The sequence below is a fragment of the Ruania alba genome (assembly GCF_900105765.1).
Lineage (GTDB): Bacteria > Actinomycetota > Actinomycetes > Actinomycetales > Beutenbergiaceae > Ruania > Ruania alba.
This window is the reverse complement of sequence record NZ_FNTX01000001.1, coordinates 1,485,286-1,542,956: the sequence shown is the minus strand read 5'-3', so window position 1 is coordinate 1,542,956 and position 57,671 is coordinate 1,485,286. Positions and strand designations below refer to the sequence as shown.

Annotated in this window: 46 protein-coding genes, 4 tRNA genes and 1 pseudogene (2 of these 51 only partly in view); 17 read left to right on the top strand and 34 right to left on the bottom strand. The window is 69.2% G+C overall.

The genetic code is table 11. The features are described 5' to 3' along the window. From alaS to rpsD, 4 genes and pseudogenes are all read right to left on the bottom strand, one after another. Positions 1–1,772, bottom strand: a pseudogene (alaS, locus tag BLU77_RS07070) (alanine--tRNA ligase) (it extends 927 nt beyond the left edge of the window). A gap of 61 nt (positions 1,773–1,833) precedes the next feature. Then, on the bottom strand, positions 1,834–2,157 hold the full coding sequence (locus tag BLU77_RS07065; protein ID WP_089772289.1) for a hypothetical protein: 324 nt from the start codon (positions 2,155–2,157) through the stop codon (positions 1,834–1,836). After that, the gene (locus tag BLU77_RS07060) at positions 2,154–2,510 is read right to left on the bottom strand and encodes a DUF948 domain-containing protein (protein WP_089772288.1); all 357 of its coding nucleotides are present in this window, start codon (positions 2,508–2,510) and stop codon (positions 2,154–2,156) included. The genes BLU77_RS07065 and BLU77_RS07060 overlap by 4 nt, the downstream gene beginning before the upstream one ends. 145 nt (positions 2,511–2,655) lie before the next feature. Beyond that, a complete protein-coding gene (gene rpsD / locus BLU77_RS07055; RefSeq protein ID WP_089772287.1) occupies positions 2,656–3,282 on the bottom strand; it encodes a 30S ribosomal protein S4 in 627 nt (208 codons plus the stop codon). Between the two features lie 368 nt (positions 3,283–3,650). Between rpsD and BLU77_RS07050 the strand changes: the two genes are divergently transcribed. Then, on the top strand, positions 3,651–4,583 hold the full coding sequence (locus tag BLU77_RS07050) for a hypothetical protein (RefSeq protein ID WP_089772286.1): 933 nt from the start codon (positions 3,651–3,653) through the stop codon (positions 4,581–4,583). Between the two features lie 90 nt (positions 4,584–4,673). Here the strand turns inward: BLU77_RS07050 and BLU77_RS07045 are convergent, their stop codons facing one another. Next, complete coding sequence (locus BLU77_RS07045) at positions 4,674–6,026, bottom strand: replication-associated recombination protein A (protein ID WP_089773050.1); 1,353 nt, start codon at positions 6,024–6,026, stop codon at positions 4,674–4,676. 99 nt (positions 6,027–6,125) lie between these two features. On the opposite strand from BLU77_RS07045, the gene BLU77_RS07040 reads away from it, so the two are divergent. Beyond that, complete coding sequence (locus tag BLU77_RS07040) at positions 6,126–8,357, top strand: MMPL family transporter (protein WP_245708706.1); 2,232 nt, start codon at positions 6,126–6,128, stop codon at positions 8,355–8,357. Here the strand turns inward: BLU77_RS07040 and BLU77_RS07035 are convergent. From BLU77_RS07035 to BLU77_RS07020, 4 genes are all read right to left on the bottom strand, one after another. Continuing rightward, entirely contained in the window at positions 8,354–9,136 is a 783-nt protein-coding gene (locus BLU77_RS07035; protein ID WP_089772284.1) for a GNAT family N-acetyltransferase, read from the bottom strand. The genes BLU77_RS07040 and BLU77_RS07035 overlap by 4 nt on opposite strands. Then, entirely contained in the window at positions 9,133–10,950 is a 1,818-nt protein-coding gene (aspS, locus tag BLU77_RS07030; protein WP_089772283.1) for an aspartate--tRNA ligase, read from the bottom strand. The genes BLU77_RS07035 and aspS overlap by 4 nt, the downstream gene beginning before the upstream one ends. An 85-nt stretch (positions 10,951–11,035) precedes the next feature. Then, complete coding sequence (locus BLU77_RS07025; RefSeq protein ID WP_089772282.1) at positions 11,036–12,718, bottom strand: GTPase; 1,683 nt, start codon at positions 12,716–12,718, stop codon at positions 11,036–11,038. Next, complete coding sequence (locus tag BLU77_RS07020) at positions 12,718–14,403, bottom strand: dynamin family protein (protein WP_175476966.1); 1,686 nt, start codon at positions 14,401–14,403, stop codon at positions 12,718–12,720. The genes BLU77_RS07025 and BLU77_RS07020 overlap by 1 nt, the downstream gene beginning before the upstream one ends. Before the next feature lie 215 nt (positions 14,404–14,618). Here BLU77_RS07020 and BLU77_RS07015 point away from each other — a divergent pair, with 215 nt between their 5' ends. Then, entirely contained in the window at positions 14,619–16,418 is a 1,800-nt protein-coding gene (locus tag BLU77_RS07015) for a DEAD/DEAH box helicase (RefSeq protein ID WP_245708790.1), read from the top strand. A 63-nt stretch (positions 16,419–16,481) separates the two neighbouring features. Here the strand turns inward: BLU77_RS07015 and hisS are convergent, their stop codons facing one another. Further along, on the bottom strand, positions 16,482–17,834 hold the full coding sequence (gene hisS, locus BLU77_RS07010) for a histidine--tRNA ligase (protein ID WP_089772279.1): 1,353 nt from the start codon (positions 17,832–17,834) through the stop codon (positions 16,482–16,484). Positions 17,835–18,026: 192 nt separating this feature from the next. Here hisS and BLU77_RS07005 point away from each other — a divergent pair, with 192 nt between their 5' ends. Beyond that, the gene (locus BLU77_RS07005) at positions 18,027–18,830 is read left to right on the top strand and encodes a peptidylprolyl isomerase (protein WP_089772278.1); all 804 of its coding nucleotides are present in this window, start codon (positions 18,027–18,029) and stop codon (positions 18,828–18,830) included. After that, the gene (locus BLU77_RS07000; protein ID WP_089772277.1) at positions 18,827–20,560 is read left to right on the top strand and encodes a DUF349 domain-containing protein; all 1,734 of its coding nucleotides are present in this window, start codon (positions 18,827–18,829) and stop codon (positions 20,558–20,560) included. The genes BLU77_RS07005 and BLU77_RS07000 overlap by 4 nt, the downstream gene beginning before the upstream one ends. A gap of 40 nt (positions 20,561–20,600) precedes the next feature. Here the strand turns inward: BLU77_RS07000 and BLU77_RS06995 are convergent, their stop codons facing one another. From BLU77_RS06995 to BLU77_RS06890, 22 genes are all read right to left on the bottom strand, one after another. Beyond that, positions 20,601–22,910 carry a RelA/SpoT family protein gene (locus BLU77_RS06995; RefSeq protein ID WP_089772276.1) on the bottom strand — a complete coding sequence of 770 codons (2,310 nt, stop codon included), beginning with the start codon at positions 22,908–22,910 and terminating at the stop codon, positions 20,601–20,603. Positions 22,911–22,950: 40 nt separating this feature from the next. Beyond that, entirely contained in the window at positions 22,951–23,493 is a 543-nt protein-coding gene (locus tag BLU77_RS06990) for an adenine phosphoribosyltransferase (protein WP_089772275.1), read from the bottom strand. Between the two features lie 40 nt (positions 23,494–23,533). Further along, a complete protein-coding gene (secF, locus tag BLU77_RS06985) occupies positions 23,534–24,625 on the bottom strand; it encodes a protein translocase subunit SecF (RefSeq protein ID WP_089772274.1) in 1,092 nt (363 codons plus the stop codon). After that, the gene (gene secD / locus BLU77_RS06980; RefSeq protein ID WP_089772273.1) at positions 24,625–26,493 is read right to left on the bottom strand and encodes a protein translocase subunit SecD; all 1,869 of its coding nucleotides are present in this window, start codon (positions 26,491–26,493) and stop codon (positions 24,625–24,627) included. The genes secF and secD overlap by 1 nt, the downstream gene beginning before the upstream one ends. Before the next feature lie 51 nt (positions 26,494–26,544). Then, the gene (yajC, locus tag BLU77_RS06975) at positions 26,545–26,943 is read right to left on the bottom strand and encodes a preprotein translocase subunit YajC (protein ID WP_089772272.1); all 399 of its coding nucleotides are present in this window, start codon (positions 26,941–26,943) and stop codon (positions 26,545–26,547) included. 95 nt (positions 26,944–27,038) lie between these two features. Then, entirely contained in the window at positions 27,039–28,067 is a 1,029-nt protein-coding gene (gene ruvB / locus BLU77_RS06970; protein ID WP_425441210.1) for a Holliday junction branch migration DNA helicase RuvB, read from the bottom strand. Then, the gene (gene ruvA, locus BLU77_RS22315; RefSeq protein ID WP_089772271.1) at positions 28,060–28,674 is read right to left on the bottom strand and encodes a Holliday junction branch migration protein RuvA; all 615 of its coding nucleotides are present in this window, start codon (positions 28,672–28,674) and stop codon (positions 28,060–28,062) included. Before ruvA ends, ruvB begins: the two co-directional genes overlap by 8 nt. A 78-nt stretch (positions 28,675–28,752) precedes the next feature. Next, positions 28,753–29,352 (bottom strand): crossover junction endodeoxyribonuclease RuvC, encoded by a 600-nt coding sequence (ruvC, locus tag BLU77_RS06960; RefSeq protein WP_089772270.1) that lies wholly within the window; start codon positions 29,350–29,352, stop codon positions 28,753–28,755. 69 nt (positions 29,353–29,421) lie between these two features. Then, entirely contained in the window at positions 29,422–30,183 is a 762-nt protein-coding gene (locus BLU77_RS06955; RefSeq protein ID WP_089772269.1) for a YebC/PmpR family DNA-binding transcriptional regulator, read from the bottom strand. 62 nt (positions 30,184–30,245) lie between these two features. After that, positions 30,246–30,863 carry a pyridoxal 5'-phosphate synthase glutaminase subunit PdxT gene (gene pdxT, locus BLU77_RS06950; RefSeq protein ID WP_089772268.1) on the bottom strand — a complete coding sequence of 206 codons (618 nt, stop codon included), beginning with the start codon at positions 30,861–30,863 and terminating at the stop codon, positions 30,246–30,248. Continuing rightward, positions 30,860–31,456: an NUDIX hydrolase gene (locus BLU77_RS06945; RefSeq protein WP_217632370.1), complete on the bottom strand. Its 597-nt coding sequence runs from the start codon at positions 31,454–31,456 to the stop codon at positions 30,860–30,862. The genes pdxT and BLU77_RS06945 overlap by 4 nt, the downstream gene beginning before the upstream one ends. Before the next feature lie 10 nt (positions 31,457–31,466). After that, positions 31,467–32,384, bottom strand: a complete 918-nt coding sequence (pdxS, locus tag BLU77_RS06940) for a pyridoxal 5'-phosphate synthase lyase subunit PdxS (protein WP_089772267.1) — start codon at positions 32,382–32,384, stop codon at positions 31,467–31,469. 113 nt (positions 32,385–32,497) lie between these two features. Then, the gene (locus BLU77_RS06935) at positions 32,498–33,769 is read right to left on the bottom strand and encodes a PrsW family intramembrane metalloprotease (RefSeq protein WP_089772266.1); all 1,272 of its coding nucleotides are present in this window, start codon (positions 33,767–33,769) and stop codon (positions 32,498–32,500) included. Between the two features lie 9 nt (positions 33,770–33,778). Beyond that, positions 33,779–34,390 (bottom strand): hypothetical protein, encoded by a 612-nt coding sequence (locus BLU77_RS06930; protein WP_089772265.1) that lies wholly within the window; start codon positions 34,388–34,390, stop codon positions 33,779–33,781. Further along, positions 34,387–35,565 carry a glycosyltransferase family 4 protein gene (locus BLU77_RS06925; protein WP_089772264.1) on the bottom strand — a complete coding sequence of 393 codons (1,179 nt, stop codon included), beginning with the start codon at positions 35,563–35,565 and terminating at the stop codon, positions 34,387–34,389. Before BLU77_RS06925 ends, BLU77_RS06930 begins: the two co-directional genes overlap by 4 nt. Continuing rightward, entirely contained in the window at positions 35,562–36,524 is a 963-nt protein-coding gene (locus BLU77_RS06920) for a phosphatidylinositol mannoside acyltransferase (RefSeq protein ID WP_245708704.1), read from the bottom strand. Before BLU77_RS06920 ends, BLU77_RS06925 begins: the two co-directional genes overlap by 4 nt. Before the next feature lie 5 nt (positions 36,525–36,529). Continuing rightward, positions 36,530–37,168 carry a phosphatidylinositol phosphate synthase gene (gene pgsA / locus BLU77_RS06915; RefSeq protein WP_175476964.1) on the bottom strand — a complete coding sequence of 213 codons (639 nt, stop codon included), beginning with the start codon at positions 37,166–37,168 and terminating at the stop codon, positions 36,530–36,532. Then, positions 37,168–37,713, bottom strand: a complete 546-nt coding sequence (locus BLU77_RS06910; RefSeq protein WP_245708789.1) for an HIT family protein — start codon at positions 37,711–37,713, stop codon at positions 37,168–37,170. The genes pgsA and BLU77_RS06910 overlap by 1 nt, the downstream gene beginning before the upstream one ends. Continuing rightward, positions 37,710–39,740 (bottom strand): threonine--tRNA ligase, encoded by a 2,031-nt coding sequence (thrS, locus tag BLU77_RS06905; RefSeq protein WP_425441209.1) that lies wholly within the window; start codon positions 39,738–39,740, stop codon positions 37,710–37,712. The genes BLU77_RS06910 and thrS overlap by 4 nt, the downstream gene beginning before the upstream one ends. A 192-nt stretch (positions 39,741–39,932) precedes the next feature. Further along, positions 39,933–40,007 (bottom strand) — tRNA-Val (locus BLU77_RS06900). 7 nt (positions 40,008–40,014) lie between these two features. Further along, positions 40,015–40,085 (bottom strand) — tRNA-Cys (locus BLU77_RS06895). A gap of 48 nt (positions 40,086–40,133) precedes the next feature. Further along, positions 40,134–40,206: transfer RNA gene (locus BLU77_RS06890), tRNA-Gly, on the bottom strand. 99 nt (positions 40,207–40,305) lie between these two features. Between BLU77_RS06890 and BLU77_RS06885 the strand changes: the two genes are divergently transcribed. The 7 genes from BLU77_RS06885 to treZ all read left to right on the top strand — a co-directional run bounded on the left by BLU77_RS06885 (position 40,306) and on the right by treZ (position 51,955). Next, positions 40,306–41,415 carry a chorismate-binding protein gene (locus BLU77_RS06885; protein ID WP_089772262.1) on the top strand — a complete coding sequence of 370 codons (1,110 nt, stop codon included), beginning with the start codon at positions 40,306–40,308 and terminating at the stop codon, positions 41,413–41,415. Positions 41,416–41,489: 74 nt separating this feature from the next. Further along, positions 41,490–41,561 (top strand) — tRNA-Val (locus BLU77_RS06880). A 236-nt stretch (positions 41,562–41,797) separates the two neighbouring features. Next, a complete protein-coding gene (locus BLU77_RS06875) occupies positions 41,798–43,936 on the top strand; it encodes a DEAD/DEAH box helicase (protein ID WP_089772261.1) in 2,139 nt (712 codons plus the stop codon). A 45-nt stretch (positions 43,937–43,981) separates the two neighbouring features. Then, positions 43,982–45,529, top strand: coding sequence for a molybdopterin-dependent oxidoreductase (locus BLU77_RS06870; RefSeq protein WP_089772260.1), 1,548 nt, complete (start codon positions 43,982–43,984; stop codon positions 45,527–45,529). Between the two features lie 65 nt (positions 45,530–45,594). After that, entirely contained in the window at positions 45,595–47,754 is a 2,160-nt protein-coding gene (gene glgX / locus BLU77_RS06865) for a glycogen debranching protein GlgX (RefSeq protein WP_089773044.1), read from the top strand. Beyond that, on the top strand, positions 47,751–50,225 hold the full coding sequence (gene treY, locus BLU77_RS06860) for a malto-oligosyltrehalose synthase (protein ID WP_089772259.1): 2,475 nt from the start codon (positions 47,751–47,753) through the stop codon (positions 50,223–50,225). The genes glgX and treY overlap by 4 nt, the downstream gene beginning before the upstream one ends. Then, positions 50,222–51,955, top strand: a complete 1,734-nt coding sequence (gene treZ, locus BLU77_RS06855; protein ID WP_089772258.1) for a malto-oligosyltrehalose trehalohydrolase — start codon at positions 50,222–50,224, stop codon at positions 51,953–51,955. Before treY ends, treZ begins: the two co-directional genes overlap by 4 nt. 23 nt (positions 51,956–51,978) lie before the next feature. On the opposite strand, the gene BLU77_RS06850 is transcribed toward treZ, so the two are convergent. Then, on the bottom strand, positions 51,979–52,860 hold the full coding sequence (locus BLU77_RS06850; protein ID WP_089773043.1) for an aminodeoxychorismate lyase: 882 nt from the start codon (positions 52,858–52,860) through the stop codon (positions 51,979–51,981). Positions 52,861–52,941: 81 nt separating this feature from the next. Between BLU77_RS06850 and BLU77_RS06845 the strand changes: the two genes are divergently transcribed. Continuing rightward, positions 52,942–53,367, top strand: coding sequence for an HIT family protein (locus tag BLU77_RS06845; protein ID WP_089772257.1), 426 nt, complete (start codon positions 52,942–52,944; stop codon positions 53,365–53,367). A 48-nt stretch (positions 53,368–53,415) separates the two neighbouring features. After that, positions 53,416–53,895, top strand: coding sequence for a hypothetical protein (locus BLU77_RS06840; RefSeq protein WP_089773042.1), 480 nt, complete (start codon positions 53,416–53,418; stop codon positions 53,893–53,895). A 5-nt stretch (positions 53,896–53,900) separates the two neighbouring features. On the opposite strand, the gene BLU77_RS06835 is transcribed toward BLU77_RS06840, so the two are convergent. Continuing rightward, a complete protein-coding gene (locus BLU77_RS06835; RefSeq protein WP_139177645.1) occupies positions 53,901–55,142 on the bottom strand; it encodes a carboxylate--amine ligase in 1,242 nt (413 codons plus the stop codon). A 113-nt stretch (positions 55,143–55,255) separates the two neighbouring features. On the opposite strand from BLU77_RS06835, the gene BLU77_RS06830 reads away from it, so the two are divergent. The 3 genes from BLU77_RS06830 to BLU77_RS06820 form a co-directional block, all read left to right on the top strand. After that, positions 55,256–55,834, top strand: a complete 579-nt coding sequence (locus tag BLU77_RS06830; protein ID WP_245708703.1) for a DUF3000 domain-containing protein — start codon at positions 55,256–55,258, stop codon at positions 55,832–55,834. Beyond that, a complete protein-coding gene (locus BLU77_RS06825) occupies positions 55,831–57,111 on the top strand; it encodes an HRDC domain-containing protein (protein ID WP_089772255.1) in 1,281 nt (426 codons plus the stop codon). The genes BLU77_RS06830 and BLU77_RS06825 overlap by 4 nt, the downstream gene beginning before the upstream one ends. Before the next feature lie 106 nt (positions 57,112–57,217). Continuing rightward, positions 57,218–57,671, top strand: the 5' end (the start) of a protein-coding gene (locus tag BLU77_RS06820; protein WP_089772254.1) for a thiolase family protein. Its footprint extends 791 nt past the window's final position; the window shows 454 of its 1,245 coding nt (coding positions 1–454); it begins with the start codon at positions 57,218–57,220; its stop codon lies off the right edge, out of view.

Sequence of the window (57,671 nt, the reverse complement as noted above, 5' to 3'; positions counted from 1 at the left end):
CAACGCCTTGTGCACCATGTGCGTGGCCGTGTGGGCGCGCGCGATGGCCCGACGACGGTGCGTGTCGATGCTCGCCACGGCCGTCTCGTCGAGGGCGATCGTGCCCTCGGTGAGGGTGCCCCGGTGCACGTGCAGACCCTTCACCGGGGACTGCACGTCGGCGACGTCCACCATGCCCCCGCCGGCCAGGGCGATCGTGCCCTGGTCGGCGAGCTGACCACCGGCCTCGGCGTAGAACGGGGTCCGGTCGAGAATGACCTCCACCTCGGCCGGCGCCTGCGCCACTGGGGCGGCGGCGCCGTCCACGACCAGACCGGCCACCCGGGACTGCGCGGTGTCGTCGGTGTAGCCCAGGAAGGTGTCCGGTCCGCCGAGGCGGCCCAGGAGGTTCTGGTACACGGCAGGGTCGACGTGGCCGGTCTTCTTCGCAAGGGCGTCCGCGCGGGCGCGGGAGCGCTGCTCTGCCATCAGGGCGCGGAAGCCGGTCTCGTCGACCTCCACACCCTGCTCGGCAGCCATCTCCAGGGTCAGGTCGATCGGGAAGCCGTAGGTGTCGTGCAGGGCGAACGCGTCCGAGCCGGGCAGTACGGCCCGGCTCCCGCCGGCCGATCGCGCGTTGGCCACGGCTGTGTCCAGGATGGTGGTGCCCGAGACGAGGGTGCGACGGAAGGCGTCCTCCTCCTCATAGGCCACCTGGCTGATCGAGGCGAAGGCCTCGTCGAGCTCGGGTAGGACTCTGCCATCGCATCCTTCGCGACCGGCATCAGGTGCGGCATCGCACGCTCGGTGACGCCCAGCAGACGCATCGAACGCACCGCGCGGCGGATCAGCCGGCGCAGCACATAGCCGCGACCGTCGTTGCCGGGCCGTACGCCGTCGCCGATCAGCATCAGCGCCGAGCGCACGTGGTCGGCCACCACCCGCATCCGGACCTGGTCCGGCTCCGGCGAGTTCTTTCCGAGCTGATACGTGGCACCGGAAAGTTGTTCGACGGTCTGGATCAGCGGGTAGGTCTGGTCGATCTCGTACAGGTTCTCCCGGCCCTGCAGCACGGTGGCGAGGCGCTCCAGACCGAGCCCGGTGTCGATCGCCTTCCGGTCCAGCTCACCCAGTAGCGGATAATCCTTCCCCACACCGGGGCCGCGCAGGAACTGGTCGAAGACGTTGTTGTAGATCTCCAGGTACCGATCACCGCCCGGGTCCACGGTCCCCCCGACGGCCTCCGGGCCGTAGGCCGGGCCACGGTCGTAGTGGAACTCGGCACATGGCCCTGCCGGACCGGGCTGCCCCGTGTCCCAGAAGTTCTCCTCGCGGGTCAGTTTGACGATGTGCCGGGGGTCTACGCCGATCTCGTGCAGCGCGCGCTCGGCGTCGGCGTCCTCGTTCCAGATCGTCACCCAGATGCGGTCCCCGTCGAGGCCGTACCCGCCGTCAGCCACGCCGGAGGTGAGCAGCTCCCAGGAGAAGCCGATCGACTCGGTCTTGAAGTAGTCACCGAAGGAGAAGTTCCCGCACATCTGGAAGAACGTGCCGTGCCGGGTGGTGACGCCGACGTTCTCGATGTCGTTGGTGCGGATGCATTTCTGCACGCTCACGGCGCGCGAGTACGGCGCCTCCTCGGTGCCCACGATGTAGGGGATGAACGGCACCATCCCGGCGATCGTGAACAGCACCGACGGGTCAGGTGAGACGAGCGGTGCGCTCGGCACCACGGTGTGGCCGCGCTCGGAGAAGTAGGTGAGCCAGCGATTGCGGATCTCGGCGGTACGCATGGGTTCTCGTTCGTTCGGGTTCAGCTAGGGGCAGGGGCTCCCGCACGCAGCGGGCCGGTGCTCAGAGGTCGTCGATGTCGACGTCGTCGGGCCACACATCGGCAGCGCGTCGCTCCCGGTCGGCGCGCACCGTGCGCGCTCGGGAGGTCTCCTCCTCGCTCGGCAGCAGGGCCGCCGTCAGGGACTGCTCGTGCTCAGCCATCGAGCTGCGCAGCTGGTCGGTGAGGTCCTTGGCCGCGGTGGCCAGCGAGGTGATCGAGCCGGCAAGCCCGGCCGGGCTGACGGCCTGGGTGATCGCACCGACGCGTTCGTTCGCCTTACCCACCTGACGCAGCACCACCACGGTGATCCCCACGCCGACGCCGACCCACAGCAGTCGTTTCACTTGCGCTTGTCTCCCTTACCGAAGAGCCCGCGGACCGCCAAGGAGAAGGCGGCCACCTTGATCAGCGGCGCGCCCACGGTGGCGGCCACCAGGGACGTGAGGGCGGAAACGTTCGTGGAGACCTCGGCGGCCGCGGTGGTGACGGTGTCCACCTTGGTGATCTGACCGTTGGTGGAGCTGATCGTCACGGCAGCCTCGTCGATGACCGGCAGCGTGTGCTCGGTGACCTCAGCAAGACTCTTGCGCGCCTCGTCCATCACTCGACCTAGCTTGAGCAGCGGCACGGCCAGCGCGCCCACCAGCAGCACGAACGCGATGGCCGCGATCAGGCCGGCGATGTCACCGAGAGACATGGCTGTTGTTCTCCTATCGAGTCCGTTGAACGCTCCACCGGCGACCCTACCGCGCGGGAAGGTCGTGACGAGGGCGTCTGGGTGGAATGACAACGCCCCGGGGACGGCGAAGATGCCGTCGCCCGGGGCGCGTCGTGAGACGAGGTCAGCGCGAGTAGTGCTCGACGACCAGCTGCACGTCGCAGGTGATCGGCACCTCGGCGCGCTTCGGGCGGCGGCTGAGCTCGAAGCGCAGCTTCTCGATCTGCACGTCGAGGTACTCCGGCACCGTGGGCAGCACGTCGCGGTGTGCACCGGCGGCGGCCACCTGGAAAGGCACCATCGTCTGGCTGCGCGGCTTCACCTGGACGACCTGGCCCGGCTTCACCCGGAACGAGGGGCGGTCCACGAGCTTGCCGTCCACGAGGATGTGGCGGTGCACGACGGCCTGGCGGGCCTGGGCCATGGTGCGGCCGAACCCGGCGCGCAGCACGAGCGCGTCCAGGCGCATCTCGAGCAGCTCGACCAGCGACTCACCGGTCAGGCCCTGCTCGTGCCGGGCCTCGACGAACGCGCGGCGCAACTGGGCCTCCCGCAGCCCGTACTGGGCGCGCAGCCGCTGCTTCTCCTTCAGACGGACGGCGTAGTCGGACTCGGTCCGACGGCGTGCGCGGCCGTGCTCACCCGGCGGGTAGGGCCGCTTCTCGAAGTACTTGACGGCCTTCGGGGTCAGGGCCAGCCCGAGCGAACGGGACAGCCGGACCTGCCGGCGCGTGCGGTTCTTTGATGCCATGAATGCTTCCTGTCGTGTTGATCGTGACGTCACACCACGCTCCAGGACCGGACGTACCGGAAGGAGGGAGGTGTGGGGCCAACTCCCGGTCCGATTCCGGCGAGCGGAACGAGAACCATCGGCTAAGACCCCAGGCGTGCCCGTCTGGGCAACCCCACCACTCTACCGCACCCGCCACCCCACCCACGCCCACCGCGAGTGCGGCCGATTCGTTCCATTTCGCGAGATATGGGCGCAAACGCCCGCACTCGATCGTGCGCGAGTGCGGCCACGGTCGCGAATCCACCGAAACCGAGGTGTTGCACCGCTGTCCACAACCCGCCCCCTCGCTGACGGCGAGGATTCAGCGACCGTACTGAAGTCGTGACATGTCTCGACTTCCGACCCCACTGCCCGATGCGCTCAGTACCCGAACCTTCTCGGTCAAGGACGCTCTCGATGCCGGCGCCTCACGTGGGCAACTGCAGCGATCCTCACTCGACTCGCCCCTGTGGGGAGTGCGCAGCACCCTCCCGTGCGAGGGCGACTCCCGTGATCTGTGGTCACGCTGCGCCTCCTATGTACCTGCGCTGCACTCGACCTATGCGTTCAGCCATGTGACAGCGCTCCGACTGCTCGGGATCGAGGTGCCCTGGAAACTCCAGGAGGACGCACGGATTCACGTGGTCCTGCCCCGACGTGCCGAACGCCCAGACCGGCCAGAGATCGAGGCTCACTTCTGCGGCCGGCCGGGTCTCGCCGTCATGGACTACGGAGCTCTGTGCCTCACCACACCCCCACAGACCTGGATGCACCTGGCCGCACGGCTCCGGCTGGACGACCTAGTGGTTCTCGGGGACGCCATGATGCGGCGCGATGACCCATGGATCACACCCGCGGAGCTGCATCAGATCGCGCACTCGTTCCCCGGCGCACGGGGTGTGCGCGCCGCGCGAGCGGCCGCCACCCTCGTTCGACCCGGCACCGAGTCGACCATGGAGTCGCGGCTGCGACTGCACATGGTCAGCAACGGCCTCCCCGAACCGGTGGTCAACCAGGAGGCGTATGCCGAGGATGGCTCATTCCTCGCGAGGCCCGACCTCTCCTACCCCGAGCTCAAGATCGCGATCGAGTACGACGGCGACGTGCACCGCACCGATCCCGCCACCTGGCGACGTGACATCGAGCGGCGGCAGCGCCTGGAAGACGACGGTTGGCTCGTGATCACGGCCACCGCCGATGACGTGATCCGATATCCGATGCGACTGATCACCCGTGTGCGCCGCGCGATCGCCCGACGGCGACCAGCCTCGCTCGGGTGAGAGCGCACTCGCTGCGCGCCGAGTGCGGACAATCTCGCGAATATCTCAGCAGTTGAGCGAGATCGGCCGCACTCGCGGGTGGTGGTGGGGTCAGCGGTCCCGGCCGAGCAGGTCCCGGACGCGATCGAGCCGCTCGGTCAGGGTGCGCTCGAACCCGCGGTCGGTGGGCTGGTAGTAGCGCGAGCCGGCGAGATCCTCAGGCAGGTACTCCTGCCGCGCGACCCCGTGCGGCTCGTCGTGGGAGTACACGTAGCCGGCGCCATGGCCGATGCGCTGCGAGCCGGCGTAGTGCGAGTCACGCAGGTGCGCCGGCACCACCCCGATGCGGCCCGCTTGCACATCGGCGATCGCGGCGTTGATCCCCGCATACGACGCGTTCGACTTCGGTGCGCTCGCCACATGCACCACCGCTTGGGCGAGGATGATGCGTGCCTCGGGCATCCCGATCAACGCCACCGACTGGGCAGCGGCCACGGCCGTCTGCAACGCCGTCGGGTCCGCCATCCCGACATCCTCGGACGCGGCGATCACGATCCGCCGGGCGATGAACCTCGGGTCCTCCCCCGCCACCACCATCCGGGCCAGGTAGTGCAGGGCAGCATCCACGTCGCTGCCCCGCATCGACTTGATGAACGCGCTGATCACGTCATAGTGCTGGTCCCCGTCGCGGTCATAACGCACGGCCGCCACATCGATGGCTCGCTCCATCGCGTCCAGCGTGATGCTCTCGGCGCCCGCACTGCCCGCGGTCCCGGCCGCCGCCTCCAGGATGGTCAGCGACTTGCGTGCATCGCCCCCGGCCAATCGCAGCAGGTACTCCCGTGCATCGTCCTCCAACGGGATCCGCCCACCCAGGCCACGCTCGTCCGCCAACGCCCGGGTGATCAGCGCGTCCAGATCCTCGGTCTCCAGGGACCGCAGCGTGAGCATGATCGACCGGGACAACAGCGGTGAGATCACCGCGAAGGACGGGTTCTCGGTGGTGGCCGCCATCAACGTCACCCACCGGTTCTCCACCGCCGGGAGCAACGCGTCCTGCTGGGTCTTGGAGAAGCGGTGCACCTCGTCGATGAAGAGGACCGTCTCCTCGCCGGAGCCGGCCAACCGCCGTCGGGCATCCGCAATGACCTGCCGCACGTCCTTCACCCCGGCCGTCACTGCGGACAGCTCCACGAACCGGCGGCCCGAGACATGTGCCACGAGGTAGGCCAGCGTGGTCTTCCCGGTGCCGGGCGGTCCCCACAGGATCACCGACGACGGCGGTAACGCACCCGCCTCCGGCGGTTCGATCAGTCGACGCAACGGCGAGCCAGGCTCCAGCAGGTGGGCCTGCCCGAGTACCTCCTCCGGCCGCGACGGGCGCATCCGCACTGCCAGGGGTGCGCCGGCGGACGGTTGCGGGACACCGACCTCGTCGGTCCCGGCTGACTCGAACAGGTCCACACCGAGCAGCCTACGCGCCCACACTGACACCCTGACGCCTGCGATGATGACCAGGTGTTCGATCGTCTCGGGCGCACGGCCGCCCATCATCCTCGTCGTGTGGTGATCATCTGGCTGGTCCTCGTGGGCCTCGCCGGCGCGCTGGCGCTCACCGGATTCGGGAGCCAGGGGCTGTTCGACCGGTTGCACTCCGGTGAGCCCCGCGTGCCCGGATCCGAGAGTCAGGAAGCGCGCACCCTGATCGAAGAGGCCTCTGACGACGGCCCGACCGTGACCGCTGTCCTCACCGACGTGGACCTCACCGATCCCGAGGTGGTGACCACCGCCGGCCGTGCGGCCGCACGGATGCATTCGGTGCTGTTGTCCACCGACGGTGTGGCCGCAGTGCTGGACGCCTTCGCGTTCCCGGATGGCCTGGAGTCCGAGCAGGCGGCGCCGTTCGTGGCAGCCGACGGCGATGGCCTGCTCGTGACCGTCGAGCTCTCGGCCGAACTGTCCGAGGACGACCAGGACGCGGCGCACGCCGTGGTGCTCGACGAGCTCATCAGCTTCGGCAACGAGCTCGGCGTCACCCCGCAGATCTCCAGCCCCACCCTGCTCACCGAGGCGATCGTCGGCCAGATGGAGGAGGACCTGGCCACCGGTGAGATGGTGGCGCTGCCGATCTCACTCATCGTGATGGTGGTGGTGTTCGGCGGGTTCCTCGCCGCCGGCATGCCGCTCGCTGGGGCCCTCGCCTCGATCGCCGGGGGGCTCGGGGTGCTGTGGGGCTTCTCGGCGATGATCGACCTCGACTCGGTCGTGGTGAACGTGGTCACCGTGCTCGGCCTCGGACTGTCGATCGACTACGGGCTGCTCATCGTCTCCCGCTTCCGCGAGGAGATCCGTCGCGAGGTCGACGCCGAGCTGGCCGACACCTCCCCCGGCCGCCGCCGTCGGCACGCCCGTGGCCGCGACGGGGCGGTGGTGCGCGCGATGCGATCCACCATGACCACAGCAGGGCGCACGGTGACCTTCTCCGCGATCATCGTGGCCATCGCGATCTCGGGACTCCTGCTGCTGCGACCCGACATCCTGAAGTCGCTGGGGGCGGCGGGGGTGTCGGTGGTGCTCATCGCCCTGCTCTCCGCACTCACGCTCGTTCCGGCACTGCTGGCGTGGCGGGGCCGTCGGATGCTGCGGCCCTCGGCGCTGTCGCGAATCCCCGGACTCCGCCTCCTGCTCGGCCGGTTCGGCGAGTCCGCTCCCGAACGGGGCGTGTTCTCCGCTTTGGCCACGCGGGTACAACGCCACCCGTGGCTGGTGCTGCTCGGCAGCGCCGTGGTGCTGGGGTTCCTCGCCTCGCCACTGCTCGGCCTCCAGCTGCGCAACTCCACGATCGATCTGCTTCCTCCGGGCTCGGAGCAGCGGGAGGTGGTCGAGACCATCGACGCCAAGTACCCGCTCCTGGCCACACCACAGATGCAGGTCGTGGTGCAAGCCGGTGACCAGGGCGGGCTCGCGGACGAGATCGCCGGGATCGAGCACGTCAGCGCTGTCGACGAGGCCCAGCCCGTCAGCGACGAGCACGTGCTGCTCGGGGTGCGCCTCACCGACGGCATCGACCCGGGGGGCACCGAAGCGACGCAGGTGGTCGAGTCGATCCGGGACCTGCGTGATACCGGCAATGACGCGACCTTCTGGGTGCTGGGACAGGCCGCCAACCAGATCGACTTCACCGATGCCCTCGTGGACGGGCTACCGGTGGCCGTCGGCGTGGTGGTCCTGGCCACCTTCGTGCTGCTGTTCCTGATGACCGGGTCACTCCTGGTCCCGCTCAAGGCCCTGCTGGTGAACACCCTCTCGATTGCCGCCTCGCTCGGCGTGACCACCTGGGTGTTCCAGGAAGGGCACCTGTCCGGGCTGTTGGGGTTCGAACCGGTCGGGGGCCTGGAGTCCTACGTCGTCGCCGTGGTGGTGGCGTTCGGGTTCGGACTGGCGATGGACTACGAGGTGTTCCTGATCGCACGGATCAAGGAGTTCTACGACGCCTCCTCCCACCACTCGTTGGGTCGGGACAACGACGCCGCGGTGCGTGACGGGTTGCAGCAGTCCGGACGGATCATCACCTCGGCGGCGCTGGTGATCATCGTGGTCTTCGCCGGGTTCATGAGTGGTGAGCTGATCGTGATCAAGGAGGCGGGCTTCGCGCTGGCCGTGACCGTGCTCATCGACGCGACGCTGGTGCGCATGCTGCTGGTGCCGTCCACCATGACCTTGCTCGGGCATCGGAACTGGTGGGCACCGCGCCCGCTGCGCGCCCTGCACCGCCGGTTCGGGATCGCCCACTAGCTCGCCGGGCGGCGGCTCTCCCACTCCTGCACGAGGGCGAAACCCAGGCGCTCGTAGACCCGGCGTGCGTCATGGTTGTCGGCGTACAGCGCCAGGCTCACCTGCCCGGTGGCCGCCAGGCCCAGGCGACTCACCCTGGCCGTCACGGCCGTGCCCAACCCCCGACGGCGGAAGTCGGGATGCGTCGCGATCGAACCCAGGTGCACCTCGGCGTCCCAGTTGCTCGCCGCGGCCATGCACCGCAGCACGCCCGAGGTGTCGTGCCACCCGAACCACCGCGTCGCCGGCTTGTCCAAGGACGTGTAGGAGTTCGGCAGCGCCACCGACTGCAGATCGGCCATCGCCGCGCGGTGGGTGAGCGGATCAAGTTCAGTGACCCCATCTTCACCCGGGTGCCGTGGCGGCGCCGATGTGCTCATCATCCAATTCCAGTGGCTTGCCTGGGGCACTGCCAAAGCTCTGCGGATCGAGACCGGCAGTCTCGTCCATGCGCCCCGGGTCAGGCTCACCACAGCGAGTGAGTCCGCGCCCACCTGTTCAGCTGACTCGGCGTCGCCCACGACCTGCGTGATCGCGTGCACCAGAGCCGCTGGCTCGCCGAGACCGATCAGAGCGCGCTGCCCGCGCTCGCCGGAGGTGACGGCGAGCACGAGGGCATCCTCCCTCTCCCAGGCCACGACGTCCCGGTAGCGAGGGAAGTCGGCGCGGAGCACCGGATGGTCGCGCCAGGGCTCCCCCAGGTCCGCGAGGGACCGGGGGGAGCTGGCGAGCCGGCTCACCGGGCGGAGGTACCGCCGTCGGCGCGGCCGGCCGTCACGTTCTCCTGCTTCTCGGCGGCCGGCGGGGCGTCCACGCCGGCCTCCTTACGCTGCTGGGCGGAGATCGGGGCGGGTGCGCCGGTGAGCGCGTCATAGCCGCCACCGGACTTGGGGAAGGCGATCACGTCGCGGATCGAGTCCGCCCCGGCCAGCAGCGTGACGATCCGGTCCCACCCGAAGGCGATCCCGCCGTGCGGCGGCGCACCGTAGGCGAAGGCGTCCAGCAGGAAGCCGAACTTCTCCTGGGCCTCCTCCTCGGCGATGCCCATCACCTCGAACACCCGCCGCTGCACGTCGCGCGAATGGATACGGATCGACCCGCCACCGATCTCGTTGCCATTGCAGACGATGTCGTAGGCGTAGGCCAGGGCGTTGCCGGGCTCTTCCTCGAACCGATCGATCCACTCCGGCGTCGGGGAGGTAAAGGCGTGATGCACCGCCGTCCACGCTCCCCCGCCCACGGCCACGTCGTCGTCCTCACCGGTGGGCTTGAACAACGGGGCGTCCACCACCCACACGAACGCCCAGGCGTCGGGGTCGATGAGCTCGCACCGCCTGCCGATCTCCAGCCGGGCGGCCCCGAGCAGGGCACGTGCCTCCGCAGGCTTCCCGGCGGCGAAGAACACGCAGTCCCCGGGCTTGGCACCGACGGCGTCGACCAGACCGGCACGCTCGTCCTCGGAGAGATTCTTCGCCACCGGTCCACCGAGCTCACCGTCCTCGGCGATGGTGACGTACGCCAGCCCCTTGGCGCCGCGCTGCTTCGCCCACTCCTGCCAGGCGTCGAACTGGCGGCGCGGCTGCGACCCGCCACCGGGCATCACCACGGCACCCACGTACGGCGCCTGGAACACCCGGAACGGGGTGTCAGCGAAGTACTCGGTCAGCTCGGTCAGCTCGAGGTCGAAGCGCAGATCGGGCTTGTCGGTGCCGTACCGGCGCATCGCGTCGGCGTAGGTCATCCGAGGGATCGGGGTCTGCACCGAGTACCCGATCAGCTCCCACAGGGCCACCAGGATGCGCTCGGCCAGCTCGATCACGTCGTCCTGCTCGACGAAGCTCATCTCCACGTCGAGCTGGGTGAACTCCGGCTGCCGGTCGGCCCGGAAGTCCTCGTCCCGGTAGCACCGGGCGATCTGGTAGTACCGCTCCATCCCGGCCACCATCAACAACTGCTTGAACAGTTGCGGCGACTGCGGCAGCGCGTACCAGGAGCCGGGTGCCAGGCGTGCCGGCACCACGAAGTCCCGTGCCCCCTCGGGGGTGGAACGGGTCAGCGTGGGAGTCTCGATCTCGACGAACTCCGCCGCATCCAGTACCTCGCGGGCGGCGCGGTTGACCGCCGAGCGCAAACGGATGGCGCGGGCCGGACCCGGACGGCGCAGGTCGAGGTATCGGTGCGCCAGCCGCACCTCCTCCCCCACGGTCACCTGCGCGTCGATCGCGGTGGAGACCTGGAACGGCAGGGCAGCACTCTCGTTCAGCACGACGACGGAGCTGGCGATCACCTCGACGTCACCCGTGCCCAGGTTCGGGTTGGCATTGCCCTCGGGGCGTCGTGCGACCTCACCGGTCACCTGCAGCACGAACTCCGCGCGCAGCGGGTGCGCCACTTCCTCGTCACGCACCACGACCTGCACGATGCCGGAGGCATCACGCAGGTCCAGGAAGGCCACCCCACCGTGATCGCGGCGGCGATCCACCCACCCGGTCAGGGTGACGGTGGTACCGATGTCGGCGGCCCGCAGGGTGCCGGCGTGGTGGGTGCGAAGCACGAAATTCCTCCTGGACTTCTCTGGAGCCGCCGATCGGCAGCTCCTGCGATCCTAATGGTCGTCCGCGCGCGGATCGGCCGCGCCCTTAGCTCTGTGCCTGGTGGATCGCGCGTACGTAGCGCTGGCACTGCTCCACCCGGGTGCGTACCTCCACCAGGACCATCCGTTCGGCTACCTCCGCGACACTGCGGCGCAGCTCCACGCGGGCACGCCGGCGCCGTCGCGCCGCACCCAGACGTGCCAGCAGCGCAGCGAGCACGGCGGTGAGCACCCCGAGCAGCACTCCTCCGAACAGCAGCACCGTCGGCCACGGGAGAGCGGGCAGCCCCGGCCACGGCGGGTCTACCGGAACGGGGCCCAGCTGCGGCGTCCACGGGGTGGGGAGCCCGAGATAGCGCACTCCAGCGAGCACGCCCAACCACAACGCACCGGCCCCGGCAGCCGTGAACCAGACCCACTGGAGCAGCGAGAACACTGCGAACCAGTGCGGGTCCCGGGGGCGCACCACGGGGTGCGAGACCACCGCCGTGTCGAGAGCGTCGGGCAGTTCGTCCGCGCCGTTGAGCGCACCCGAACGAAGGTGGTCGCGCCACGGGCCGGTTGTCCCACCGGCCGTGGCCTCACCCATCGCCCGGAGCGCCGTGGTCACCTCAGCACGCACCGACGGCGCCGCCGGCGCATTCGACGACGCCGCAACGACTGGTCCGGTGTCCTCGGCACCGGCACGTACCGGACCGGGGCGACCCAGGTGCAGCCGACGCAACGGGTCCGGTCGGAAGCGTCCCAACCACCGAGTGACCGGCCAGCCTGCACGGGCACGTGCGCGATGCCGGTAGGAGCCGGCGACGGCGCGCGCGACGCGGTCCACCCCGGCGGCGGCCGCGAGCCGGTCGACGAGGTGACGTTGCTGCGCCGGTGGGAGTCGCTCCGGCGCAGCCGGCGGGCAGACCTGGGCCAGGGCGTCGGCAGCCGTGGCCACGTCTGCGGCCAGTCGCGCGTGCGCTGCGGCGCGCCGGACCACCACGTCGGCCAGCACGTGTCGTAGCTCGCTGAGACCGTGGCCGGTGGTCGCGGACACACCGAGCACCGGGATCCCGTGCAGTCCGTCCTCGCTCATCCTCCGCTCGAGGTCGGCCAGCACGAGCTTGGCATCGTGCGGGCTGAGGGTGTCCACCTGGTTCAGCACCGCGACCGTCACCTCGGCGTGCCTGGCCATCGGACGGAGATACTGTTGGTGCACCACCGCGTCGGCGTACTTCTGCGGGTCGAGGACCCAGACCAGCATGTCGACCCGTTCCGCGAGCCGGGCTGCCCGGCCATGATGATCGGTGCGTACGGAATCAATGTCGGGCAGGTCGACCAGGATGAGACCGTCGAGTCGATCACGCCCTGGCCCGTCATCAGTCTCGGCGGACACGCGTCGCTCGATCCCCAGCCAGTCGAGCAACGCTCCTGCAGGTTCGGTGCCCCACGTGATCGCAACCGGCTGCGCCGTCGTCGGACGGCGGGCACCGACGTCGGTGACCTCCTGTCCTGCCAGCGTGTTCGTCAGGGACGATTTCCCGCTGCCTGTTGCACCCGCCAGTGCAACCACCGTGTGTGCTGCGGACAGTCCGCCGCGCTCGTGAGCGCGGGCGACGGTGGCGTGCGCGTCCGCGACGGCGTGCTCGATTCGCTCATCACCGGAGAGGTCAAGGGCGTCCAGCACCTCGAGTGCGTCGGTCAGTGCCTGGAGGCGATCTGCGAATGGCAGCGGCCGGCGTCTCATCACCGACCCGCTGCCTCGACCGCCGCGACGGCCGCCGTCGCGGCGTCCCGGAGCACGACTGCTGAGGTCTCCGCCTGGTCGGGATCGGGCAGCAGCTGGGTGAAGCGCTGCTGATCCTGAGCCATCAGCGTGCGCACCCGATCGTGCAGATCCTCGCGGGCCCGTTCGGCAAGTCGACGGACGGCCTGGTCCCCGAAGATCGCCTCGAGGAGCTTCTGGGCCACCACGGCGGTGCCACCGGCGATCGCGACCTCAGCGCCTACCAGACCGCCGGTCGATGCGAACGCGACCACCATGAGCACCACGGCGACCCCGTTCACGCCGAAAGCCATGATGCGGGCCGTCGTGCGCTTGTCCTGCCCCTCGTTCTGCACGAGTTCGAGCAGATAGCGCTGCCAGGCACGAATCTGCTCGGCGGCGTGCTCGGAGAACTCCGGGGCGGCGGCTTCCAGGGTGTGCCCGGGAAGGAGGCCCCGCGCTGCCGGTTCGGTGGCAAAGGCACGAAAGGCTCGCTCCGCTGCGGTGTCCGCCTGATCCACCAGCACCGCGTGCAGGCCATGGCCGATGGCTTCCTTGACCTCGCGTGCGGGCTGCGGGCGTCCGGTGAGGAACGCCGTCACGCGGTCCCGCACCCGCCCCACGGTGGTCTCGACGGAACGGAAGAACTCTCCGGTGCCCACGAAGTCCTGCCAACGGGAGAGCACCTCCCCGCGGAGCATCGCACCGTCGGCGAGCGTGGTGAGCAGATCGGTGGTGTCGTAGGCGGTGGCCACACGCCGGTGCAGATCGCGAGCGAGCCGCTGCTGCGCCAGCACGGCATCGGCCAGGTGCTGGGCGCCGTCGGCGACGTCTCGCACGGCACCGTGCAGGGTCTGGCGGGCGACCTGCGCGCGGCTGGAGGCATCCTCGGTGAGCGTGTCGAGCCATTCGGCCAGCTCATCCACCGCGCCCTCGGGCAGCATCGCGTCCGGACCGAGATCGGTCTCGGTGAGCAGGAACAGGGGCGCCTCGCCGAGCCCCTCCGCGCTCAGCATGGCCTCGAGGTCGGTGCTGACGTCGTGCAGGACCGGTGGCGGGATACGGTCCAGCACCACCGCTACCACGACGTCCCGCCGGGCCGCGTCACGCAGCAGGTCCCACGGCACGGCGTCGGCGTACCGATGCGCGGTCGTCACGAACACCCACAGATCAGCGGCGGCGAGCAGTTGGCCCGCCAGCTCCCGATTGGCATCCACCACCGAATCGATGTCCGGGGCGTCGAGCAGCGCCAGACCCGGGCCCACCTGGTTCGTGGCCACCAGGCGCACCACGCCACCGCCGTCGTCCGGGACGCTCTTCCCCTGGACGCGGGCCAGGTGCGGCAGCACTCGCGGCTGGACGAACCAGTCGGCATCGCTCGGGTGGTGGATCAGCAGCGGATCGCGGGTGGTCGGCCGCAGCGCGCTCGTCCTCGCCACGCGCTCGCCGACGAGGGCGTTGACCAGGGTGGACTTCCCGGCGCCGGTGGACCCGCCGACCACGGCCAGCAATGGTGCCTCCAGCGAGGCGGCCCGCGGGATCACATAATCCTCGAGCTGAGCCGTGAGCTGCCCGCGGTGGCGCCGCGCGATCGGAGCGTCGGAGGTCTCCAGCGGGAGCTGCGCGCCCGCGATCGCCGTCCGCAGGTCCTGCAGCGCGTCGTCCATGAGGCGATCATGCCAGCCGAGGCGAGCCATGGCAGCACCCGTGACGTTGCGCACAGCGTCACTGTTCTGGCCGGTCAGGGCCGTACGATGGTGGCCGTACCTGGAGCGCAGATCCCGCACAGGGCCCTGGCGGCTGGACCGCCTTTGGACGCCGAAGCATGGCGCATGGAGTGAGGGCCGAAGCGGAGCAGGACCGGCCGGTCCGTGGCCTCCGCATCGAATACCCGCCGAAGGATTGCCATGTCTGCTGCCCCACGCCCTCCTCGTTCAATGATCTCGGGCTCCCGGAGTCCTCGCTTGCGGCCATCGCCGCGCTCGGCTTCACCACGCCCACCGACATCCAGACCGCCACCATCCCGGCACTCCTCGAGGGACGTGACCTGGTCGGGGTCGCGCAGACCGGAACCGGGAAGACGGCGGCATTCGCGCTGCCCATGCTCTCCCGGGTCGACGCCGACCAGGCACGGGTGCAGGGCCTCGTGCTCACCCCCACCCGCGAACTGGCCATCCAGGTGGCCGATGCCATCGCCAGCTTCGCCGGAGGATCCGGCCTGACCGTGCTGCCGATCTACGGCGGCGCACCATACGGCCCGCAGCTGCGCGGGCTCTCCCGGGGCGCACAGATCGTGGTCGGTACTCCAGGCCGCGTCATCGACATGCTCGAGAAGAACGCGCTGGACCTCGGCGGCGTGCGGAGCCTGGTGCTCGACGAGGCCGACGAGATGCTGCGGATGGGCTTCGCCGAAGATGTGGACCGCATCCTCTCCTCTGCCGCCGACGATCGGCAGACCGCTCTCTTCTCGGCAACCATGCCTTCGGCGATCCGGTCTGTGGCCCGCCGGCACATGAGCAACCCGGTCGAAGTCGCCACCTCACGTCCCTCGTCCACCACCGACACCATCACCCAGACCTACGCCGTGGTGCCGTTCCGGCACAAGGTGGGCGCGCTCTCCCGCGTGCTGGCGACGACCGACGCGGAGGCCGCGGTGGTGTTCGTGCGAACCCGCCAGGCCGCCGAAGAGGTCGGGGCGGCGCTGCAGGAACGCGGTGTCAGCGCCGCGACGATCAGCGGGGACGTCGCGCAGAAGGAGCGCGAACGCATCGTGGAGCGACTGCGTTCGGGGTCTGTCCAGGTACTGGTGGCCACCGATGTCGCCGCGCGCGGGCTCGACGTGGAGAAGATCGGTCTGGTCGTCAACTTCGACGTGCCGCGCGAGGCCGAGGCCTACGTGCACCGCATCGGTCGCACCGGCCGCGCCGGCCGCAGCGGCCAGGCGCTGACCTTCTTCACTCCGAAGGAACGCTCCCGCCTGACCGCGATCGAGCGTCTCACCCGGACCTCGCTCACCGAGGCCACCATCCCAACACCTGCCGAGGTGAGTGCCCACAAGGCCCGCCGCGTGCTGGACTCCTTGGGCGAGCGGATCGCCGCCGGACGACTCGGGATGTACCGCGAGCACCTGGCCGCGCACCTGGGCCCCGACGGCGACCCGTTGGAGACCGCCGCTGCTCTGCTCGCACTGGCCGTGGGTGACGGCGGACCGCGGTCGGCCGAGGAGCTCGAGCCAGCGCCGCAGCAGCGGTTCGATCGCGAGAGCTCTCCCGCGAACGGACCCCGAGGCGGCGCCGGCCGTGGCCGGCGCGGGCCGAACGGCACCGTGTACCGCGTGGCGGTGGGGCACAGCCACGGCGTGCGCCCGCAGGACATCGTGGGAGCGATCACCGGGGAGGGGGGCCTGCGCGGCTCCGACCTCGGCAAGATCGACATCTTCTCCCGCTTCTCCCTGGTGGAGATCGGGGCCGAGCTCAGCTCGGACGCCAGCCGGAAGATCTCGGTCGCGCGCGTCGCCGGTCAGCCGTTGCGGATCCGTCCGGACACCGGTCCCAAGCACCACAGCAAGGCCGGCGGCCCCTCGTCCAGCCATGCACCCGGGCGGGGACGCCGCGACTCCCGCTTCGGCTCCCGTGACACTGGCCGCAAGCCGCACCACACGGCCACCGGCAACCGCTCCTGATCCAACGACAGAGGCGCCGGCACCCACTGTGGGTGCCGGCGCCTCTGTCGTGCTCAGACGTGCTCAGGACCTTTCCATCGCAGCGGTCACCCGCGGCCACAGGTCTTCCTCCGGTGGGCTCCACAGGGCTGGGTCCGCGCTGATCTGGTCGCCGGAGCGGATGTCCTTGACCTGGTGCGCCTCGTCTCCGGGGAACCAGACGTAGGGGATTCCCCGCCGATCCGCGAACTTGATCTGCTTGCCGAACTTGGCCGCCGACGGTGCGACGTCAGCGGGGATCCCGCGGCCGCGGAGCAGGGCGGCCACAGCGTCACTGGCCGGGCGCGACTCGTCGTCGGTGACCGCCACCAGCACTGCGGTGGGCACGGGCCTGCTGGCACGCGCGATGTCAGCGCTGAGCAGACGGGAGACCAGCCGGGTGACGCCGATGGACATCCCCACCCCGGGATAGGTCGTGCGACCGTCCGAGGCGAGCGAGTCGTACCGGCCGCCGGAGCAGATGGAGCCGAGCTGCTCGTGGCCGACCAGCGTGGTCTCGTAGACGCTGCCGGTGTAGTAGTCCAGCCCGCGGGCAATCTTCAGATCGGCCACCACCGCCCCCGGTACCCGTCGGCCGGCGGCCTCGACGAGTCGAACCAGCTCGTCGAGTCCCTCGTCGAGGAGCGGGGTGCGCACGCCCAGCTCCAGGACCCGGTCGGCGATGCCCGCGTCGGTCCCCGTGATGGCCGCCAGGTCGAGGCATGCCTGGGCCTGCTCCGCCGACGCGCCGTTCTGCTCCTGAAGCAGCGCGGACACCCGCTCAGGGCCGATCTTGTCCAGCTTGTCGATACTACGCAGCACACCGTCGACGTCACTGAGCCCTAGACCTTCGTAGAAGCCCTGGGCGACCTTGCGATTGTTCACGTGAATCCGCACCGGCGGTACGCCGAGCTGCGCGAGCCGTGCGAACACCTCGGCGATCACCACCGGCACCTCGACCTCGGCGTGGAACGGCAGTGTCCCGTCACCGACGATGTCGATATCGGCCTGGGTGAACTCACGGAACCGGCCTTCCTGCGGGCGCTCTCCTCGCCAGACGGACTGGATCTGGTAGCGCTTGAACGGGAACGCGAGGCGACCGGCGTTCTCCAGCACATATCGCGCGAACGGCACGGTGAGGTCGAAGTGCAGCCCCAGCGACTTCTCGCTCGCGCCCTCCTCGCCTTCCTCGGCCTGCAGTCGGCGCAGGACGTACACCTCCTTGGAGGTCTCCCCCTTGCTGAGCAGCTGCTCGATCGGTTCGACCGCCCTCGTGGCGATGCCGGCGAACCCGTGCAGCTCGAAGGTGTGCTGAATCGTCTCCAGGACGGCACGCTCGACGGCACGGCCCTCGGGGAGCCACTCGGGGAATCCTGACAACGGTGAAATTCGAACCATGGGGCCATCTTCCCATCGACCACGAGAGCCGCTTTCACATCAGTTGTGATCATCCCGTGACCCGGGGGCCTCGCCTGCGGGCGATCGGTGTGTGGCAGTCTCAACTAGTATCGGCAAGGTTGTGCCTGCCGGGCGCGACACCGGCGGTGGGTCCTGCCACCGCCGCATGACGGTCACGAGGAGGAGCCCGGAGTGTCCCCGAGCAAGCGGGAGAAGGAGTACGCGCGGCGACGCTACGCCAAGCGTGCGGCCCGGCAGGAGAAGGCAGCGCGCGTGGCGCGGGAGCGTCGCATCGTCGGCGCCGTCGTGGTGGTCGTGCTGGCGGCCGTGGTGGTCCTGCTGATCGTGCTGAACTCCCGCACGGAGACCGACCCGGAGGCGCCGCCCTCAACTTCCGAGACCGCAGCCACGGCGACAGCTGAGGGCACCGAGACTGAACCTGAGGCGCTGCCCACCACGGACCCGCAGCGATACGACGCACCACCTCCCGCGAGCGACTCCCTGGACACCAGCTGGGACGCCGTCATCAGCACCAGTGCCGGGGATATCGCGGTCACGCTCGACGGTGCCGCAGCACCGCAAGCGGTGGCCTCGTTCCTGATGCTGGCCGGCGACGGATTCTTCGACGGCACCGCGTGCCACCGGCTGCTGCCGGACTCGCTGCTCCAGTGCGGGGACCCGACCGCTGCCGGGAACGGCGGACCGGGATACAGCTTCGGCCCGATCGAGAACGCCCCTGAGGATGATGTCTACCCCGCCGGATCTCTGGCCATGGCACGGCAGCCGCAGAACGGTGAGTCGATGGGATCGCAGTTCTTCCTCGTCTTCGCCGATGTGCCGTTGCCCAGTGACTCCGCCGGCGGGTACACCGTGTTCGGCCAGGTGACCGAGGGATTGGACATCTTGGAGCAGATTGGTGCCGCGGGCACCGTGGACGGCGGATCGGACGGTCGACCTGCCGAGAACGTGATCATCGAGAGTGTGGACATCCAGTGACTGAGCCCCAGCCCCAGCCCGACCACGACAAGGCGAGCGAGACCGTGAGCAGCGAGCAGCAGTCCCAGGTTCCGACCGAGGCTCAGACACCCGACCCGGCAGTGTCCGCCCCGAGCGCAGGAGACACACCCTCGAGCGAAGCCACGCCCCGGGGCGCGGACCAGGAGAGCAACGAGGCCGAGAAGCCGGCCGCGGACGCCGCACCGGTCGAGGAAAGCCCGGCACCCGACGCCGCACCGGAGGAGGAAAGCCCAGCACCGGAAGCAGAGCCGTCCACCGAGACCGCGCCCCCCTCCCCCGTGCCCACCCCGGCCGAGGTGCCGAAGCCTTCCGCCATTCCCACTCCGGCCGCGATCGCGCCCAAGGCCCGGCCCCGACCGCCCGCCTCGCCCGCACCGGCGACCACCACCGGCCACGAGGTGCCCGGCGTCCCGACGTCCCCGGTCACCGACCCCGAGGCGCCGCCGATGGATCCTGCCGAGGTGGCAGCAGCCAGCGAGTTCGGCCACGTCGCCGAGGACGGCACGGTCTCCGTCCGGGAGGCCAGCGGTGAGCGTGTGGTCGGGCAATTCCCCGACGTCACGGAGGCGGACGCCCTCTCGCTGTACATCCGCCGCTACCTCGACCTCAAGGCGCAGGTGGATCTGTTCGAGGCCCGGATCGCTCAGCTGACCATCAAGGACCTGGACAGCACGCAGCACAGCCTCGCCGATGCTCTGGAGGCTCCCGCCGCCGTCGGGGACCTGGACGGGCTGCGCGCGCGATTCGAGGATCTGAAGGCCGTGGCGACCGACCGCCGTCGGCAGATCAATGCCGAACGTGAAGAGGCGCGGGCGCACGCGCTCGCCGAGCGCACCACGATCGTCGAGAAGGCGGAGCAGATCGCTGCCATGGACCCGGCTCGGGTGCAGTGGAAGGCCCAGGGGCAGGCGCTCCGGGATCTGCTGGAGACGTGGAAGGCAGCACAGAAGGCTGGTCCGCGCATCGACCGGCCCTCCGAAGACGCCCTGTGGAAGCGATTCGCCGCCGCCCGGTCCACCTTCGACAAGAACAGGCGTCAGTTCTTCGCCGAGCTCGACAAGACCCACGCTGAGGCCAAACAGGTCAAAGAGCGGCTCATCGAGCGAGCAGAATCGCTCTCCCACTCCACCGAGTGGGGTCCCACCACGCTCGCCTACCGCGATCTGATGGCGGAGTGGAAGGCCGCTGGGCGGGCGTCCCGCAAGGAGGACGACGCCCTCTGGGCCAGGTTCCGCGCCGCACAGGATGTCTTCTTCGAGGCTCGCAACGCCTCCAATGCGCAGGTCGATGCCGAGTACGGGCAGAACCTCACCGTCAAGCTGGCGCTGCTCGAGGAGGCCGAGGCACTGGTGCCGGTCGGCGACCTCAAGGAGGCCAAGGCCAGGCTGCGTGACATTCAGGACCGCTGGGAGGAGGCGGGGAAGGTTCCGCGCGGGGACCTGCAGCGGGTGGAGGGCCGCATGCGTGCGGTGGAGCAGGCCATCCGGGACGCTGACCAGCAGGAGTGGCGGCAGAAGAACCCTCGCGTGCGTGCCCGCGCCGAGGGGGCGGCCGCCCAGCTGGAAGAGGCCATCGCCGGCCTGGAGGCCGACCTGGAGAAGGCGAAGGCGTCCGGCAACGAGCGGGCCATCACGGCGGCGACCGAGGCTCTCGAGGCACGCCGTGCCTGGCTGGCGCAGGTGTTGCGCGCCGCCGACGACACTCGCTGAATCCACCCGCCGCCGTTCACGTGGCACGGTGGCGGAGGCTTCAGGAGCTGCTGACCTGCTTCTCCGCGCGGGAACCGGTGGTACGGAACACATCGAACACGCCGTCGATGTTGCGCACAGCCCGCAGCACGTGGCCGAGGTGCGACGGCTCGGCCATCTCGAACACGAACTTCGAGATGGCGACCCGGTCGTGGGACGTGGCAACGTTCGCGGACAGGATGTTCACGTGGTTGTCGGAGAGCACCTTGGTCACATCGGAGAGCAGACCGTTGCGATCGAGCGCCTCCACCTGGATCTGCACGAGGAACACGCTCTGCACCCCGGGCGCCCACTCGACGTCGATCATCCGCTCCGGCTGCCGCCGCAGGCCCTCGACGTTGGAGCAGTCCTCCAGGTGCACCGAGATCCCCGCTCCACGGGTGATGAACCCGACGATCGGGTCGCCGGGGACCGGCGTGCAGCATTTCGCCAGCTTGGTCCACATGTCGCCGACGTCCATGCCCCGGACGATGATTCCCGGGTCCCCGGCGCGGGTGCGCCGTGTGGTTCCCGGACGGGTGATCTCGGCCAGGTCCTCCTCCTGCCCGTCCTCGCCGCCGAGTGAGATGACCAGTTTGTTGACGACGTTCGCCGCGGACACATGTCCCTCACCGACGGCGGCGTACAGCGCCGTCACGTCGGTGTAGCGCATCTCGTCGGCGACGGCCACCAGGGTGTTGTGGTTGAGCAGGCGCTGCATCGGGAGGTTCTGTTTGCGCATCGCCTTGGCGATGAGGGTCTTCCCGGAGTCCACCGCTTCCTCGCGGCGTTCCTTGCTGAACCAGGAGCGGATCTTGTTCCGTGCGCGTGGGCTCTTCACGAATCCCAGCCAGTCCTGGCTGGGGCCGGCCCCCTCGGCACGGGAGGTGAACACCTCGATCGTATCGCCGTTGTCCAAGGTGGACTCGAGCGGAACCAGTCGTCCGTTCACCCGGGCGCCCACCGTGCGGTGACCGACCTCGGTGTGTACGGCATAGGCGAAGTCGACCGGGGTGGCACCACCCGGGAGGGCGAGCACGTCACCCTTGGGGGTGAACACGTACACCTCGGCACCGGACATCTCGAAGCGGAGCGAGTCCAGGAACTCCCCCGGGTCGGCCGTCTCACGCTGCCAGTCCACCAGTTGACGCAACCACGGCATGGCATCGGCCTCAGAACTGGTCCGGGCGCCGGCGCGTGCGTTCTCCTTGTACTTCCAGTGCGCCGCCACACCGTACTCCGCACGGCGGTGCATGTCATGACTCCGGATCTGGATCTCCACGGGCTTGCCCGTCGGACCGATCACCGTCGTGTGCAAGGACTGATACATGTTGAACTTCGGCATCGCGATGTAGTCCTTGAACCGCCCCGGCACCGGGCTCCATCGCGCATGCAGCGCTCCGAGTGCGGCGTAGCAGTCGCGCACCGAGTCCACCAGTACGCGTACACCCACGAGATCATAGATCTCGGCGAAGTCGCGGCCACGCACGATCATCTTCTGATAGATCGAATAGTAGTGCTTCGGGCGCCCCGTCACCGTCGCTTTGATCTTCGCACCACGCAGGTCCTCGGTCACCTGCGTACGGACCACCGAGAGGAACTCCTCGCGTGCCGGTGCACGCTCGGCCACGAGGTGCACGATCTCTTCATAGACCTTCGGGTACAGCGTGGCGAAGGAGAGGTCCTCGAGCTCCCACTTGATCGTGTTCATCCCGAGACGGTGCGCCAGCGGCGCGTAGATCTCGAGCGTCTCACGCGCCTTGCGTTGGGCCGAGCCGGCCGAGACGTAACGCCAGGTGCGGGCGTTGTGCAGGCGGTCGGCGAGCTTGATCACGAGCACCCGGATGTCCCTGGCCATCGCGATCACCATCTTGCGGACCGTCTCAGCCTGGGCGGCCTCACCGTAGGTGACCTTGTCGAGCTTGGTGACGCCGTCCACCAGCACGGCGATCTCCTCGCCGAACTCGCGGCGCAGGTCGTCCAGCGAGTAGTCGGTGTCCTCCACCGTGTCGTGCAGGAGGGCCGCCGCGAGGGTCGGGGGTGTCATGCCCAGCTCGGCCAGGATCGTGGCCACGGCCACCGGGTGCGTGATGTAGGGGTCGCCACTCTTGCGGATCTGGCCGGTGTGCGCGCGCTCGGCCACCCGGTACGCACGCTCGATGAGGCTGAGGTCCCCCTTGGGGTGGTTGCTGCGCACCACCTGGATCAGCGGATCGATCGCTGCTGGAGGCGCCGATCCGCGTCCGCCGAACCGGACCAGGCGTGAGCGCACTCGCGCCGGAGGCGTCACCTCAGTGCTCGCCCCCCGATCCGCCGCGAGGTCCTCACTCATGAGGCCATGCTACGCGCCGACGGCGGCCGTTCGCCGCCTCTCAGTAGCTCACCAAGGGATGGACGACGCGCCCGATCAGCTGTTCCCGGCCACGCAACGCAGCCAGCTCGATCAGGAACCCGAGACCGGTCACGGTGGCGCCCGCACGTTCCAGCAGTTCGCAGGTGGCCGCGGCGGTGCCGCCGGTGGCCAGCACGTCATCGAGCACCGCCACGCGGGCCCCGGCTGCGACGGCGCCCTCAGACAGCTCGATGCTCGCTTCTCCGTACTCCAGGTGATAGTTGGTCCGCAGCACGGGCGGCGGAAGCTTGCCCGCCTTCCGCACCGCCACCAGAGAGCAGCCGAGGACAGCGGCGAGCGGGGCTGCGAGGAGGAACCCCCGCGCCTCCACACCGGCAACGGTGTCCACCTCACCGCCGAAGGTGTCTGCCAGGTGGCCCACGACGGCGGAGAACGCCGTGCCGTCCGAGAGCAGCGGGGTGATATCGCGGAACACCACCCCCGGTGTCGGGTAGTCCGGGACCGACCGGACTCGCGCGGTGATGAGCTGCTGCAGGCCGGTCGGTACGGGCAGCGGACTCATGCCGTGGTGCTCGTGTCCGGCTTCGCCCACCGCAGATGTGTCACTTCCGGCCTCGCTTGCGACGCGGCTGGGCACGCTGGCCCTGGTGGGCACCGGCGACGAGGCCGCCGGTCCCGATGAGTTCCGGCTCCTCGTCACGCTCGCGGGCCTGCGCCACCACCGCCTCCCGACGCGCCTCCACCTGCGCTGTGTGCTCGAGGATGTGCGGGCGGCGTGACTCCAGCAAGGCGTGCAACGGGGTGGCGATGAAGATCGACGATGCCGTCGAAGCGATCATGCCGATGAACAGCGCGAGCGCGATGTCCCGGAAGGTCCCGGCACCGAGCAGGAGCGCGCCGATGAACAGGATGGCAGCCACCGGGAGCACACCCACCACCGACGTGTTGATGGAGCGCACCAGCGTCTGGTTCACCGCCAGGTTCGCGCCCTCGGCGTAGGTGTACCGGGTCTGTTCGTCGAGCTCAGCCGTGTTCTCGCGCACCTTGTCGAAGACCACCACCGTGTCGTACAGGGAGTAGCCGAGGATGGTGAGGAAGCCGATCACGGTGGCCGGGGTGACCTCGAACCCGATCGCCGCGTAGATGCCCACGGTGAAGATCACATCGTGCAGCAACGCCACCAGGGCGCCCACCGCCATCGTCCACCGGCGGAAGTACAGCGCCATCACGACGCTCACGAGCACCAGGAAGATGATCAGGCTCTGCAACGCCTTGGCGGTGACATCCTGTCCCCAGTTCGGGCCGACGAACGAGGACGTCACGTCCTCGGTGGGTACACCGTAGGCATCGGCGAGCTGAGCAGCCGTCTCAGTGGTCTCGATATCGCTGAGGCGCTCGGTCTGTACCTGCACCGTGTCGCCACCCACGATGGTCACCCGAGCGACATGCTCGGTCCCGACGTCGGAGAGCACGTCGTGCGCGAGGTCTTCCTCCGGGGTGGACGTTCCGGACACGGTGAACTGGGAGCCACCGGTGAACTCGATACCGGCGTTGAGCCCACGCACCCCGAGCACGAGCGCCGAGAGCAGCACCAGGATCACTGCGGCGGTGAACCACCGGCGACGGTGGCCGACGATGTCATAGGAACGCTTGCCTGTGTAGAGGTCGTTGCCGAACCTGGCGAAGCTTGCCATCACCGCTCACCGTCCTTGGTTCCCGCACCCGCGGAAGCTTCTGTCTCGATCGCGTCCTCACCGTGACCGTCCCCATCGCCGGCGGAACCGGATTCTTCCGCTTCACGCTCGGCCCGGGCCGCCCTCTCGGCGGCCCGCCGACGTTCAGCGATGGTCGGGGTACCGGCTTCCGATGCGCTGCGTACCCGGCCCCGGCCGCGGTAGAGCGGCACCTTGGAACCGAGGTGTTCCGGATCGAGTCCGGAGAGCCGGTGGCCATTGCCGAAGAAATTCGTCCGCACCAGCAGTTGCATCACCGGGTGGGTGAACAGGAACACCACGATGATGTCGATGAAGGTGGTCAGCCCCAGGGTGAACGCGAAGCCACGCACTCCCCCGACGGCCAGGGAGTACAGCACGACAGCAGCGAGCAGGTTGACGGCGTCCGAGGCCAGGATGGTGCGCCGTGCCCGTGCCCAGCCGAGCTCAACCGCGTCCTCCAGGCGCCGGCCCTCACGGACCTCGTCCCTGATGCGTTCGAAGTACACGATGAAGGAGTCGGCCGTGATACCGATCGCGACGATCAGCCCCGCCACCCCTGCGAGCGAGAGACGGTATCCGATCAACTCTGAGAGCCCGGTGATCGCCCCGTACGTGATGAGTCCTGCGATCAGCAGGCTCGCCGCGGTGACCAGACCCAGTCCGCGATACTGCACGAGGCAGTACACGGCGATGAGGGCGAGTCCGATCAGCCCGGCCAGCACCCCCCGTTCGAGCTGCTCAGCGCCGAGCGTGGCGGAGATCTGATCCTGGCTCTGCACCTCAAAGGTGATCGGGAGTGCGCCGAAGTTCAGCTGATTGGCCAGCCCCTGGGTCTCCTCCTGGGTGAACGGGCTGGCTGTACTCCCCTCGATCGATGCCTCACCACCCGGGATCGGCTGGCTCACGCTGGGGGCCGAGATGACCAGGCGGTCCAGCACCATGGCGAACCGGTTCTGCCCGGTGCTGGCCAGCCCAGCGAGTCGCTCGGTGATGTCCGCGAACACCTCGCCACCGGCGTTCGTGAAGGTGATCTGCACGATGTACTCGTTCGTGACCACGCCCTGCTCGTTCGTCTTCAGGCCCGAGTTCGCGGTGGCGATCTCGGTGCCTGCCAGTTCGGACGGGCCGAGGATGTACTTGGCCGTACCGTCCTCAGCACATGCCACCAGGGGAGCGTCCGGATCGTCGCCACCGGCACCGGCCAGGTTCGCGGGGTCGGTGCAGTCGAGGGTGTAGAAGTCGAAGAGCACCTGCTCGGTGATCCACGCCGTGTCCGAGGCGCTGGTGGGTTCGGTCGCAGGCTCCGCGGAGAGCTCGCCGTCGCCGTCCTGATCGGCGGCGGTGCGCGCCGCCTCCTCGATCTCGGCGTCGGTGAACTGGCTCGGATCGGCCGGCTCGTCCGCCGGTTCCGCCTCGGGATCGTCGGCGGCTTCCAGCGCCGACGGGTCGATCGGACCGGGCCCGGCCTCGGTGAGCAGCACCCGGAACTTCATCTGCGCACTGCGCCGCACCAGGTCCAGCGTCTCCTGGCTGGGATTGCCCGGCAGGCCGACCACGATGTTCTCGCCACCCTGGCTGGAGATCTCCGCCTCAGCCACCCCGCTGGCATCCACGCGCTGGCGCATGATGCGGATCGCTTCCTCGATCTGCTCATCCGTGACCTCACCGCCTTCTGCAGTGGGCTGCAGGATGAGCTGCGTCCCCCCTTCGAGGTCCAGGGCGAGGTCCGGCGTCAGGTCGCCGTCGGACCATCTGGCGGAGGCAAACAAGCCTCCGTACACCAGGCCCAGGATGACGACGAGGTAGATCAATGTGCGCACGGGGTGCACCCGCTTGCGTGTAGCCACTCGAACTTCTTCCTAGCAGGCGCCGAACTCACGTCCGGCGGCGATGAGAACTCAGATCCGGTCGTCGCGCCGGATGTCCTTGAGCTCGTCCCTGGTCTCGAACGCTGGATTGCGCGGATCGTCCGTGCTCGAGGGCGCTGAGCCCTCGTCCTCGGGCTCCACCGCGTCATCGGTCTGCTCAGCGTCGTCACTCGCGTCATCCTCGATCAGGCGCGCCAGAGCCGCCTTGATGAACTTGAGCTGAGTGCCCGGTCCCGACTCGAGGGTGACCACGTCGCCATCGATCGCCACGACCGTCCCGATCAGTCCGCCGATGGTCTGCACCTCCTGGCCCTCGGTCAGGTGGTCCCGGAAGGAGAGCTTCGCCTGTTGCTGCTTGCGCGTGCGCCAGTTGAGAAACAGCAGAGCACCCAGTCCGACGACGAGGATGATCAGGAATGTGGGATCCATGAGCAGGCACGCTCCAGCGAGTGAGAAGGCAGGTCTTCTTCAAGACTACGGTCCGGTTGATTGTAGGTGACCCGTTCCGGGCCACCAACTACACCTCATTCCCAGAGCATCCCGGGTGAGGTGGGTGGGGTGAGACCGAGGTGGCTGAAGGCCGCCGCGGTCGCGACGCGCCCACGTGGCGTACGCACCATGAGCCCCTCCCGCACCAAGAACGGTTCAGCGACCGTCTCCACCGTCTCCGGTTCTTCCCCGACGGCGACAGCCACCGTGGTCAGGCCCGTGGGACCGCCCCCGAAGCGTTCGCACAGGGCGCGCAGGACGGCTCGGTCAAGCCGGTCCAGCCCCCGTCGGTCCACTTCGAAGACGTCCAGGGCCGCCATCGCGGCGTCCAGGTCGAGGGCCCCCGTGCCACGCACCTGTGCCCAGTCCTGCACGCGGCGCAGCAGCCGGTTCGCGATCCGTGGCGTTCCGCGTGCGCGAGAGGCGATCTGGGTGGCGGCCTCGGGCTGCAGCTCCGCGCCGAGCAGCCGGGCCGAGCGGGTGAGCACCAGCTCGAGCTCTGCCTCGGAGTAGAAGTCCATGTGAGCGGTGAAACCGAACCGGTCGCGCAACGGTGCAGGCAGCAGTCCGGACCGGGTGGTCGCACCGACCACCGTGAACGGCGGCAAGGTGAGGGGAATCGCGGTGGCCCCCGGTCCCTTGCCCACCACCACATCGACCCGGAAATCCTCCATCGCGAGGTAGAGCATCTCCTCGGCGGGCCGGGCCAATCGATGGATCTCGTCGATGAAGAGCACATCCTGCTCCTGCACCGATGACAGGATGGCCGCCAGGTCGCCGGCATGCTGAACGGCCGGACCTGAAGTGATCTTCAGCGAACCGCCCACCTCGCCGGCGATGATCATCGCCAGGGTCGTCTTACCGAGCCCGGGTGGACCGGCGAGCAACACGTGGTCGGGCGGTTTGGAACGCGCATTGGCGGCGTCGAGCACGAGGGACAGCTGGTCGCGGACCACCGGCTGACCGATGAACTCGTCGAGCCGCCGCGGCCGCAACGCCGCTTCAGCCGCGCGGTCCAGCTCGTCGGCCTCGGCCGCGAGCAGGTGGTCCTCGTGCTCAGCCACGGCTACCACCACCGAGGTGCTGCAGAGCGGCGCGGAGCACCGCACCCGTGTCCGCGCCTGCACTGGACTCCTCGGCGAGCACGGCGTCCACGGCGGACTCTGCCTGCTTGGCCGCCCAGCCCAGCCCGGTGAGCGCGGCCACCACATCCGTGCGAGCGGCGCCCCCGCCGGTGCTCGGTGCCGGCACGACGGGTGAACCGTCTGCCGCCGGGCCCAGGCGATCGCCGAGCTCGAGGATGATCCGCCGCGCTCCCTTCTGCCCGATACCGGGCACCAGAGTGAGCGCCTTCAGGTCCTCGGTCGCCACCGCACGGCGTAGGTCGTCCGGGCTGTGCACGGCGAGCATCGCCAGGGCCAGCCGTGGCCCGACGCCACTGACGGTCTGGACCAGCTCGAAGACGTCACGCTCCTCGGCGTCGGCGAAGCCGAACAGCGTCATCGAGTCCTCGCGCACCACCAGGGAGGTCGCCAAGGTGGCCTCGGACCCATCGCGCAGGCCGGCCAGTGTTCCCGGTGTCGCGTGCACGCGGTACCCGAGCCCGCCTGCCTCGAGCACGCAGGCATCCAGACCGACGTGCGCGACACGACCGCTCACCGACGCGATCATGGAGGCCTTCCTTCCGTGGACGATCAATGGCATCGGGACCGACGTCCGCACGACGCGAACATCTGTACGAGGACGAGGCTACCGGCTCCGCACGGTCGATCGCGCGCGACCCGCCGACTGCGCCTGCGCCTCCGCTCGTGCCCAGGCGCGTTGTGCCGCCGTCTGCTTCGCCCCACCGGAGGAGTGCACCGATCCGACGGCGTGCGCTCGCCACGCGTGCGTGATCGCCAGGGCGAGTGCGTCGGCCGCATCGGCCGGGCGGGGCGCCTTCTCGAGATGGAGCAGACGGCGCACCATCTCCTGCACCTGCGCCTTCTCGGCGCGGCCGTTCCCGGTGACCGCGGCCTTCACCTCGCTCGGCGTGTGCAGGGCGACCGGGACACCGGCACGGCTCGCTGCCACCATTGCCAGACCGGCCACCTGGGCGGTCCCGGTGATGGTGCGCACGTTGTGCTGGGCGAACACCCGCTCCACGGCCATCGCATCCGGTTCCAGCCGGGTGATCCAGGCGTCGATCTCGTCCGCGATTGCATGCAGCCGTGCACTGGGCTCATCGTCGGGTGCGGTACGGGCCACGTGCACATCGATGAGTCGCAGGTCGCGTCCACGGCCGGAGTCAACCACGCCGAGACCACACCGGGTCAGGCCGGGGTCGATGCCGAGGATCCGAAAACTCACTCACCCACTCTCCCAGGCGCCGCCGGCCATGCCGTCGACCGACACCCGTGGACGCCCGTCGGCCGGGGCTCAGTCGTCGGCGTCGAGCGCGGCGAGCACCTCGTCGGAGGCGTCGACGTTCGCGAACACGTTCTGCACGTCGTCACTGTCCTCGAGTGCCTCGATGAGCCGGAACACCTTGCGGGCGCCGTCGACGTCCACCTCGATCTGTGTGGCGGGGACGAACTGGGCCTCCGCTGAGTCGTAATCGATGCCCTCACCCTGCAAGGCAGTCCGCACGTCCACCAGGTCGGTGGCCTCGCTGATCACCTCGAACGTCTCCCCGAGATCGTTGACCTCCTCCGCACCGGCGTCCAGGACAGCTGCGAGCACATCGTCCTCGGTGAGCCCGTCTGTCTTGGAGACCAGCACCACACCCTTGCGGGTGAACAGGTAGGAGACGCTGCCAGGGTCAGCCAAGGACCCGCCGTTACGGGTGAAGGCCACACGGACATCGGAGGCCGCACGGTTCTTGTTGTCGGTGAGGCATTCGACCAGCACAGCCACGCCACCGGGCGCGTACCCCTCGTACATGATCGTCTCGTAGTTGGCGCCGCCGGCCTCGTCACCGGAGCCGCGCTTCAGCGCCCGCTCGATGTTGTCGTTGGGTACCGAGGACTTCTTAGCCTTCTGAATGGCGTCGTACAGGGTCGGGTTCCCCGCCGGGTCGGCACCACCGGTACGTGCCGCGACCTCGATGTTCTTGATCAGCTTGGCGAACAGCTTGCCTCGCTTGGCATCGATCGCTGCCTTCTTGTGCTTGGTCGTCGCCCATTTGGAGTGACCCGACATGTGTACACCTCTCGCATCAGTTCGTGTGCCACGCAGTTCGGGTGCCCTACGTGGCGCGTGACTCAGCGGTGCGCTTCGACCAGATCGACGAAAGCGCGGTGGACGCGCGCGTCCCCGCTGATCTCGGGATGAAAAGCCGTCGCCATCAGCGCACCCTGACGTACTGCCACGATCCTACCCGCCGCGGGTCCGGTGCTGACGGTGGCGAGGACCTCGACGGCGTCACCGGCGGTCTCGACCCACGGAGCGCGAATGAAGACAGCTCGCATCGGTGGATCGCTCGGTGTCGCGCCCAGGGCAGGTGCATGCAGGTCCTCCTCGAAGGAGTCCACCTGCCGTCCGAACGCGTTCCGGCGCACCGTCACATCCAGGCCACCGATCGTCTGTTGCCCCTCGATCCCGTCCAGGATCCGGTCGGCCAGCAAGATCATCCCGGCGCACGAGCCGTAGACCGGCAGACCGCTCGCGATGCGTTCACGCAAGGGCGCCATCAGGTCGAACCGGCGCAGCAGCTTGTCGATGGTGGTGGACTCACCGCCCGGCACCACCAGACCGTCAAGGTCGGCCAGCTCGCTGGGGCGGCGTACCCCGACCGTGCGTGTGCCACACCTCTCCAGGGCACTCAGATGCTCCCGGAAGTCTCCCTGCAGGGCGAGCACCCCGATCACCGGCGCGCTCACCGCCGGACCTGCCCATCGCCGTCGACGGGTGGCGTTGACGATCCGTCGATCGCCACACCCTCGTGCTGCAGACCGAGGGCAAGCACTGTCCCGTCCCACCCGGCACGCCAGCGACGCAACAGGTCTGGCAACTCGGCCGGGAAGATCTCCACCGTCACACCAGCGAGGTCCTCCGGGTCCCACCAGGCCACCTCATCCATGAAACCGCGCTCGACGGCGGTCCAACCGTGGGTGGTGATGGTCAGCCCCGTGTCGACGTGAGCGAGGAAGAACACCTCGTCCTGGCGGACGGTCTCGGCAAAGAAGTCGAACTCGGCCTCGCGGGTGAGCACCGGGCCCACGAGCATGGCTGGGTCCACCACCAGTCCGGACTCCTCGGTCAGTTCTCGGGCAGCCGCCTCCCGTGGGCTTTCCCCGGGCTCGATGCCGCCCCCGATGGTGAAATACCAGGACCGTTCCGGCTGATCGGCGTCATGGCCGCGGGCGAGCAATACCCGCCCCGCCGGGTCGAACACGACCACCCGGGCCGCCCTCCGGAACGCTGTCCCGTCGGGCAACCGGTACCAGTCCGGGCCGAGGTTGGAACCGGTCACGCCCGGCTGGTCACCAGCCACGCTCGGCGAGCCGGTGCGGCACCGGGACGTCGTCGACGTTGATGCCCACCATCGCCTCACCGAGCCCGCGCGAGGCGTCGGCCACCTGGGCCGGGTCGTCGAAGAACGTGGTCGCCCGCACGATCGCGGCGGCGCGCTGTGCCGGGTTTCCGGACTTGAAGATGCCCGAGCCGACGAAGACGCCCTCGGCGCCCAGCTGCATCATCATGGCGGCGTCCGCCGGCGTCGCGATCCCACCAGCAGTGAACAGCACCACCGGGAGCTTGCCCGCCTGGGCGACCTCGCGGACCAGCTCCAGCGGCGCCTGCAGTTCCTTCGCCGCGACGTACAGCTCGTCCTCGGGCAGGTTCTGCAGCCGTCGGATCTCCTGACGGATCTGGCGCATGTGCGTGGTGGCATTCGAGACGTCGCCCGTGCCGGCCTCACCCTTGGAGCGGATCATCGCCGCACCCTCGGTGATGCGGCGCAACGCTTCGCCGAGGTTGGTCGCGCCGCACACGAACGGGACGGTGAATTCCCACTTGTCGATGTGGTTGGCGTAGTCGGCAGGGGTGAGCACCTCCGACTCGTCGATGTAGTCCACCCCGAGGCTCTGCAGGACCTGTGCTTCGACGAAGTGCCCGATCCGCGCCTTGGCCATCACCGGGATGGAGACGGCGGAGACGATCCCGTCGATCATGTCCGGGTCACTCATCCGCGAGACGCCTCCCTGGGCGCGGATGTCGGCCGGCACGCGCTCCAGGGCCATCACGGCCACCGCACCCGCGTCCTCGGCGATCTTCGCCTGCTCGGCGGTGACGACGTCCATGATCACGCCGCCCTTGAGCATCTCCGCCATGCCTCGTTTCACGCGGGCCGTGCCGCGTGCGGTCTCAGTGGTGGATGGGGGCGTCGTTGACTCAGACACAGTGACCTCGTTCAGGGCAGGCGGACGGCGGCACGGAGCCGCGAGACAACCCCCAGTCTAGTGGCCCCGCCGCAACCGCCCGGCCCTGTCTCAGATGCGCGCGAACCGGCCCGTCACTGGCGGGCCGCAGCGACGTCGGCGACTGTCCGTCGTTCCTCGGTGATTGCCTGAAGCAGCTCGACCTCGGTGCGCTCAGCACGCGTGGACCGACCAGCGCGCAGCTTCTGCCGACGATAGGCCAGCGTGGTCGCGTCCCGCTGGAAGGCGACCGTCGCCGCCTTGGCCCGTTCACCGAGCGCAGCCGCCCAGGTCTTGGCCTGGCTGCGCAGCCGCAACGAGGCCAGCATGTCCACCTCGTGCGGGGCGAACCACCCCGCCGCGGCGTACTCCCCCAGCCGGGTGCGGATCACCCGGGCCTCCAGGTGACGCAACCAGAACAACAGCCCCACGGTGGCCAGGAACAGGGGGACCTGCACCAGCAGGTAGACCGCGAAGAAGTTCCCGGCCAGGGCAGCACTGCCGTTCCACAACGCGTGCAGCGCCATCGCGCCGAGCAGTCCGAGCGGGAACGCCAGCACGATCATCACGGTCCGAGGCGACCGCGCGGCCAGCCCGATCGCGAGCCCGATGCAGGAGGTGAACAAGGCGTGCGCGAACGGGGAAAAGATCCCCCGCAGCACGAAGACCTCACCCACCAGCGCCGCGTTCTGGGAGAAGTACAGGATGTTCTCCGTGAACGCGAAGCCGGCCGCGATGGTCGCTGCGTACACCACACCATCCACCGGACCATCCAGATGGTGGCGCCGCACCAGGAAGATCAGCAGGACCCCCAGCCCCTTCACCAACTCTTCCGAGATGGGGGCGACGAACACCGCACCATAGGTTTCGGCCATGGTCGGGTCCTGCGTGGACTCGTAGATCCGCATGATCGCCGTGGTGTTGATCACCAACGCACTGAGCACCGCGACACCGGCACCCCAGAGCAGAGCCATCAGCAGCATCGTCATCGGTTCCGGGTCCCACCGGTCCAGCCAGCGAACGCCCAGCAGCACGATCGCCAACGGGATCAGCGCCAGCACGAACCCCACCGAGGTGTTCCCCAGTCCGGTGGCGAGCGCGATGTACCCGATCGCCACCAGCATCGCCAGGCCTCCGACGATCGACACCACCAACTGAAAGACGAATCGGTTCCCCGAGCGTCGTCCCGGCACCCACACCTGAGCTGCCCCGGCTCCAGCGGCAGCACCGCCAGCCGGGACCGTGCCAGGGTGAGCGAGTGCGCTCGGCCGGTGGTCCGGCGTCGGCTGTATGCCGCCGACCACGCTGGAGGTTGCCGACCGCCCCGCCGACCCGGGGCGGTACGCAGGGGGATACTGGTGCGGCATGGGCCCAGCCTACGAGGGTGCGGCAGTCGAGGATGGTCCCGGGTCGTGGACAGGGAGGTCGTCGTCCATCTCGAAGGGGCGAGGCAAGGGTGCGCGCCCCGCGAGACGGAACGTGCGCACCACCGGCGAGGCACGGATGTGGCGGATCTGCACCACGGCGTCATTGTGGAACCGGCGCGCCAGCTGCACCCGATACACGTGGTGAGCGAGCCTCGCGAGCAAGGCTGCGCCGTCTGGCTCCTGAGCCAGACGCACCTGATCGGCCTCGGTGCCGAGCGCGGCACGCAAGGCATGAGTGAGCTCGCTCTCGACGAGGCCACGCGACTCGGCGGCGGCCACGGAATGCTCCCCCACGGCATCCTCACCCACCAGGCGGTCCGATTCGACCGCGGCACGCCACCCGGCATCGGCGACCACCAGCGCCCCGGCAGGATCCAGCAACCCCGACTCCGCCAAGGCGATCGAGGCCTCGGCGCGGTGCACCAGCTGGGCCTCCAACGTGGCGCGCGAAGTCCCCTCACGCCGGTGCAGGCGATCCAGCCGTCGAGCCATGCTCACCAGCACCAGCGTGACCACCGCCAGGACGGCGATCACGATCAGTGCCACTTCCGCCGCGCTCACGGTGTATCTCCTCTGCCGAAGATCCGGCCGAGCATGCGGCGGCCCGCGCTCGGCGCCGACGGCTCCTCCGGCGACTGCTGCACCATCGCGTAGACGTCCAGAATTCGTGCGGCCACCTCGTCCCAGTCGAAGCGGATCACCGCCGACGCTGCGTACCGGCGGCGCGCGTCACGCTCGGTGACATCCTCGATCGCCCGGCAGACGGTATCCGCCAACGACTCGGAGTCGCCGGTGCTGAACAGGAAGCCGGACCCACCATCGTCGAGCACCCGGCGGAACGCGGACAGGTCGCTGGCCACGACCGTGGTCCCAGCGCTCATCGCCTCGACCAGCACGATGCCGAAACTCTCACCGCCCGTCTGCGGTGCCACATACACATCCACCGAAGCCAGCAATGCAGCCTTCTCCGCATCGGAGATGCCACCGAGACCTTCCACCGCCCCAGCATGCTCCCCCAGGCCGGCCAGCGCACCGTCGAGGTCACCGCGGCCAGCAACGAGGAATCGTGCTCCCGGATGCCGCTTCCGGATCTGCTCGACGGCACCGAGAAGCACCGGAAGCCCCTTGCGGGACTCGTCCAACCGCCCCAAGAAGGCGATCGTGGGCGCCTCGGGCGTCCCCTGCCAGGCCGGTTCTCGCGGAGCCCCGGCGAAGGTGCGCGTGTTCACACCGTTCGGGATCACCACGGCGTCTCCGCCCAGGTGCTCCACGACGGTCCGGCGCGCGTCCTCGGAGACCGCGATACGTGCGCTGATCCGCTCCAGCCCCGGACGGACCAGCGGGTAGGCGAGCTGCATCGCACGAGAGCGCTCCTGCGCCGAATGAAAGGTCGCTACCACCGGCACCTCCGCGAGCCGCAGAGCGATCAGTCCGACAGACGGCGCGAACGGCTCGTGAATGTGCAGCACATCGAAGTCACCGGCGGCGAGCCACCGTTGTGTGCGCGCAGCCGCCACCGGACCGAACGCCAACCGGGCGACCGACCCGTTGTAGCGGACCGGCACCGCCCCACCCACCGACTCCACGTACTCGGGCACCTCGGTGCCCTCCTCGGCGGGTGCGAGCACCGAGGCCGGGTGACCGTGCGCGATGAGCCGTTCGGCGAGGTCCCGGATGTGGAACTGCACGCCGCCCGGGGCATCGAAGGAGTACGGGCAGACCAGACCGACCTTCATCGAGTGTCACCGCCCGCCGCGCGGGCCCGAGCCAGCCGCTCCGGATCAAGATCAGTGGTGTACACCTTCTGCAGCATGTGCCAATCCTGCGGCACCCGTGCCAGCGCCGTGGCGTACCGGCTGAACCACTCCCTGGTGAACGCCGACACCCGCGCCTGGCTGTCCGGATACTCGGCGCGGTCCGGGGCGGCCACGTCCTCGAGGAAGTGGATGTGGATCCCCCAAGGACTGCGCGCCACCTTGCGCCGCGCTCCATACAGGCGTTCGTGGTGGATGAGCACAGGCACCAGGCGCAGGTTCCGGGCGAGCGCCAATGCCGCCGGACCGGGTGCGACCCGCACGGTGTGGTCACCCACCTCCACCTCCACGCCCGCGCTGGAGAGGTCCCGGTCCGCCAGCAGCGGCACCACCCCCGGACGCCGGGAGGCAGTGAGCAGACGACGGAACACACCGCCGCCACGGTCGAACGGGACGATCACCATCCCGAGGGACTCCCGGAATGCCACGAACTCGGCGAACAGCTCCTCCGGCTCGAGCCGTTCCGCCACTGTGACCACGGTGCCGAGGTGCCGGTTCGCCCAGGCCCCCGCAAGATCCCAGTTCCCCGCGTGCCCCAGGGCCAGCACCACCGTCTCACCGGCGCCCGTCTGCGCGGCGACGCGCTCGTGCCCGGTGGATCGCACCCGCGCGTCTACCTCTGTCTCGGACATGGCGGGCAGCTGGAACGCCTCGCAGTAATACCGCATGTACGCGCGCATGTTGGTACGGCTGAGCCTGCGCAGCCGGCGCCGGTCCATCCCCGGAACCAGACGATCGAGATTGCGCTCGAGCTGCACCACGCCGGGCACCCGCAGCGCGTGCGCCACGATCGCCACCGCATCGAAGATCCCGCGTGCAAGGGTGCCAGGCAACCGCGGCACCACTCGCCAGGCCAGGGCGAACAGTCGGGCAGGGTCCATCCGCTTCATCCGTGCTCTCCGGTCCCGGCGCGTCGGCTCTGCCGATGGACGGTCAGAATGCGTTGCACCACCGTGACCGCACTCGCCACGGCCAGCACGGCAAAGGTCACCACCAGCACGGCATCCGGAAGGCCGAGTCCGACGGCGAGGGTCGCCACCAGCGCCACGATGAGCCGGTCCGCCCGCTCAGCGATACCCACCTTGGCGGTGAATCCCAAGCCCTCCGCTCGTGCACGTACATAGGAGACGAGCATGCCGAGCACCAGGCAGGCCGTCCCGGCGGCCAGACCCGGCAGCTGCCAGGCGGGCGGGGCCGTCGTCACCAGGTACCAGCTGAGCCCGATGAAGACCGCAGCATCGGAGACCCGGTCCAGGGCCGAGTCGAGGAAAGCACCAAAATCGGACGTCTGTCCCCGTTCCCGCGCCATCAGCCCGTCCACCGAGTCCGTCAGGGCAAGCAGACCGATCACCACCGCACCGACGGCCAGGTGACCGGTCGGGAACAACCACAGGGCCGCCGTCACCACGCCGACGGCGCCCGCCACCGTGACCGCATTGGGGCTCACGCCGGCGCTCACCAGAGCGCGCGCCAACGGCCCGAACATCGCGTTCGTGAGGCCACGCCCGCGCCTGCCCAGCACCATCAGTGCCTCCCCCAATGCTCACTGAGCTCGCGACGGGTGTCCTCGAGCAGTTCCGGCAACGCCTTGGTACGCCCGACGATCGGGAGGAAGTTGGCGTCTCCCGACCACCGCGGCACCACGTGCTGGTGCGCGTGCGCAGCCACCCCGGCGCCCGCGATCACTCCAGCGTTCATCCCCAGGTTGAATCCGCTGGGGTTCTTCGCCCCGCGCAGGGTGCGCATCGCCGTCTCGGTCAGCTCGATGAGCTCCGTGCGTTCAGCCACCGACATCTCCACCAGGTCGGGCACGTGCCGGTAGGGGCAGATCAACAGGTGACCGGGGTTGTACGGGAACAGGTTCAGCACCACGTAGCTGTGCCGAGCGCGATGCACCACCAGCCCCTCCTCGTCCCCCCGCTCGGGGGCGGCGCAGAACGGGCATCCGGGACCCGGCCGGTCATCGGTGGGCTTGGACTCCCCCGCGATGTACGCCATCCGGTGCGGCGTCCAGAGGCGGTCGTACCCGTCCGGTGCACCGGGGAACGCGTCGGCGGCCTCCACCCTCAGACCTGCACGCGCTGCTCGATCGCATCCCGGACGAGCGCCACCGCCTCGGCCACCGGTACGCCATTGCGCTGGCTCCCGTCCCGGAACCGGAACGAGACGGCGCCGGCGTCGGCGTCCTCACCGCCGGCGATCAGCACGAACGGCACCTTCTGCTTGGTGGCGTTGCGGATCTTCTTGTTGAACCGGTCGTCGCTGAAGTCCGCTTCAGCCCGTACACCGGCAGCAGTGAGCTGTGCGACCACATCGGCGACGTAGTCGTCGAACACCTCAGCGACCGGGATCGCGGTGACCTGAACCGGGGCCAACCACGGCGGGAAGGCGCCCGCGTAGTGCTCCGTGAGCACCCCGAAGAAACGCTCGATGGAACCGAAGAGTGCGCGGTGGATCATCACCGGCCGCTGGCGGGAGCCGTCGCTGGAGGTGTACTCCAACTCGAACAGCTCCGGCTCGAAGAAGTCGAGCTGGATCGTGGACAGCTGCCAGGTGCGCCCGATCGCGTCCTTGGCCTGCACAGAGATCTTCGGACCGTAGAACGCGGCACCACCGGGGTCGGGGACCAGGTCCAGGCCCGAGGCCTCGGCCACCTCGGCGAGGGTGCGGGTGGCCTCCTCCCAGGTCTGCTCGTCTCCGACGCACTTGTCCGGGTTCCGGGTGGACAGCTCCAGGTAAAAGTCGTCCAGACCGTAGTCCTTGAGCAGGTCCAACACGAAGGTGAGCAGGGATCCCAGCTCGTCCTTCATCTGTTCCCGGGTGCAGTAGATATGCGCGTCGTCCTGGGTGAAACCACGAGCACGGGTGAGCCCGTGCACCACGCCAGACTTCTCGTACCGGTACACGTGCCCGAACTCGAACAGCCGTAGCGGCAGCTCCCGGTAGGACCGGCCACGGGAGCGGTAGACGAGGTTGTGCATCGGGCAGTTCATCGGCTTCAGGTAATAGTCGTGCCCGGCCTTGGTCACCGTGCCGTCGGCGTCGCGCTCCTCGTCCACCCGCATCGGCGGGTACATCCCGTCGGCGTACCACTCGAGGTGCTTGGAGGTCTCGAACAGGTGCCCCTTGGTCACGTGCGGGGTGGAGACGAAGGAGTACCCCGCCTCGACGTGCCGTCGGCGGGAGTAGTTCTCCATCTCCATCCGCACCATGGCACCCTTGGGATGGAAGACCGGCAGGCCGGAACCGATCTCCTCCGGGAACGAGAAGAGATCCAGCTCTGAACCGAGGCGGCGGTGGTCGCGACGTTCGGCCTCGGCGAGCCGCTCCAGGTGGGTGCGCAGATCGTCCTTGGTCGCCCACGCAGTGCCGTAGATCCGCTGCAGCTGCGGGTTCTTCTCGCTGCCCCGCCAGTACGCGGCCGCACTGCGCATCAGCTGGAAGCCGTTGCCGATCAGCTTGGTGCTGGGCAGGTGCGGGCCGCGGCAGAGGTCTTTCCAGGCGACAGAGCCGTCTCGACGCAAGTTGTCATAGATGGTCAGGTCACCGGCACCCACCTCGGCACCGGCACCCTCGGCCGCCGCGCTCGCATCGCTGCCGGAGCCCTTCAGGCCGATCAGCTCCAGCTTGTAGGGCTCCTCGGCGAGCTCGGTGCGTGCCTCGTCCTCGGTGACCACTCGACGGCGGAAAGTCTGGCCTTCCTTCACGATCCGGGCCATGGTCTTCTGCAGGGTCTTGAGGTCGTCCGGAGTGAACGGGGTCTCGACGTCGAAGTCGTAGTAGAAGCCGTCGGTGATGGGCGGACCGATCCCGAGCCGAGCACCGGAATCGAGGTGTTGCACGGCCTGCGCCAGGACGTGCGCGCACGAGTGCCGCAGGATGTCGAGCCCATCGGCGCTGTCCAGCCGGACGGCCTCGACAGCCTCGGCGCCGCTGATGTCGGCGTCCAGGTCCCGCAACTCACCGTCGACCCGGACAGCCACCACGTCCCGTTCGTTCCCGAAGAGGTCCGTGCCCGTGGTGCCCACCGGGACCGATCGCGGTGAGTCGTCGACACGGAGGGTGATCTCGGGCACGGGGAACTCCAGGATGGACATCAGATGGACGCTCCCGATCGTATCCACTCTTGGGCCGTGTCCTGGAACGCAATTCGGAGGCGGCGGCGCCGGCTCCCGCGAGTCGCACTCAGTTCGCCCGATCGAAGGGCTGGACCGGCACGCGAGGACAGGGCCGTCCCGACGCACGAAGAGCCCCGGTGCGTCGAGACGCTCCGGGGCTCTTCGTTGTGCTGGTGGGCGATACTGGGATCGAACCAGTGACCTCTTCCGTGTCAGGGAAGCGCGCTACCGCTGCGCCAATCGCCCGCGTGCGAGGTGGGTACGGGATTCGAACCCGTGTATACGGCTTTGCAGGCCGCTGCCTCGCCTCTCGGCCAACCCACCGGGTGACGACGTGAGACCCGCCGTCTCCAACATGGGCCACCGCCTCCGAGCGGATGACGGGACTCGAACCCGCGACCCTCACCTTGGCAAGGTGATGCTCTACCAACTGAGCCACATCCGCATGCATCCTTACGCACCTCGTGCGTTCGGTTGCGAATGAGACTTTAACCCACACAGTCGGAGACGTACAAATCGCACCGGGGTGGTTAGCGTGTGGTCCATGCCACAGCACCCCGACCGCAGCACCTCCGGGCTACCGGAGCGGTCCCCCGTAGGCGCGAGACATGCCGTGCCGTGGCCCGGGCGAGCGTGGTTTCGAGGAGTGCACGCCGACGGGGTCGCCGAGTACGCGAACCTCTCCCGTGAGCCCGACGCGCTGGCGCGCGGGGGCTGGTGGGCCGTGGTGGCCGAGTTCGAGGGTGACGTGCACGCATGGCGGTTCTCCGACGTCGTGCGATCCCCCCGGGTGGTGCGTGACGCGGGCACCTGGCGCGGTCCGGACTCGCGCACATGGACCTCCTCCATGGACCGCCCCGCGTACACGAACGCCGTTCGACGGGTGCGCGCCGCCATCCGCGAGGGCGAGGTCTACCAGGCCAACATCTGCCGTGTCCTCACCGCACCGTTGCCGGAGCGCCCGGACGCAGCCCCCTTGGCCGTGCGACTCGCGCACGGTAACCCCGCTCCCTACGCGGCACTGCTGGACATACCCGGCGGTGATGACCTCCCGGGTTCCTGGGTGGTCAGCGCCTCGCCCGAGCTGTCGGTCGAGGTCGTTGACGGCCACGTTCTCTCCGGTCCCATCAAGGGAACGGCCGCACACGAGGACGCCCTGCTCGAGAAGGACCGTGCCGAGAACGTCATGATCACGGATCTGGTGCGCAACGACCTCCAGCGGGTCTGCGCCCCTGGCACCGTGACCGTGACCGATCTGCTGCGCGCCGAGAAGCATCCCGGGCTGGTGCACCTGGTCTCACGGGTACGCGGAGAGCTCATGCGGGATCCGGCCCTCGACGCTACCGGATGGCCGGCGATCCTCGCGGCCACCCACCCGCCAGGCAGCGTCTCCGGAGCGCCGAAGTCCTCGGCGCTGCGCCTCATCAGCCAGCTCGAGACGGCCGCACGTGGGCCCTACTGCGGACAGATCGGATGGATCGACGCTGATCGCGGCACCGCCCGCCTGGCTGTGGGGATCCGCACGTTCTGGTGGTCCGCCGGCACCCTGGCCTTCGGCACCGGTGCCGGGATCACCTGGGGCAGCGACCCGGCCGGCGAATGGGCTGAGACCGAACTGAAGGCGGCTCGGCTGCTCGGTCTGGCAAGCAGGTGAACCGCCGTGTGCACGCGAGCCCTCGAAGCGGTGCTAGCATCGTCTACCGTCACACCGTGAGCGGTGAGACACCCGGGCGATTGGCTCAGCGGTAGAGCGCCTCGTTCACACCGAGGAGGTCACTGGTTCGAACCCAGTATCGCCCACCGGGGTCAGACGGCGTCGCCAGCATGGCGGCGCCGTAGGTTCATCTGCATCCCGACTCAGCGGACCTCGGTGTGCGCGCAGGCGCTCCATCGAGCGATCCGTTGTCGCGTTGCCGAGGGCATACCGGTTCGTGGACGTGCTCGTCACATGGCCGGCCGGGCCCCAGGAGCGTAGAAGAGTGCGCAGGGCAGCATCGCTGATTCTGCGTCCGTTGTGCCTGCTCAGGAGGACCACGTTGCCGTCAGCCGGCCCCCGTACGTCGAACCGATCCGGTCGGCGGACCTCGCGCGCCAACGACCCTGCGCCGATCCTGCCGATCCTGGCCCGGCGCGTCCGCGAGGTCGAAGCGAAGTCCGTCAAGGGCAAGGTCGGTCCCACCAACCGGATCAAGTTCCAGGTGATCGCCTTGCTGGTGCGCGAAGAGCGCGCCCGGATCAAGGCCGATGCGTCCCTGGGCAATGCGGCGCGCGCGGAGGTGCTCAAGCGGCTCGACGGTGTCGCCACCATCTTGGCGCGCACTGCCGCCCAGGACACCTCGCTGCTCACCCTGCTCGACCCGCAGGGCGAACCCTCCGCCGCTGCGCAGCGGATGCGCAACGAGTGGCTGATCGAGTCCGGGGTCGAGCTGAGCGAGGAAGAGCTCACCATCAAGTCACCGGTGCAGCGCAAGGCGACGGTGGTGCCGGACGAGCTGGCTGCCCGGCAGGTCGTGCCGACTCAGGTGCGCGCCCGCGTACGTGCGAACCCGTTCTTGGAGCCAGACCTGAGCAGCAGGGCTCCCGCCGAGGGCGCCGGCTATCTCTCCGGGTGGGACCTGATGGACCCGCTCTACCGGGCGTTCGAACAAGGCGCCGGTGGTGGTGCTGCCACGATGGCGCTGCCGGCAGCGCCCAAGCGCGACCTCTTCTCCCCCGCCGGTCTGGATCTGATGCCGCACCAGGCCCGGTTCCTCGAAGCCGTACGCCGCGGGCACCGCACCTTCCTCCTCGCTGACGAACCCGGTCTCGGGAAGACGGCGCAGTCGGTGCTGGCCGCTTCTGTGGCCCAGGCGTACCCGATGCTCGCCGTGGTTCCCAACGTGGTGAAGATCAACTGGGAACGTGAGGTGCAACGGTGGACCCCGCAGCGCCGCGTCACCGTGATCCATGGCGACGGACGTGATCTGGACGCCTTCGCCGACGTCTTCGTAGTGAACTACGCGGTGCTGGACCGGCACCTGGCCTGGCTGGCCACGCTCGGCTTCCGCTCGATGGTCGTGGACGAAGCCCATTTCATCAAGAACCTCACGTCGCAGCGTTCCCAGCACGTGCTCAACCTGTCCCGTCAGATCCGCGAGCGCAGTCCGGGCAACAACCCGCTCCTGATGGCGCTCACGGGGACCCCGCTGATCAACGACGTCGAGGACTTCAACGCCATCTGGCAGTTCCTCGGCTGGACCGATGGCCAGCAGCCCTCCCCTGCCCTGACCCGCAGGCTCGAGGCCACCGGTCAGACGCCGGCAGACCGCGGCTTCTATCCCGAGGCCAGGACCGCCGTCATCGATCTGGGCATCGTGCGCCGCACCAAGACCGATGTGGCCAAGGACCTCCCCGCCAAGCGGGTGGCCGACCTTCCAGTCGAGCTGGACAATGAGGTCGGTAAGTCGATCCGTGCCGCGGAACGCGAGTTGGCACAGCGGCTCGTCACCCGCTACCGGCGCCTCCTGGAGTCCCGTACCGGTGGGTACGACCCGAACGCCGGGCCGGACCTCGAGCTCATGCGCCGGGTGGCACGGGCCGAGATGGAGTCCAGTTCGCCCACGGCCGACGGCGAGAACGTCTTCACGATGGTGCGCCGAATCGGACAGGCGAAGGCGGCAGTGGCTGCCGACTATGCCGCCCAGCTCGTGCACTCGGTGGGCAAGGTGGTCTTCTTCGCCAAGCACCTCGATGTGATGGACACCGCAGAGCGGGTGCTCGGCGAGGCAGGCTTGCGGACGGTCTCCATCCGTGGCGACCAGTCCGCACGAGCTCGCCAGTCGGCGATCGATGCGTTCCAGAAGGACCCCGAAGTCTCCGTCGCGGTCTGTTCGCTCCTCGCCGCGGGCGTCGGCCTCAACCTGCACGCGGCCTCGAACGTGGTGCTCGCGGAACTGTCCTGGACCGCCGCCGAGCAGGAGCAGGCGATCGACCGCGTGCACCGGATCGGTCAGGAGGAGCCGGTGACGGCGTGGCGGATCCTGGCCGCGCACACGATCGACACCAAGATCGCCGAACTGATCGACTCCAAGCAGAGCCTGGCTGCCCGCGCGCTCGACGGCACCGACACCGAGATTGTCTCCAGCGAGACGGTGCAGGTGGACGCGCTCGTGCACCTGATGCTCTCCGCTTTGTAACATCTGCCGGGCCCGCGCCGAGCACCTGCGGCATAACGTGGGCCCATGAGCGAGAAGAAGCCCCGACCGACCCGCCGGTTCGCCCTGGTGGGCCTGCTCGCCGGCGCATTGTTCTTCGCTGTGGGCTGGCTGCTGGCCGTGCTGCTCGATCCCCCGGCCGCACCGCATGCCGCCCTCGGAGCGACCGTCGTCGACCTCACTCCGCCATGGCTGAAGGATTTCGCTGTGGAGACCTTCGGGACGAACGACAAGGTGGCGCTGTTCGTCGTGATGGGGATCGTTTCCTCCGGTCTGGCCGCGCTCGCGGGGCTGCTGGCCGGACGCCGTCGTGGCCTCGGGGTGGGCGCGGTGCTCGCCCTCGCTGCGCTGTGTGCTCTCGCGGCCGCTGGCCGTCCGGACACGGGCACGTACGCCATCGTGCCCGCAGTGGTTGCGGCCGCCGCCGGCATCGGGGCGCTCGAACTGCTGCTACGCCGTGCCCGGCCGAGCGACGCCCCGGCAGGCTCCGGCACTGATCGGCGCCGCTTCGTCGGAGCAGCGGTCGGCATCGGCGCCGGTGCTGCGATCGCCGCCGGCGTGGGCTCGATCGTTGCCCGCACGCGCACCTCGGTGGAATCCGCTCGCGCCGACCTCGCATTGCCCGAACCCACCGAGACGGCGAGCAGCGCTGCCGACGAGCTCGACCTCACCGGGACACAGGTCGAACTGGACGGAATGCCGGAGTACGTCACCCCGAACGACAACTTTTACCGGATCGACACCGCGCTGTCGGTGCCACAGATCGACCCGTCGGAGTGGCAGTTGCGCGTGCACGGACTGGTCGATCAGGAGATCACGCTCAGCTACGACGAGCTGGCGGACGCGGCGCTCACCGAGGCCATGGTGACGTTGACCTGCGTCTCCAACCCGATCGGAGGGAGCCTGGCCGGGAATGCGACCTGGCTGGGACTGCCGATCCGAGACATTCTGGCCCGGGCCGGTGTCCAGGATTCGGCCGACATGGTGCTCTCCCGCAGCGCGGACGGGTGGACCGCGGGCACGCCGTTGGAGGCGCTCACCGACGATCGTGACTCCCTGCTCGCGATCGGCATGAACGGGGAACCATTGCCGGTCGAGCACGGGTTCCCGGTGCGGATGGTGGTGCCCGGTCTGTACGGCTACGTCTCGGCGACCAAGTGGGTCACCGAGCTGAAGGTCACTCGATTCGCCGATGACGAGGCGTACTGGACACCGCGGGGCTGGTCCGAGCGGGGTCCGGTGAAGACCGCCTCGCGCGTGGACGTTCCGCAGTCCGGTGCCACCGTGGCGGCGGGTGAGGTGCGTCTCGGCGGAACGGCCTGGGCGCAGCACCGCGGTATCACCCGCGTGCAGGTGCAGATCGACGATGGGCAGTGGCAGGATGCCGAGCTCGCATCCACGGTCTCCACCGATACCTGGCGGCAGTGGTCCTTCACCTGGGCCGATGCCAGTCCGGGGCGACACGCGGTCCGGTGCCGTGCATGGGACGACGAGGACGTGCAGACCGCGGAGACTGCAGCCCCAGCTCCCAACGGGGCATCCGGCTACCACGTGATCTCGCTCGAGGTGGAGTGACGCGTCCCACCGTCACGAGCATCGGACCTTGCCACCAGCGGCGCCAAGCGTGGCAGTCTGTGACCATGCAGACTTGGCCCGGACATGCCTACCCGCTAGGCGCCACCTTCAACGGCACCGGCACCAACTTCGCGCTCTACTCCGGCGTCGCCGAGCGAGTTCAGTTGTGCCTCATCGACGACGACGGCGCCGAGCAGCGTATCGATGTCACCGAGGTGGATGCCTCGGTGTGGCACATCTACCTGCCGGAGATCCGCCCCGGACAGCGCTACGGCTACCGCGTGCACGGCCCGCACGACGTGAGCGAGGGGCACCGGTGCAACCGCTCGAAGCTGCTGCTCGATCCGTACGCGAAGGCGATCGACGGACAGATCGACGGGCACGAATCGCTGTACTCCTACCACTTCGGTGACGACTCGGGCGAGCTGAACACCCTCGACTCCGCCGGTCACACGATGACCTCGGTGGTGACGAACCCGTTCTTCGACTGGGGGCATGATCACCCTCCGGAGACCGAGTACCACGAGAGCGTCATCTATGAGGCGCACGTGCGAGGCATGACGATGCAGCACCCGGAGGTGCCCGAAGACATCCGTGGCACCTACGCGGGGATGGCGCACCCCGCCGTGATCGCCCACCTGGTGGACCTGGGGGTGACTGCCCTGGAGCTGATGCCGGTGCATCAGTTCGTCCAGGACCCACCCTTGATCGAGCGTGGCCTGACGAACTACTGGGGCTACAACACCGTCGGATTCTTCGCCCCGCACAACGCCTATTCGGCGTGGGGCTCCCGCGGGGAGCAGGTGCTCGAGTTCAAGAGCCTGGTCAAGGCGATGCACGCCGCCGGCATCGAAGTGATTCTCGACGTGGTCTACAACCACACAGCCGAGGGCAACCACATGGGTCCCACGCTCTCCCTGCGCGGGTTGGACAACGCCTCGTACTACCGGCTCGTCGACGAGGACAAGGCGCACTATTTCGACACCACCGGGACCGGGAACTCGCTGCTGATGCGGTCTCCGCACGTGCTGCAGCTGATCATGGACTCGCTGCGGTACTGGATCACCGAGATGCACGTGGACGGTTTCCGGTTCGATCTGGCCGCCACGCTGGCGCGGCAGTTCCACGAGGTGGACCGGTTGTCGTCGTTCTTCGACATCATTCAGCAGGACCCGGTGATCTCTCAGGTCAAGCTGATCGCTGAGCCATGGGACCTCGGGTCAGGTGGCTACCAGGTGGGCGGGTTCCCACCGCTGTGGACGGAGTGGAACGGCAAGTACCGCGATACCGTCCGTGACTTCTGGCGTGGCGAACCCTCCACGCTGGGTGAGTTCGCCAGCCGGTTGACCGGGTCCTCCGACCTGTACGAGCAGACTGGCCGGACACCCATCGCGTCCATCAACTTCGTCACCGCGCACGACGGCTTCACGCTGCGCGATCTCGTCTCTTACAACGAGAAGCACAATGCGGCCAATGGCGAGGACAACCGCGATGGCGAGAGCCACAACCGGTCGTGGAACTGCGGTACCGAGGGACCCACCGAGGACCTGGATATCCGCGCCCTGCGCTCTCGCCAGCAACGCAACTTCCTCACCACGCTGATGCTCTCCCAGGGCGTACCGATGCTCGCGCACGGCGATGAGCTCAGTCGCACCCAGGGCGGGAACAACAACACCTACGCCCAGGACAACCCGACCAGCTGGATCGACTGGGACCTCGACGCCGACGCGCAGAGCCTGCTCGACTTCACCCGTGCCCTGATCGCGTTCCGCCGGGACCACCCCGTGCTGCGACGTCGTCGCTTCTTCAACGGTTCCACCTCGGCTGCCAACGGCCTGCCCGAGCTGCCGGACATCGCCTGGTTCGACCCGAGCGGTGCGCTGATGGACTCCCAGGCGTGGAACACCGCCTACGCCCGCTCGCTCGGAGTTTTCCTCAACGGTGAGGCGATCGAGGCACCGGATGCTCGTGGCCGTCCGGTGGTCGACGACTCGCTCCTGGTGCTCATCAACGCAGACGGGCAGGATCTGGACTTCACGCTGCCGGACTCCTCCTACGGCCAGACCTGGAGCCCAGTGCTGAGCACGGATACCGCCCAGGACCTGGAGGCCGAGCTCGCCCCTGAGGCAGCCGTGACAGTGACCGGGCGCAGCATCGTGATCCTCGCCCGGCCCGCCACCGAGGCGAGCCGGGACGGCGCGGACAGCACGGACCACTCCTCATGACCCGCCGCGTGCCCGTCTCCACCTATCGTCTCCAGCTCGGCGCTGATCTGACCTTCGACGACGCGGCTGCTCTGACCGGTGAACTCGCCCGCCGTGGTGTGACCGACCTCTACCTCTCCCCCATCCTGGCCGCGGCGCCCGGATCCACCCACGGCTACGACGTGGTGGATCACTCCCGGATCAGTGAGGTGCTGGGTGGGCGCGACGGCTTCGAGCGCCTCGTGGGGGCCGCTCGGGAGCATTCCTTGGGCATCGTCGTGGACGTGGTCCCCAACCACATGGCGGTCCCCACCCCGGCCAGTCACAACGCCCAGCTGTGGTCCCTACTCGAGCACGGTCCCGACTCACCCGTCGCCGACTGGTTCGACGTGGACTTCTCCGACGACGCTCAGGTGCTGATGCCGATCCTCGGCCGGCGGGTGGGTGCAGCCATGGCAGCCGGTGAGATCACCGTGCAGACGCTGGACGATCCGGAGAATCGGATCACCCCGGACCGTCCGGTGCTGTGCTACTACGAGCACCGGTTCCCGATCCGTGCCGGTACCGAGCACCTTCCGTTGGCCGAACTGCTGCAGCGTCAGCACTACCGGCTGGCCTACTGGCGGGTGGCGAACGAAGAGCTGAACTACCGCCGGTTCTTCGATGTCGGCTCCCTCGTGGCGATCCGGGTGGAACGCCCGGAGGTGTTCGAGGCGACGCACGCGCTGGTCCTCGAACTGATGGACGCCGGGCTGGTGGACGGACTGCGGATCGACCATCCGGACGGACTCGCCGACCCGCGCCAGTATCTGCAGCGGCTCCATGAGCGCACCGGCGGCGCCTGGACCGTCGCGGAGAAGATCCTGGAACCGGACGAGGAGCTCCCACCGGACTGGCCGGTGGCGGGCACCACCGGATATGACGTGGCCTGGCGAATCAACCAGGTGCTCACCGATCCGGCCGGTGGCCCACCGCTCGGAGCCCTGATGACCGAGCTCACCTCTGACGTCGTGGGGACGCTGCCGGCGGTCGTGGCTGCAGCGAAGCGAGAGATCGCCACCGGTTCGCTGTACGCCGAGGTGCACCGGTTGTCGACGCTGCTCGCCGAGCTGTGCGACGACGATGTCCGTCTCCGGGACCACACCTTGCGCGCGATCACCGATTGCGTGACGGAACTGGTCGTGGCGTGTGAGCGCTATCGGGCCTACGTGGTGCCCGATCACCCGCTCGCTCCGGAGGCCGCCGCCCTGGTCCAGCGGTGGGCGGCCGAGGCAGCCGAACACCTCGAACCGGAGCGGTTGGAGACCCTCGAGGTGGTCACCGACCTCGTCCTCGGGCGCGAGGTGGGCAGCGCCGGCCGACAGCACGAGGCGCGCCGGGACGAAGTGATCGTCCGATTCCAGCAGGTGTGCGGCGCCGTGATGGCCAAGGGTGTCGAGGACACCGCGTTCTACCGGTGGACCCATCTCACCTCGCTGTGCGAGGTGGGCGGAAGCCCGCACCGGTTCGCCGTCGGTCCGGACACCCTGCACGCCTGGGCATCGCGCGCTCAGCAGCACCACCCGCACACCCTGACCGCCGCCAGCACGCACGACGCCAAGCGCGGTGAGGACGTGCGCGCCCGGGTCGGGGTGCTCTCCGAGTTGGGTGAAGCCTGGGTGCAGCACGTGCGCGCCCTGCGGACCGCCACCGAGGAGATCCGGCCCGCCGACCTGGACGGTCGCACCGAGAACCTGCTCTGGCAGACCCTGGCCGGCACGTGGACCGAGGACGGACCGTTGAGCGCCGACCGGCTCGCGGACTACCTCGTCAAGGCGTCCCGCGAAGCCAAGCAGTGGACGGCGTGGACGGCGCCGGACCTGGACCGGGAGGCGGCGCTGGAGCGGTTCGTTGCCGCGTTGGTGACCCATTCTGACGTGCACGCGTTGATGGGTGCGTGGGTGGAACGCACGCGGGAGCCGGTCCGTGTGACGACGCTCGCCGCGAAGGCCCTGCAGCTGACCCTGCCCGGCGTCGCCGACGTCTACCAAGGGACGGAAACCACCACGGTGGGGCTGGTGGACCCGGACAACCGACGACCGGTGGACCATGCCCGGATCTCGGCGATGCTGGATCGCCTCGACGCCGGAGCGGGACCGCAGAACCTTGCCGAAGAGAAGCTCCGGCTCACGACCGCCCTGCTGCGGCTGCGTCGACGGCGTTCGGACGCCTTCGTCGGCCCTGACGCGGCCCATCACGCCCTGCCCACCTCCACCACGCACGCCATCGCCTTCGCCCGGTCCGCTGGGGATGAGCACGCCGTCGTGACGGTGGCGACCCGACTGTCGGTGGTGCTGCGCGCAATCGGTGGATGGGGTGAGCACTCGGTGGTGCTGCCCGCCGGACGCTGGCGGGACGTGCTCACCGGGCACGTCACCGACGGCGGGGACACTCCGCTCGCGTCGCTGCTGGCCGCCTCACCGGTCGTCGTCCTGGAGCGGGCCGACGCATGATCGGTGTCTGGGCCCCCAGGGCGGGGCAGGTGGAGATCGAGATCGCCGGCCGTCGGGAACAGCTCACTGCGATCCAGGACGGCTGGTGGGACCTCGGACGGACCGTCGCCGCGGGGACCGACTATGCCTTCGTCCTCGACGGTGCCGGGCCGTACCCGGACCCACGGAGCCCGTGGCAACCGGAGGGAGTGCACGGCTCGAGCCGCACCTTCGACGTGACCGCGTACCACTGGCGGGACGATGCGTGGCCAGGGCGAGACGTGCGCGGGGCGGTGCTGTATGAGCTGCACGTGGGCACTTTCACCGCGGCCGGGACGTTCGACGCGGCCACCGAGCACCTGGACTACCTGCACGATCTCGGGGTGCAGATGATCCAACTGATGCCGGTCGCGGCCTTCCCCGGGACGTACGGATGGGGGTATGACGGCGTGGGACTGTACGCCGTCCACGAACCCTACGGCGGCCCGGCGGCACTGCAACGATTCGTCGACGCTGCGCACACCCGTGGGATCGCGGTCAGTCTCGACGTGGTCTACAACCATCTCGGACCGTCCGGGAACTATCTGGGCCTCTACGGGCCGTACTTCACCGATACGCACAGCACCCCGTGGGGCGATGCGGTGAATCTGGACGGACCAGGCAGCCCCGCCGTGCGCAGGTTCATCGTGGACAACGCGGTCCGCTGGCTGCGGGACTTCCACCTGGACGCCCTCCGGTTGGACGCTGTCCATGCGCTCATCGACACCTCACCCCGGCACCTGCTCGCCGAGCTGGCGGACGCCGTGGAGCAGCTGGCCGACGAGGTCGGGCGCCCCCTCTCCCTGATCGCCGAGTCCGATCTCAACGACGCCGCGATGGTCACCCCCACCTCAGCCGGCGGGCTGGGGATGACCGCCCAGTGGGCAGATGACGTGCACCACGCCTTGCATGCCTACGTCAGCGGGGAGCGGCACGGCTACTACGTCGACTTCGGCTCCCCCGAGACCGTGGAGACCGCGCTGGAGCGCGTGTTCGTGCACGACGGGTGCTATTCGACCTTCCGTGGGAAGGACTGGGGCGCCCCGGTGCCCGAGCACATCGACGGCCACCGGTTCGTGGTCTTCACCAGCAACCATGACCAGGTGGGCAACCGGGGCCGCGGGGATCGCCCGGCCGCGACCCTGACCGACGCCCAGATCGCGGCTTCGGCGGCGCTGCTGCTCGGTGGGCCCGGCTCCCCGATGCTGTTCATGGGTGAGGAGTGGGCTGCCTCTACCCCGTGGTTCTACTTCACCGACCATGCCGAGCCGGAGCTGGCGGAGGCGATCCGTGCCGGACGTGCCCGGGAGTTCGCCGATCACGGCTGGGAGGCGATCTACGGACCGGGGGTGCAGGCGCCGGACCCGCAGGCACCCGAGACAGTGGCCGCGAGCGTGCTGCAGTGGAACGAGCGGGACACCGGCCGGCACCGCGCTCTCGCGGACTTCTACCGGGCGCTGATCTGGTTGCGCAGGGAATCGGCGGACCTGTCCAGCCCAGATCGGCGGGACACCCACGTCACGGCCACCGCTGAGTGGGTGCTTATGCAACGCGGCACCGTGTCGGTGGCGGTGAACGTCGCCACCGAACCACAGCGCATCCCACTGCCGGGTGCGCAGGAACTGGACGTGCTGCTCGCCTGGGACCCGCCGACCGAACGGGACGGCGAGGGACTGCTGCTCCCGCCGGGAGCCGCCATCCTCGCCCGGTGACGCCGTTCAGTCGTGCACGCGCCTCAGTCGTGCACGCGCCGGAGCCAGCTGAGCATCCGCGCGGTCAGGTCGTGATCGACGGCGAGGTCCCGCCCGTCCAGCCGGCGCACCGGGGCACACAGCCGCAGACTCGAGCACAACCAGATGTGCTCGGTGTCGGTCAGCTCGCGGGCCTCCACGCGCCGCGCTCGCGTGGACAGCCCTGCCTCGGCCGCGAACCGGAACACCCGATCCTGCGTGGTCCCGGGCAAGATCGACTGATCTGTGCCGGGCGTCACCAGCTCGTCGCCGAGCCGGAGCACCACGGACGCGGTCGGGCCTTCCAGCACCGCGCCGTCGGAACTGACGAAGATCACATCCTCTGCGCCCTCCCGGCGGGCGTGTCGCAGAGCCGCCATGTTCACCGCATAGGAGGTGTACTTCGCGCCCTGGAGCAGCCACGGAGCCGTCTCGGCCACATCGGCGCGATATCCCCGGTCCAGGGTGAGCACCGCCACCCCGTCGGCGCGCGCACGGCTCAGATCCGGCCCGGGCGCCACCCGGACCCACCCGGTGCATCGGCCGGCTCCCTCCTCGCCGCGGGTGAGCACCACCTTGACCGACATCTCAGGTGCGGGGGTCACCGCGGCCAGCACTGCCTGCACAGCGGCACGCCACACCGATAGCCGGGGCTGCGGAAGGTCGAGCATGGCCGCGGAGGCGGCGAGCCGCTCCAGATGGGACGTGAGCGACTGGGGATGGCCGTCGATCACACCGATCGTCTCGAACACGCCATCGCCCCGGGTGGCGCCGAGGTCGGTGACCCGCAGCTGTGGGGTGTCGGGGTCCACCTCGTGAAAGCCGACACCGTCGACCTGCTCCTGCACGGTCGGGGCGGTCACGAGCATGACGCTCGCAGTGGTCACGGTTCCTCCTTCGTACCAGCCGGTGAACGGTGTGCTCACCCTAACGAGTGCTCCCTGGGCGTCGCGGACTACCCTTCCTGCATGAGCACCCTCTTCACCCGCATCCTGGACGGCGACATCCCCGGCCGCTTCGTGTGGGAGGACGACGTCTGTGCGGCGTTCCTCACGATCGAGCCGTTGCAGCCGGGGCACACCCTGGTGGTCCCGCGCGCCGAGGTCGATCACTGGCCCGATCTCCCGGAGGAGATCTGGTCGCACCTGTTGACCGTGGCGCGCCACATCGGTGCGGCTCAGCGGTCGGCGTTCAGTCCACAGCGCATCGGACTGCTCATCCAGGGGTACGAGATTCCACACACCCACGTGCACGTGTGGCCCTCGCAGTCCTCCGCAGACTTCGACCTGGCCGCCGCAGCGCACGACGTTCCCGGCGCCGAGCTCGACGAGGCCGCCGAGGCGCTCCGGCAGGCGCTGCGGGCAGCCGGCCTGGGCACGCATGTTCCCGGCTAGATGGCGTTCACCGGGCTGACGTCCGCCGTCGGGACCTATGCTCGTGCCATGGCCGTGATCATCGTCCTCTCCGAAGAGGCCCTCCGCGAGTCCGACGTCGCTGCGATCGTGAACCTGCACGCCGAACGGGACACCCGGTTCCACGTGCTTGTGCCCGAGGACACTGAGCGCAGCCTGGTCACCGACTTCATCGATCACCTGAGTCTGGGTGAGCTGCGCGAGGCGTGGCACGAGCTCACCCATCGCCCGTCCCCGGAGGAAACCCGGATGGCAGCGGATGAGGCGCTGGCCACCTCGCTGCGCCGGTTCGCCGACGCCGACGTCACCGCCGACGGTGCGGTGATCGCCGATGACCCGATCCCGGTGCTGCGGCAGGCGGTCAACTCCCTCTCGGCCGACCAGCTCGTGGTGGTCACCCGGCCGCACGCCGTGGACGACACCTTCCACCGGGACTGGGCCTCCCGCGCCCGGGACGATCTCGGGCTGCCGGTGCTGCACCTGTACTCGGGCACCAACCGGCTCGGCTGAGCGGTTCAGAAACCGGAGTCGGTGGGGCGGGGGTAGTACGTCCGCAGCGCCCTCAGCTGGTTCACCTGCGCGAGGATCCGGTACAGCCACCGCCGCGGGTTCCGGTCCGCTGCGTAGTCCAGCGGGTGCACGGCCTTCCGACGGCGGAGCACGTCTCGTGCGCGCCGGTACAGGTCCGCGTCGCGCACGTATCGGCGCAGCACGAACGGCGGGATGTAGGCATAGACCCCCGGGGCACGCGCTTCCTGGGTAGGCAGTGCTTCGTCGAGCACGAAGTCCGCCACCAGGGATCGTGCCGTGGACGCTCCACCGACGTTCGCGTAGTAGTGCGAGCGGCCGGGGCGCGGGTTGATGTCGAGTAGTCGAGCAATGCCGTCGCGCGGGTCCACCTTGAAGTCCACGCTGGCGAAACCGCGGTAGTTCACGGCATCCAGGACGCGCCGCACCGCGTCGATGAGGGCGGCGTCGTAGTCGACCATGATCACGGCGGAGTTGCCGATGAAGGTGGGCTGGTGCATCGCCAGCAGGACGTGACCGGACGCTGCCATCGTCAACTCCCCACGGGAGTCGCGGTAGCAATTGACGACGCGATTGGCCGTGTCGTCGCCGGGGATGAGCTCCTGGAGCAGCATCGTGCCGCCGTAGCCGGCCGCAGCGATGCGGTCCAGCTCCGTGACCAGCGCATCGGCATCGCTGAGCTGGTACACCTTCCGGCGGCCGGTGAAGTGCAGCTCCTCGAACTCGGCTCCGGCGAACGGCTTCATCACGATCGGGAAGGACAGCTCGGCGCAGGCATCCCGCCAGGCCTGCTCGTCCCGCGGGAGCGCCGTCACCTCGACCGTGCGCGGTGCCGGGATGGCGAGCTCGGCGAGCACCGCGTTCATGGCGCGCTTGTCGGCGAGCCGGTTCACCACCTCCTCGGCAGCGAACGGCAGGACGTACTGCGCCTCCAGACGCGCTCGGTGCCGCATCACGAAGGCCAGCTGGTGGTCGGAGTTCACCACGAGGACCCGGACCTCGTCGGGATGGTCGGCGGCGATTCGGTCCAAGGCGCTCAGGGTGTCCTCGTCAGTGGCGTCGGCACCGGTGAAAATGTTCTGCACGATCGCCGAATCGTTGATCGGCCCCCGCGGCTGTTCACTGACCACCACCGAATGCACGCCATAGGCCTCGTGGAAGGACCGTGCCATCGCGTAGATGCCCAGGTCCGTACCAAGCAGCACCGGACACAATGCCGTCGGGCGCATCGCCCACCTCCTCCACTACGACCGGCGGCCCGGTCTCGAGCCCGGGCGAGTCTACCCACTCCTGCCCGGCGCGCCATCGACTCCGACCGGGTCACGCAGCCTAGCCTGGAGCGGTGAACGTGCAACGAACTCCGGTCGCTCCCCCGGACTTCGAGGCTGCGTTGTTGAGCCTGCGGGGGCACCGGATGCGGCCCGAGTTCCATCTCGAGGAAGTCCCCGCACCCACGCGGATCGCCCCGTACGCCCTCGCCCTCACGGGGGAGGTGAACCCCACCGCGGACCCGGACGACATGATCGGGAACGGCCGCTTCGTGGTGCTCTATGACCCGGACGGCCAGGACGCCTGGAACGGTGAGTTTCGGGTGATCGTGATGGCGCGTGCCACGTTGGAGCAGGAGTTCGCTGCCGATCCGATGCTCGGTGAGGTGGGCTGGACCTGGCTCACCGAGGCGCTGGCTACCGAGGACGTGGCCTATCACTCACTCTCCGGCACCGTGACGAGGGTGCTCTCGGAGACGTTCGGCGGGCTCGAACTGCGTTCGGGCGAGGTGGAGATCGAGATCCGGGCCTCCTGGACCCCCGAAGACACCGACCTGGCCCCGCATCTGCGATCCTGGGCGCTGATGACCTGCCAGGCGGCCGGACTGCCGCCGATCCCCGACAATGTGAGCCAGCTGAAGCAGAGACGATGACACCACCGACCGAGCCCCCCGCTGCGGCAGCGGCCCAGCCCGAGGGCGCGGCCGACGCCGAGGGCACCACCGCCCCGCTGACCCCGCTGCGCGAGCCAGCCGAAGGAATCCCGGACGTCGTCGACACCGCACCGGCCCTGGCGGCCATCGTCACGGCGTTCGCAGCGGGTACGGGCCCGGTCGCCATCGATGCCGAGCGAGCCTCAGGATTCCGCTATGGACAGAGCGCCTACCTCGTGCAGCTGCGCCGTGCCGGTGCCGGAACGGCGCTGATCGATCCACAGCAGCTGCCTGACCTGAGTTCCCTCTCGGAGGTCCTCGACGGCGCGGAGTGGGTCCTGCACGCCGCGAGCCAGGACCTGGCGTGCCTTGCCGAGGTGCACCTGGTCCCGACGCGACTGTTCGACACCGAGCTCGCTGGGCGCCTCCTCGGGCGCGACCGGGTCGGACTCGGCGCGATGGTCGCCAGCGAGCTCGGCCTCGAGCTGGCGAAGGAGCACTCGGCCGCCGATTGGTCCACCCGCCCGTTGCCGGAGGCGTGGCTGAGGTACGCGGCGCTGGATGTGGAGGTGCTCGTCGAGCTCCGTGATCGCCTGGCCGCCGAGCTGGCTGAGACAGGCAAGCTCGAATGGGCGCTGCAGGAGTTCGAGGCAGTGCGCACTGCGCCCGGGCCGCCACCACGCCGTCAGCCGTGGCGCCGCACCTCGGGTTCGCACCACGTCCGTGACGGACTGGGCCTGGCCATCGTGCGCGAGCTGTGGCAGACCCGCGAGGATGAGGCACGCCGCGCCGACATCTCCCCTGGCCGGATCCTCTCGGATGCCGCGATCGTCGCCGCTGCCACGACGAAGCCGACCTCGATGCCCGAGCTCGCGGCTCTGCGTCCCTTCCGGCACAAGGCCGCGGCCCGACGAACCCGGATCTGGTTCGAGGCCGTGACCCGAGCCTGCGCACTCGACCCGTCCGAGCATCCGTCGCGGCGGGGCCCGGCCACCGACACCCTGCCCCCACCTCGCGCGTGGAAGGACCGCCACCCGGAGGCTGCGGCGCGTCTGGACGTCGTTCGCGGTACCGTGCGGTCCCTGGCCGACCAGCTCCAGCTTCCGCAGGAGAACCTCCTCACCCCCGAGTACCAGCGCAGGCTGGCCTGGGAGCCGCCACGGCACGTGTCCACGCAGACGGTCACCGAGACCCTCACGACGCTCGGCGCGCGGCCGTGGCAGACCAGTCTCGTCGCCGAACCCCTGGCGTCGGGGTTGCTGCACGTGCACCCCTGAAGCGCACCTGGCCGATGCACCGGACTCGCACCACCGCACCGACGGGTTAGAGTGGAACAGAAGTACCTAGTACTTCCAGTCCCACTGTTGTGACCCGGAGGTCTTCATGCCCTTGCTCGGCCGCGACGTCGTCCTCGTTGACGCTGTCCGATCCCCGTTCGGTCGTGCCAAGCCGGACGGCTTGTACGCACACACCCGCGCGGACGACATCTCCGTCGCTGTCGTCCGCGAGCTGCTCCACCGCCACCCCAGCGTGGTACCGGACCGGATCGGCGACGTGGCGATCGCCGCCACCACGCAGGATGGCGACCAGGGCCTCACGCTCGGACGGACCGTCGGGATATTGGCCGGCCTGCCTCGCGCGGTGCCTGGCTACGCGATCGATCGGATGTGCGCAGGTGCGATGACCGCCGTGACCAATGTCGCGGCTCAGATCGCCGTCGGTGCGATCGATGTCGCTGTGGCCGGCGGGGTTGAACACATGGGGCGCCATCAGCTGGGGGCCGGTGCCGACGTGAATCCTCGGTTCGTCGCCGAACGTCTGGTTGCTGCCGACGCCC

Excerpts from the sequence above, each read along its gene's own strand:
- rpsD (WP_089772287.1), bottom strand. The coding sequence starts at position 3,282 with ATGGCATCAAAGAACCGCACGCGCCGGCAGGTCCGGCTGTCCCGTTCG.
- BLU77_RS06885 (WP_089772262.1), top strand. The coding sequence starts at position 40,306 with ATGCCACAGCACCCCGACCGCAGCACCTCCGGGCTACCGGAGCGGTCC.
- thrS (WP_425441209.1), bottom strand. The coding sequence starts at position 39,740 with ATGTCCATCCTGGAGTTCCCCGTGCCCGAGATCACCCTCCGTGTCGAC.
- yajC (WP_089772272.1), bottom strand. The coding sequence starts at position 26,943 with ATGGATCCCACATTCCTGATCATCCTCGTCGTCGGACTGGGTGCTCTG.
- BLU77_RS07020 (WP_175476966.1), bottom strand. The coding sequence starts at position 14,403 with ATGGACGACGCGCTGCAGGACCTGCGGACGGCGATCGCGGGCGCGCAG.
- treY (WP_089772259.1), top strand. The coding sequence starts at position 47,751 with ATGACCCGCCGCGTGCCCGTCTCCACCTATCGTCTCCAGCTCGGCGCT.
- BLU77_RS06990 (WP_089772275.1), bottom strand. The coding sequence starts at position 23,493 with ATGAGTCCGCTGCCCGTACCGACCGGCCTGCAGCAGCTCATCACCGCG.
- BLU77_RS06870 (WP_089772260.1), top strand. The coding sequence starts at position 43,982 with ATGAGCGAGAAGAAGCCCCGACCGACCCGCCGGTTCGCCCTGGTGGGC.
- treZ (WP_089772258.1), top strand. The coding sequence starts at position 50,222 with ATGATCGGTGTCTGGGCCCCCAGGGCGGGGCAGGTGGAGATCGAGATC.
- ruvA (WP_089772271.1), bottom strand. The coding sequence starts at position 28,674 with ATGATCGCGTCGGTGAGCGGTCGTGTCGCGCACGTCGGTCTGGATGCC.
- BLU77_RS06920 (WP_245708704.1), bottom strand. The coding sequence starts at position 36,524 with ATGGACCCTGCCCGACTGTTCGCCCTGGCCTGGCGAGTGGTGCCGCGG.
- BLU77_RS07050 (WP_089772286.1), top strand. The coding sequence starts at position 3,651 with ATGTCTCGACTTCCGACCCCACTGCCCGATGCGCTCAGTACCCGAACC.
- BLU77_RS06935 (WP_089772266.1), bottom strand. The coding sequence starts at position 33,769 with ATGCCGCACCAGTATCCCCCTGCGTACCGCCCCGGGTCGGCGGGGCGG.
- BLU77_RS06825 (WP_089772255.1), top strand. The coding sequence starts at position 55,831 with ATGACACCACCGACCGAGCCCCCCGCTGCGGCAGCGGCCCAGCCCGAG.
- secF (WP_089772274.1), bottom strand. The coding sequence starts at position 24,625 with ATGGCAAGCTTCGCCAGGTTCGGCAACGACCTCTACACAGGCAAGCGT.
- glgX (WP_089773044.1), top strand. The coding sequence starts at position 45,595 with ATGCAGACTTGGCCCGGACATGCCTACCCGCTAGGCGCCACCTTCAAC.
- BLU77_RS06835 (WP_139177645.1), bottom strand. The coding sequence starts at position 55,142 with ATGCGCCCGACGGCATTGTGTCCGGTGCTGCTTGGTACGGACCTGGGC.
- hisS (WP_089772279.1), bottom strand. The coding sequence starts at position 17,834 with ATGGTTCGAATTTCACCGTTGTCAGGATTCCCCGAGTGGCTCCCCGAG.
- BLU77_RS06955 (WP_089772269.1), bottom strand. The coding sequence starts at position 30,183 with ATGTCGGGTCACTCCAAATGGGCGACGACCAAGCACAAGAAGGCAGCG.
- pgsA (WP_175476964.1), bottom strand. The coding sequence starts at position 37,168 with ATGGTGCTGGGCAGGCGCGGGCGTGGCCTCACGAACGCGATGTTCGGG.
- BLU77_RS06925 (WP_089772264.1), bottom strand. The coding sequence starts at position 35,565 with ATGAAGGTCGGTCTGGTCTGCCCGTACTCCTTCGATGCCCCGGGCGGC.
- BLU77_RS06845 (WP_089772257.1), top strand. The coding sequence starts at position 52,942 with ATGAGCACCCTCTTCACCCGCATCCTGGACGGCGACATCCCCGGCCGC.
- BLU77_RS06840 (WP_089773042.1), top strand. The coding sequence starts at position 53,416 with ATGGCCGTGATCATCGTCCTCTCCGAAGAGGCCCTCCGCGAGTCCGAC.
- BLU77_RS06995 (WP_089772276.1), bottom strand. The coding sequence starts at position 22,910 with ATGAGTGAGGACCTCGCGGCGGATCGGGGGGCGAGCACTGAGGTGACG.
- BLU77_RS07060 (WP_089772288.1), bottom strand. The coding sequence starts at position 2,510 with ATGTCTCTCGGTGACATCGCCGGCCTGATCGCGGCCATCGCGTTCGTG.
- BLU77_RS07025 (WP_089772282.1), bottom strand. The coding sequence starts at position 12,718 with ATGAGACGCCGGCCGCTGCCATTCGCAGATCGCCTCCAGGCACTGACC.